The sequence below is a fragment of the Streptomyces sp. NPDC012474 genome (genome assembly GCF_042955185.1).
In the GTDB taxonomy this organism is placed as follows: Bacteria; Actinomycetota; Actinomycetes; order Streptomycetales; family Streptomycetaceae; genus Streptomyces; species Streptomyces cahuitamycinicus.
In genome coordinates, this window is sequence record NZ_JBIBEP010000007.1 from 115,344 (window position 1) to 171,500 (window position 56,157).

At 71.9% G+C, this 56,157-nt stretch carries 50 protein-coding genes (2 of these 50 running past the window's edge); 20 read left to right on the top strand and 30 right to left on the bottom strand.

The window, feature by feature from the left end:
• From ACFY9S_RS17700 to ACFY9S_RS17715, 4 genes are all read right to left on the bottom strand, one after another.
• On the bottom strand, window positions 1–1,751 hold the 5' portion of the coding sequence (locus tag ACFY9S_RS17700; protein WP_391129037.1) for a 3-hydroxyacyl-CoA dehydrogenase NAD-binding domain-containing protein. It extends 379 nt beyond the left edge of the window; 1,751 of the gene's 2,130 nt are visible here — the first part of the coding sequence; it begins with the start codon at window positions 1,749–1,751; the stop codon falls past the left edge of the window.
• Window positions 1,748–2,965 (bottom strand): acetyl-CoA C-acyltransferase, encoded by a 1,218-nt coding sequence (locus ACFY9S_RS17705; protein WP_102911807.1) that lies wholly within the window; start codon window positions 2,963–2,965, stop codon window positions 1,748–1,750. The genes ACFY9S_RS17700 and ACFY9S_RS17705 overlap by 4 nt, the downstream gene beginning before the upstream one ends.
• Window positions 2,966–3,204: 239 nt before the next feature.
• Window positions 3,205–4,239, bottom strand: a complete 1,035-nt coding sequence (locus ACFY9S_RS17710) for a substrate-binding domain-containing protein (RefSeq protein ID WP_391129040.1) — start codon at window positions 4,237–4,239, stop codon at window positions 3,205–3,207.
• Window positions 4,236–6,605, bottom strand: coding sequence for a glycoside hydrolase family 2 protein (locus tag ACFY9S_RS17715; RefSeq protein ID WP_391129043.1), 2,370 nt, complete (start codon window positions 6,603–6,605; stop codon window positions 4,236–4,238). Before ACFY9S_RS17715 ends, ACFY9S_RS17710 begins: the two co-directional genes overlap by 4 nt.
• Before the next feature lie 164 nt (window positions 6,606–6,769).
• On the opposite strand from ACFY9S_RS17715, the gene ACFY9S_RS17720 reads away from it, so the two are divergent.
• From ACFY9S_RS17720 to ACFY9S_RS17730, 3 genes are read left to right on the top strand one after another with little or no spacing between them, the layout of a single operon-like run.
• Window positions 6,770–8,083: an extracellular solute-binding protein gene (locus ACFY9S_RS17720; RefSeq protein WP_391129046.1), complete on the top strand. Its 1,314-nt coding sequence runs from the start codon at window positions 6,770–6,772 to the stop codon at window positions 8,081–8,083.
• Window positions 8,083–9,021 carry an ABC transporter permease subunit gene (locus tag ACFY9S_RS17725; protein ID WP_391129049.1) on the top strand — a complete coding sequence of 313 codons (939 nt, stop codon included), beginning with the start codon at window positions 8,083–8,085 and terminating at the stop codon, window positions 9,019–9,021. Before ACFY9S_RS17720 ends, ACFY9S_RS17725 begins: the two co-directional genes overlap by 1 nt.
• Window positions 9,018–9,848: an ABC transporter permease subunit gene (locus ACFY9S_RS17730; RefSeq protein WP_391129052.1), complete on the top strand. Its 831-nt coding sequence runs from the start codon at window positions 9,018–9,020 to the stop codon at window positions 9,846–9,848. The genes ACFY9S_RS17725 and ACFY9S_RS17730 overlap by 4 nt, the downstream gene beginning before the upstream one ends.
• Window positions 9,849–9,923: 75 nt before the next feature.
• Here ACFY9S_RS17730 and ACFY9S_RS17735 read toward each other — a convergent pair whose 3' ends face one another.
• The 3 genes from ACFY9S_RS17735 to ACFY9S_RS17745 form a co-directional block, all read right to left on the bottom strand.
• On the bottom strand, window positions 9,924–11,213 hold the full coding sequence (locus ACFY9S_RS17735; protein WP_391129055.1) for an HRDC domain-containing protein: 1,290 nt from the start codon (window positions 11,211–11,213) through the stop codon (window positions 9,924–9,926).
• A 186-nt stretch (window positions 11,214–11,399) separates the two neighbouring features.
• Window positions 11,400–12,062 carry a response regulator transcription factor gene (locus ACFY9S_RS17740; RefSeq protein WP_003993737.1) on the bottom strand — a complete coding sequence of 221 codons (663 nt, stop codon included), beginning with the start codon at window positions 12,060–12,062 and terminating at the stop codon, window positions 11,400–11,402.
• Between the two features lie 357 nt (window positions 12,063–12,419).
• The gene (locus ACFY9S_RS17745) at window positions 12,420–13,094 is read right to left on the bottom strand and encodes a DUF3000 domain-containing protein (protein ID WP_102910909.1); all 675 of its coding nucleotides are present in this window, start codon (window positions 13,092–13,094) and stop codon (window positions 12,420–12,422) included.
• A 102-nt stretch (window positions 13,095–13,196) separates the two neighbouring features.
• Between ACFY9S_RS17745 and hemE the strand changes: the two genes are divergently transcribed.
• Window positions 13,197–14,264 (top strand): uroporphyrinogen decarboxylase, encoded by a 1,068-nt coding sequence (gene hemE / locus ACFY9S_RS17750; protein WP_391129058.1) that lies wholly within the window; start codon window positions 13,197–13,199, stop codon window positions 14,262–14,264.
• 33 nt (window positions 14,265–14,297) lie between these two features.
• On the opposite strand, the gene ACFY9S_RS17755 is transcribed toward hemE, so the two are convergent.
• From ACFY9S_RS17755 to ACFY9S_RS17785, 7 genes are all read right to left on the bottom strand, one after another.
• Entirely contained in the window at window positions 14,298–15,263 is a 966-nt protein-coding gene (locus ACFY9S_RS17755) for an ornithine carbamoyltransferase (protein WP_391129060.1), read from the bottom strand.
• Window positions 15,264–15,331: 68 nt separating this feature from the next.
• A complete protein-coding gene (sbnB, locus tag ACFY9S_RS17760; protein ID WP_391129063.1) occupies window positions 15,332–16,339 on the bottom strand; it encodes a 2,3-diaminopropionate biosynthesis protein SbnB in 1,008 nt (335 codons plus the stop codon).
• Between the two features lie 38 nt (window positions 16,340–16,377).
• A complete protein-coding gene (gene sbnA / locus ACFY9S_RS17765) occupies window positions 16,378–17,340 on the bottom strand; it encodes a 2,3-diaminopropionate biosynthesis protein SbnA (RefSeq protein ID WP_391129065.1) in 963 nt (320 codons plus the stop codon).
• Between the two features lie 30 nt (window positions 17,341–17,370).
• Entirely contained in the window at window positions 17,371–18,588 is a 1,218-nt protein-coding gene (locus ACFY9S_RS17770; RefSeq protein ID WP_391129068.1) for an MFS transporter, read from the bottom strand.
• A gap of 49 nt (window positions 18,589–18,637) precedes the next feature.
• Window positions 18,638–19,711, bottom strand: coding sequence for a Gfo/Idh/MocA family oxidoreductase (locus ACFY9S_RS17775; protein WP_391129071.1), 1,074 nt, complete (start codon window positions 19,709–19,711; stop codon window positions 18,638–18,640).
• A gap of 59 nt (window positions 19,712–19,770) precedes the next feature.
• Window positions 19,771–20,655: an HAD-IIB family hydrolase gene (locus tag ACFY9S_RS17780; protein ID WP_391129074.1), complete on the bottom strand. Its 885-nt coding sequence runs from the start codon at window positions 20,653–20,655 to the stop codon at window positions 19,771–19,773.
• A gap of 4 nt (window positions 20,656–20,659) precedes the next feature.
• Complete coding sequence (locus ACFY9S_RS17785) at window positions 20,660–22,033, bottom strand: aminotransferase class I/II-fold pyridoxal phosphate-dependent enzyme (protein WP_391129077.1); 1,374 nt, start codon at window positions 22,031–22,033, stop codon at window positions 20,660–20,662.
• Between the two features lie 588 nt (window positions 22,034–22,621).
• Here ACFY9S_RS17785 and ACFY9S_RS17790 point away from each other — a divergent pair.
• The 3 genes from ACFY9S_RS17790 (at window position 22,622) to ACFY9S_RS17800 (ending at window position 24,493) form a co-directional block, all read left to right on the top strand.
• Window positions 22,622–23,395 (top strand): helix-turn-helix domain-containing protein, encoded by a 774-nt coding sequence (locus tag ACFY9S_RS17790; protein ID WP_391129577.1) that lies wholly within the window; start codon window positions 22,622–22,624, stop codon window positions 23,393–23,395.
• Entirely contained in the window at window positions 23,385–24,023 is a 639-nt protein-coding gene (locus ACFY9S_RS17795) for a LysE family transporter (protein ID WP_391129080.1), read from the top strand. The genes ACFY9S_RS17790 and ACFY9S_RS17795 overlap by 11 nt, the downstream gene beginning before the upstream one ends.
• A 137-nt stretch (window positions 24,024–24,160) precedes the next feature.
• Window positions 24,161–24,493 (top strand): hypothetical protein, encoded by a 333-nt coding sequence (locus ACFY9S_RS17800; RefSeq protein WP_107453467.1) that lies wholly within the window; start codon window positions 24,161–24,163, stop codon window positions 24,491–24,493.
• Between the two features lie 118 nt (window positions 24,494–24,611).
• Here the strand turns inward: ACFY9S_RS17800 and ACFY9S_RS17805 are convergent, their stop codons facing one another.
• On the bottom strand, window positions 24,612–26,000 hold the full coding sequence (locus tag ACFY9S_RS17805) for an FAD-dependent oxidoreductase (RefSeq protein WP_391129083.1): 1,389 nt from the start codon (window positions 25,998–26,000) through the stop codon (window positions 24,612–24,614).
• A gap of 27 nt (window positions 26,001–26,027) precedes the next feature.
• Window positions 26,028–27,017, bottom strand: coding sequence for a DUF4349 domain-containing protein (locus ACFY9S_RS17810; protein WP_391129085.1), 990 nt, complete (start codon window positions 27,015–27,017; stop codon window positions 26,028–26,030).
• 158 nt (window positions 27,018–27,175) lie between these two features.
• Here ACFY9S_RS17810 and hemG point away from each other — a divergent pair, with 158 nt between their 5' ends.
• Window positions 27,176–28,621, top strand: coding sequence for a protoporphyrinogen oxidase (hemG, locus tag ACFY9S_RS17815; protein ID WP_391129088.1), 1,446 nt, complete (start codon window positions 27,176–27,178; stop codon window positions 28,619–28,621).
• 4 nt (window positions 28,622–28,625) lie between these two features.
• Entirely contained in the window at window positions 28,626–29,357 is a 732-nt protein-coding gene (gene hemQ / locus ACFY9S_RS17820) for a hydrogen peroxide-dependent heme synthase (protein ID WP_351625747.1), read from the top strand.
• Here hemQ and ACFY9S_RS17825 read toward each other — a convergent pair whose 3' ends face one another.
• Together ACFY9S_RS17825 and ACFY9S_RS17830 are read right to left on the bottom strand one after the other, a co-directional pair.
• Window positions 29,358–30,962 (bottom strand): alpha/beta fold hydrolase, encoded by a 1,605-nt coding sequence (locus ACFY9S_RS17825; protein WP_391129093.1) that lies wholly within the window; start codon window positions 30,960–30,962, stop codon window positions 29,358–29,360.
• 114 nt (window positions 30,963–31,076) lie between these two features.
• On the bottom strand, window positions 31,077–31,847 hold the full coding sequence (locus ACFY9S_RS17830; protein ID WP_102910919.1) for a TIGR04222 domain-containing membrane protein: 771 nt from the start codon (window positions 31,845–31,847) through the stop codon (window positions 31,077–31,079).
• 279 nt (window positions 31,848–32,126) lie between these two features.
• On the opposite strand from ACFY9S_RS17830, the gene ACFY9S_RS17835 reads away from it, so the two are divergent.
• From ACFY9S_RS17835 to betT, 3 genes are all read left to right on the top strand, one after another.
• The gene (locus ACFY9S_RS17835) at window positions 32,127–33,593 is read left to right on the top strand and encodes an aldehyde dehydrogenase family protein (RefSeq protein ID WP_391129096.1); all 1,467 of its coding nucleotides are present in this window, start codon (window positions 32,127–32,129) and stop codon (window positions 33,591–33,593) included.
• Between the two features lie 37 nt (window positions 33,594–33,630).
• Window positions 33,631–35,202, top strand: a complete 1,572-nt coding sequence (locus ACFY9S_RS17840; RefSeq protein WP_391129099.1) for a GMC oxidoreductase — start codon at window positions 33,631–33,633, stop codon at window positions 35,200–35,202.
• A 240-nt stretch (window positions 35,203–35,442) separates the two neighbouring features.
• Entirely contained in the window at window positions 35,443–37,563 is a 2,121-nt protein-coding gene (gene betT / locus ACFY9S_RS17845) for a choline BCCT transporter BetT (protein ID WP_391129102.1), read from the top strand.
• 226 nt (window positions 37,564–37,789) lie between these two features.
• Here betT and ACFY9S_RS17850 read toward each other — a convergent pair whose 3' ends face one another.
• Window positions 37,790–39,307 carry a DUF692 family multinuclear iron-containing protein gene (locus tag ACFY9S_RS17850; RefSeq protein WP_391129105.1) on the bottom strand — a complete coding sequence of 506 codons (1,518 nt, stop codon included), beginning with the start codon at window positions 39,305–39,307 and terminating at the stop codon, window positions 37,790–37,792.
• Window positions 39,308–39,488: 181 nt separating this feature from the next.
• Between ACFY9S_RS17850 and ACFY9S_RS17855 the strand changes: the two genes are divergently transcribed.
• Entirely contained in the window at window positions 39,489–40,061 is a 573-nt protein-coding gene (locus ACFY9S_RS17855; RefSeq protein ID WP_391129108.1) for an ion channel, read from the top strand.
• A gap of 6 nt (window positions 40,062–40,067) precedes the next feature.
• On the opposite strand, the gene ACFY9S_RS17860 is transcribed toward ACFY9S_RS17855, so the two are convergent.
• Both ACFY9S_RS17860 and ACFY9S_RS17865 read right to left on the bottom strand, forming a co-directional pair.
• Complete coding sequence (locus ACFY9S_RS17860) at window positions 40,068–40,529, bottom strand: hypothetical protein (RefSeq protein ID WP_391129111.1); 462 nt, start codon at window positions 40,527–40,529, stop codon at window positions 40,068–40,070.
• Between the two features lie 71 nt (window positions 40,530–40,600).
• On the bottom strand, window positions 40,601–41,362 hold the full coding sequence (locus ACFY9S_RS17865; RefSeq protein ID WP_391129114.1) for a peptidyl-tRNA hydrolase: 762 nt from the start codon (window positions 41,360–41,362) through the stop codon (window positions 40,601–40,603).
• 42 nt (window positions 41,363–41,404) lie between these two features.
• Between ACFY9S_RS17865 and ACFY9S_RS17870 the strand changes: the two genes are divergently transcribed.
• Complete coding sequence (locus ACFY9S_RS17870) at window positions 41,405–42,265, top strand: ATP-binding cassette domain-containing protein (protein ID WP_391129115.1); 861 nt, start codon at window positions 41,405–41,407, stop codon at window positions 42,263–42,265.
• Between the two features lie 31 nt (window positions 42,266–42,296).
• Complete coding sequence (locus ACFY9S_RS17875; RefSeq protein WP_391129118.1) at window positions 42,297–42,968, top strand: ABC transporter; 672 nt, start codon at window positions 42,297–42,299, stop codon at window positions 42,966–42,968.
• Here ACFY9S_RS17875 and ACFY9S_RS17880 read toward each other — a convergent pair.
• Both ACFY9S_RS17880 and ACFY9S_RS17885 read right to left on the bottom strand, forming a co-directional pair.
• Window positions 42,960–43,139: a hypothetical protein gene (locus ACFY9S_RS17880; protein ID WP_102911160.1), complete on the bottom strand. Its 180-nt coding sequence runs from the start codon at window positions 43,137–43,139 to the stop codon at window positions 42,960–42,962. The two genes, ACFY9S_RS17875 and ACFY9S_RS17880, sit on opposite strands and share 9 nt — an antisense overlap.
• A gap of 28 nt (window positions 43,140–43,167) precedes the next feature.
• Window positions 43,168–44,685: an FAD-dependent oxidoreductase gene (locus tag ACFY9S_RS17885; RefSeq protein ID WP_391129121.1), complete on the bottom strand. Its 1,518-nt coding sequence runs from the start codon at window positions 44,683–44,685 to the stop codon at window positions 43,168–43,170.
• 84 nt (window positions 44,686–44,769) lie between these two features.
• Here ACFY9S_RS17885 and ACFY9S_RS17890 point away from each other — a divergent pair, with 84 nt between their 5' ends.
• Together ACFY9S_RS17890 and ACFY9S_RS17895 are read left to right on the top strand one after the other, a co-directional pair.
• Window positions 44,770–45,144, top strand: coding sequence for a metalloregulator ArsR/SmtB family transcription factor (locus tag ACFY9S_RS17890; protein WP_391129124.1), 375 nt, complete (start codon window positions 44,770–44,772; stop codon window positions 45,142–45,144).
• On the top strand, window positions 45,141–45,626 hold the full coding sequence (locus ACFY9S_RS17895; protein WP_391129127.1) for an SRPBCC domain-containing protein: 486 nt from the start codon (window positions 45,141–45,143) through the stop codon (window positions 45,624–45,626). The genes ACFY9S_RS17890 and ACFY9S_RS17895 overlap by 4 nt, the downstream gene beginning before the upstream one ends.
• Window positions 45,627–45,635: 9 nt before the next feature.
• On the opposite strand, the gene ACFY9S_RS17900 is transcribed toward ACFY9S_RS17895, so the two are convergent.
• From ACFY9S_RS17900 to zapE, 7 genes are all read right to left on the bottom strand, one after another.
• On the bottom strand, window positions 45,636–46,493 hold the full coding sequence (locus ACFY9S_RS17900; RefSeq protein WP_391129130.1) for a PPK2 family polyphosphate kinase: 858 nt from the start codon (window positions 46,491–46,493) through the stop codon (window positions 45,636–45,638).
• 86 nt (window positions 46,494–46,579) lie between these two features.
• On the bottom strand, window positions 46,580–47,962 hold the full coding sequence (locus ACFY9S_RS17905) for an alkaline phosphatase PhoX (protein ID WP_391129133.1): 1,383 nt from the start codon (window positions 47,960–47,962) through the stop codon (window positions 46,580–46,582).
• 90 nt (window positions 47,963–48,052) lie between these two features.
• The gene (locus ACFY9S_RS17910; RefSeq protein WP_391129135.1) at window positions 48,053–49,009 is read right to left on the bottom strand and encodes an SPFH domain-containing protein; all 957 of its coding nucleotides are present in this window, start codon (window positions 49,007–49,009) and stop codon (window positions 48,053–48,055) included.
• A 171-nt stretch (window positions 49,010–49,180) separates the two neighbouring features.
• Window positions 49,181–50,674, bottom strand: a complete 1,494-nt coding sequence (locus ACFY9S_RS17915) for a SulP family inorganic anion transporter (RefSeq protein WP_391129137.1) — start codon at window positions 50,672–50,674, stop codon at window positions 49,181–49,183.
• 8 nt (window positions 50,675–50,682) lie between these two features.
• On the bottom strand, window positions 50,683–51,264 hold the full coding sequence (locus ACFY9S_RS17920; RefSeq protein ID WP_391129140.1) for a carbonic anhydrase: 582 nt from the start codon (window positions 51,262–51,264) through the stop codon (window positions 50,683–50,685).
• An 81-nt stretch (window positions 51,265–51,345) separates the two neighbouring features.
• A complete protein-coding gene (locus ACFY9S_RS17925) occupies window positions 51,346–51,774 on the bottom strand; it encodes a hypothetical protein (protein ID WP_391129143.1) in 429 nt (142 codons plus the stop codon).
• 198 nt (window positions 51,775–51,972) lie between these two features.
• The gene (gene zapE / locus ACFY9S_RS17930; RefSeq protein WP_391129146.1) at window positions 51,973–53,076 is read right to left on the bottom strand and encodes a cell division protein ZapE; all 1,104 of its coding nucleotides are present in this window, start codon (window positions 53,074–53,076) and stop codon (window positions 51,973–51,975) included.
• Window positions 53,077–53,113: 37 nt separating this feature from the next.
• Here zapE and ACFY9S_RS17935 point away from each other — a divergent pair, with 37 nt between their 5' ends.
• The 3 genes from ACFY9S_RS17935 to murC all read left to right on the top strand — a co-directional run.
• A complete protein-coding gene (locus ACFY9S_RS17935) occupies window positions 53,114–53,929 on the top strand; it encodes a dihydrofolate reductase family protein (RefSeq protein WP_391129149.1) in 816 nt (271 codons plus the stop codon).
• A gap of 243 nt (window positions 53,930–54,172) precedes the next feature.
• Entirely contained in the window at window positions 54,173–54,646 is a 474-nt protein-coding gene (locus ACFY9S_RS17940; RefSeq protein WP_391129152.1) for an indole-3-glycerol phosphate synthase, read from the top strand.
• 170 nt (window positions 54,647–54,816) lie between these two features.
• Window positions 54,817–56,157 carry the 5' portion of a UDP-N-acetylmuramate--L-alanine ligase gene (murC, locus tag ACFY9S_RS17945; RefSeq protein ID WP_391129154.1) on the top strand. The gene runs 51 nt beyond the window's last position, so only the first 1,341 of its 1,392 coding nucleotides appear in the window; it begins with the start codon at window positions 54,817–54,819; its stop codon lies beyond the right edge, outside the window.

Consider the following 56,157-nt stretch of genomic DNA (forward strand, 5'->3'; position numbering starts at 1 on the left):
CTGTTGAGCGTCTCGGAGACGTGCAGGCCGATCGCCGGGCCGACCAGCTCCAGCAGGACCAGCGGCGACATCGGCAGACCGAGCGGCTCGACGCCCTTCTCGGCGACCTCGACGGGGGTGCCCTCGTCGATGATGTTCTGGATCTCGCCCATGAAGCGGGTCAGGATGCGGTTCACGACGAACGCCGGGGCGTCCTTGGTGAGGACGGCGGTCTTCTTCAGCTTCTTGGCGACGGCGAAGGCCGTGGCCAGGGAGGCGTCGTCGGTCTTCTCGCCGCGCACGATCTCCAGCAGCGGCAGGACCGCGACCGGGTTGAAGAAGTGGAAGCCGACGACCCGCTCGGGGTTCTTCAGCTTCGACGCCATCTCCGAGACGGAGAGGGAGGAGGTGTTCGTCGCGAAGACGGCGTGTGCCGGGGCGACCGCCTCGACCTCCGCGAACACCTGCTGCTTGACGCCGATCTCCTCGAAGACCGCCTCGATGACGAAGTCGGCGTCCGAGAAGCCCTCGGCCTTGTCCAGCACACCGGAGACCAGCGCCTTGAGACGGTTGGCCTTGTCCTGGTTGACACGGCCCTTGCCGAGCAGCTTGTCGATCTCGGCGTGGACGTAGCCCACACCCTTGTCGACGCGCTCCTGGTCGATGTCGGTCAGTACGACCGGCACTTCAAGGCGGCGCAGGAACAGCAGCGCGAGCTGGCTGGCCATCAGACCGGCACCGACGACACCGACCTTGGTGACCGGGCGGGCCAGGTTCTTGTCCGGGGCGCCGGCCGGGCGCTTGCCGCGCTTCTGCACCAGGTTGAAGGCGTAGATGCCGGAGCGCAGTTCGCCGCCCATGATGAGGTCGGCGAGGGCCTTGTCCTCGGCGTCGTAGCCCTGCTGGAGGTCGCCGTTCTTGGCGGCGGCGATGATGTCCAGGGCGCGGTAGGCGGCCGGGGCGGCGCCGTGCACCTTGGAGTCGGCGATGAAGCGGCCCTTGGCCACGGCCTGGTCCCAGGCCTCGCCGCGGTCGATCACCGGGCGCTCGATCTCCAGCTCGCCCTTGAGGACGGAAGCGGTCCAGATCAGCGACTGCTCAAGGAAGTCCGCGCCCTCGAAGATCGCGTCGGCGATCCCGAGCTCGTAGACCTGCTTGCCCTTGAGCTGCCTGTTCTGGTTGAGGCTGTTCTCGATGATCACCGAGACGGCCTTCTCGGGACCGATCAGGTTCGGCAGCAGCGTGCAGCCGCCCCAGCCCGGGACCAGGCCCAGGAACACCTCGGGCAGGGAGAACGCGGGGACGGCCGAGGAGACGGTCCGGTACGTGCAGTGCAGGCCGACCTCGACACCGCCGCCCATCGCGGCGCCGTTGTAGTACGCGAAGGTCGGCACGGCCAGCTTGGACAGCCGCTTGAAGACCTCGTGGCCGCCCTTGCCGATGGCGAGGGCGTGCTCGTACTCCTTGAGGATCTCCACGCCCTTGAGGTCGGCGCCGACCGCGAAGATGAACGGCTTGCCGGTGATGCCGACGCCGATGATCTCGCCGTCCGCCGCCTCCTTCTCGACCTGGTCGATGGCGGTGTTCAGGTTCGCCAGCGAGGCCGGGCCGAAGGTGGTCGGCTTGGTGTGGTCGTGGCCGTTGTCCAGGGTGATCAGGGCGAAACGGCCCGCACCCAGCGGCAGGTCGAAGTGGCGTACGTGCGCACTCGTGACGACCTCGTCCGGGAACAGCTCGGAAGCCTGCTTCAGAAGCTCGGCGGTGGTGCTCACTTGTCCCCCTCGAAGTGCGGGTTCTCCCAGATGACCGTCGCGCCCATGCCGAAGCCGACGCACATGGTCGTCAGGCCGTAGCGGACGTGCGGCTGCTCCTCGAACTGGCGGGCCAGCTGCGTCATCAGGCGGACGCCGGAGGAGGCCAGCGGGTGGCCGAAGGCGATGGCGCCGCCGTACTGGTTGACGCGCTCGTCGTCGTCGGCGATGCCGTAGTGGTCGAGGAAGGCCAGTACCTGGACGGCGAAGGCCTCGTTGATCTCGAACAGGCCGATGTCGGAGATCGACAGGCCGGCCTGGGCCAGCGCCTTCTCCGTCGCCGGGATCGGGCCGTAGCCCATGACCTCCGGCTCGACGCCCACGAAGGAGTAGGAGACCAGGCGCATCTTCACGGGGAGGTCGTGCTCGCGCGCGAAGTCCTCGGAGGCGATGAGCGAGGCAGTGGCGCCGTCGTTCAGACCGGCCGCGTTACCGGCGGTGACCCGGCCGTGCACACGGAACGGGGTCTTCAGGCCGGAGAGGTTCTCCAGGGTCGTGCCCGGGCGCATCGGCTCGTCGGCGGTGACCAGGCCCCAGCCCGTCTCACCGGCCTCGGGGGAGGTGCGGCGTACCGAGACCGGCACCAGGTCGGCCTGGATCTTGCCGTTGGCGTACGCCTTGGCGGCCTTCTCCTGGGAGCGCACGGCGTACTCGTCGGCGCGCTGCTTGGTGATCTGCGGGTAGCGGTCGTGCAGGTTCTCCGCGGTCATGCCCATGAACAGGGCGGACTCGTCGACCAGCTTCTCGGAGACGAACCGCGGGTTCGGGTCCACGCCCTCGCCCATGGGGTGACGGCCCATGTGCTCGACACCGCCCGCGATGGCGATGTCGTAGGCGCCGAAGGCGACGGAACCGGCGACCGAGGTGACGGCCGTCAGGGCGCCGGCGCACATGCGGTCGATGGAGTAGCCCGGCACGGACTGCGGGAGACCGGCGAGGATCCCGGCGGTGCGCCCGATGGTCAGGCCCTGGTCACCGATCTGCGTGGTCGCGGCGATGGCGACCTCGTCGATCTTCTTCGGGTCGAGTCCGGGGTTGCGGCGCAGCAGCTCCCGGATCGCCTTCACGACGAGGTCGTCGGCCCGGGTCTCGTGATAGATGCCCTTCGGGCCCGCCTTGCCGAACGGGGTGCGGACGCCGTCGACGAAGACGACGTCCCTGACGGTACGAGGCACGATGGCTCTCCTCCAGGGTCAGGATCTGCATTGCTGCTGCGATGCGCTGAGCGCGCGCTCAGGCCCATGCTACTTATGAGTAACGTTGCTGCACACCCCTGACAGGCGGAGCGGTGAAGGTCACACCTCCGGGTGGCGCGGCGCCCAGCATTTCAGGGGCCAGGGGCTGTGCCCGATCTGCGGCTGTCACCGCGTGGGCGCGAGCAACCCACGACGGCCCGCACCCCACGTACGGGCCCCTACCGAGGCGGCGCAGTGGACCCCCGAGGCGTCAGCACAGGGGTCGGCACGGGATGCGACCCACCCTCACCCCCGGTGATCACCGAGAACAACGTCCGGGCCACCTCCGCCCCGAACCCGTGCACGTCATGACTCATCGCCGACAGCGTCGGATGCGTCAGCCGGCACAGCTGCGAGTCGTCCCAGGCCAGCAGCGACACGTCCTCCGGCACCCGCAGCCCCATCTCCGCCGCGACCGCCAGCCCCGCCACCGCCATGATGTCGTTGTCGTACACGATCGCGGTCGGCCGGTCGGCCGGCGCGGCGGTCAGCAGCGACCGCGTCGCCCGGGCCCCCGCGTCCCCCGAGAAGTCCGTCGCGACCTGCCACGCCCCGGCCAGCGCCAGCGCCCCCGCCGTCTCGTCGAACGCCGCCGTCCGGATCGCCGTGTGCCCGAGGTCCGCCGCCCCGCCCACCCGCGCGATCCGCCGGTGCCCCAGCGCGGCCAGGTACCGCACCGCCTCCGTCACGGCCGTGGCGTCGTCCGTCCACACCGACGTGAGTCCACCGGTCAGCGAGGGGTGCCCGACGGCGACCACCGGCATCCCGAGCCGCTGCGTCATGGCCACCCGCGGATCGTCCGCCCGGAAGTCGACGAGGATCGACCCGCCGATCTGCCGCCCCCGCCACCACGCCTCCTGGGCGCCCACCTCCTCGTCCATGTTCCGTACGAGCCTCAGCAGCAGCGAGCTGGAGTGCTCGGCCAGCACGCTCTGCACGCCCGAGACGAACTCCATGTACCAGGGCTCGAGACCCAGCGCCCGCGCCGGCCGGCACACGGCCAGCCCGACCACGTCCACGCGCGATCCGGCCAGCGTCCGCGCCGTGAGGCTCGGCGACCAGCCCAGCTCCCGTGCCGCGAGGAAGATCCGGTCCCGGGTGGCCTCCGACAGTCCCGGCTTGTGGTTGAACGCGAGGGACACCGCACCCTTGGACACGCCGGCGCGCGCGGCGACGTCCTTGATGGTGACGCGAGGGGTCGGCGTTGCCGTCATCGAGTGGGCTCCACGCAGTACAGGGCCGAACGGGCGGTCTTGGCGTCCGGAGTCTTCCAGCCGCGCACCCCGATGGTCACCTCTTCGCCCGGCAGCAGGGTGACCAGCCCCCGGTCGGCCCGCGCCCCGGGATCGAGCCGGTCGGCCTGGAGCAGCAGGTCCCGGACCAGGGTGCGGGCGGTCACCGTGATCCCGCCCGGCGCGAGACGGACGTCGAACTCCGGATCCGGGTAGGGGACCTCGCGGTCGGGCGCCGGGAAGTGCAGCGCCCGCAGCCCGTCCACATCCGCGACCAGGAACTCCCCGGGCCCGGCGGGCGTCAGCTCCCGCGGCACGTCGACACGTGCCACCGCCCGGCTCCCGGCCGCCAGTTCCACCTCCCCTCGGCCCAGCACCTCTCCCTCGACGGACAACCGCCGCAGGGTCAGAGCCCCCCTCCACTCCTTTGGCCCCTGGTTGACGGCGGCCAGCACCAGCCCTCCGTCCCGCCCCTGGAACGTCGGCAACCGGTCCGCGTACAGCCGCTTCAGCTCGTGGTACAGCGGCTTCTCCCGGCCGTCCCCGTCGACCGCCGCCCAGGACGTCACCGGCCAGCAGTCGTTGAGCTGCCAGACGATCGTGCCCGCGCACACCGGCCAGTGGGAGCGCCAGTGCTCGATCCCGGCCGCGACCGCCCGCGCCTGGTTGAGCTGCGTCAGGTAGTGCCAGCGGTCGAAGTCCCCGTCCGGCACGGCGAAATGCCGCTGGAGCCCCCGCTCCAGCTTGCCGTTGCCGTCGTCGGCCTTCTGGTGGTGCAGCATGCCGGGGGAGTCCGGCGCGAGCTCCTCCCCGGGCAGCGCCCGGCGCAGCGTGGCGTACGCGGGCGGCGCCTGCCAGCCGAACTCGGCGACGAACCGCGGCACGCTCAGCCGGTAGTCCGCGTAGTCCTCCCGGTTCCACACCTCCCACGAGTGGTGGGTGCCGTGCGCCGGGTCGTTCGGGTGGTGGTCCCACGACCCGGACCAGGGACTCCCCGCCGCGTACGGGCGGGTGGGATCCAACTCGGCCACCACGCGCGGCAGTACGCCCAGGTAGTAGCCCTCACCCCACGAGTTCCCGGCCAGCCTCGGCTCCCACTCCCAGTCCCTGAAGCCCCACAGGTTCTCGTTGTTGCCGTTCCACAGCACGAGCGACGGATGCGGCATCAGCCGTACGACGTTCTCCCGCGTCTCGGCCTCCACCTCGCCGCGCAGCGGCTGCTCCTCCGGGTAGGCCGCACACGCGAACGGGAAGTCCTGCCAGACCAGCAGCCCGAGTTCGTCGCAGGCGTCGTAGAAGTCCTCGCTCTCGTAGATCCCGCCGCCCCAGATCCGCACGAGGTCCACGCCCGCGCCGGCCGCCTGCTCCAGCCGCTCCCGGTAGCGCTCGCGGGTGATCCGGGACGGGAAGACGTCGTCGGGGATCCAGTTGACCCCCCGCGCGAAGAGCCGCTCGCCGTTGACGACGAGGGTGAAGCCGGTGCCGTGCGCGTCGGGCCGCCGGTCCAGCTCCACGGTCCGGAAGCCGATCCGCCGCCGCCACACGTCCAGCACGTCCTCGCCGTGCAGCAGCCTCAACTCCACGTCGTACAACGGCTGTTCACCGTACCCCCGCGGCCACCACAGCCGCGCGTCCGGCACCCGCAGCCGTACGACCCCGCCGGCCCCCTCGATCTCGGCCCGCGCCCGCACCCCCGCGACGGTCGCCTCCACGGCGAGCGGCGCCTCGCGACCGGTCCGCTCGACGTCGACGGCCAGCTCGACGACGCCGGTGCCCTCCTCGACGGCGACCAGCGGACGCACCCGCGCGATCCGGGCCGTCGACCAGTGCTCCAGGCGGACCGGCCGCCAGATCCCGGCCGTCACCAGGGTCGGCCCCCAGTCCCAGCCGAACGAGCAGGCCATCTTGCGCAGGTACTGGTAGGGCTCGGCGTAGGCGGCGGGCCGCTCGCCCACCCGGCCCCGCACGGCCTCGGCCTCGGCGTAGGCGGAGACGAACCGCACGGACAGCCGCCCGGACAGACCCGTCACGTCGAACCGGTACGAGCGGTGCATGTTGCGCACCTTCCCCAGCAGCCGCCCGTCCAGGGAGATCTCGGCGACGGTGTCGAGCCCGTCGAAGACCAGGTCGGTCTGCTCCTGCCCCCACGAGCCGCCGATCTCCCGCTCGTACGTCCAGTCCCGATGCCCCACCCACGCCACCTCGGTCTCGTTCCGGCCGAGGAACGGGTCCGGGATCACCCCGGCGGCCATCAGGTCGGTGTGCACGCACCCCGGCACGGTGGCCGGCAGCGCGTCCGGGCCGTGCCGCAGGATCCATCCCTCGCCGAGCGGTGTGGCCTCCAGCATGCGCACTCCCTTAACCGGTTCAGTGAAACGTCGGGTGTCAGTTTTCGCATCGTTGGCGGGATTGGGACTTTACCGGTTGAGTGCACGCTGCCAGAGTTCCGAACCAGCCATACCGCACGTGCTCGTCCGTCCCGAGTTCCCCTCCGCGAACGGAGCTGATGCACATGAACCGCCGTACCCTCCTCGCCCTGGCCGCGGGCGCCGCCCTGCTGGCGTCCGGCTGCACCGGTACCTCGGGCACCTCGAAGGGCGCCGACGCCAAGGCGCCCGACGATCCCGCCGACGTCCGCGGGACCATCACCGTCCTCACCCACCGGACCGACCTCGTGCAGGACGGGACGATGAAGAAGTACGCCGCCGAGTTCGGCAGGACCTACCCCGGGGTGACGGTGAAGTTCGACGGCATCACCGACTACGAGGGCGAAGTCAAGATCCGTATGAACACGGAGAACTACGGCGACGTCCTCATGATCCCGGCGGTGATCGAGAAGAAGGACTACCCCAGGTTCTTCGCCTCGCTGGGCAGCCAGGAGGAGCGGAGCAAGAAGTACCGCTTCACCGACTACACGACCGTCGAGGGCAAGGTCTACGGCCAGAGCCCGCTCGGCGCGCTGCCGGGGTTCATCTACAACAAGAAGGTGTGGCGCGAGGCCGGGGTCACCGACTGGCCCACGACACCCGCCGAGTTCCTCGCCGGCCTCAAGGCGATCAAGTCGAAGACCGACGCGATCCCCTACTACACCAACTTCAAGGACGGCTGGCCGCTCAGCCAGTGGACGGGGGTCAGGGGCTCGGTCAGCTGTGACGAGCAGGCCACCACCAGGTGGGCCGAGGGCAACCCCTGGGCCGAGGGCGGCGAGCTGCGGGTGGCGGACACGCTGCTGTACGACATCGTGCACGAGGGGCTCGTCGAGAAGGACCCGACGACCACCAACTGGGAGGCTTCCAAGCCCAGGCTGGCCAAGGGCGAGATCGCCACCATGTGGCTCGGCTCCTGGGCGGTCATCCAGATGCAGGGCGCGGCGAAGCAGGCCGGCACCGACCCGGGCGACATCGGGTTCATGCCCTTCCCCGCCCAGAAGGACGGCACGTTCTGCGCGGTGACGTCGCCCGACTACAACCAAGCCGTCAACGTCCACTCCGAGCACAAGGAGGCCGCCCGGGCCTGGATCGACTGGTTCACCGACAAGTCCGGCTACGCCGAGGACAACCTGGCGCTGTCCCCGCTCAAGGACGCCCCGCTGCCCGGCATCCTGAAGCCGTACGAGGAGGCGGGCGTCAAGCTCCTCGACCTCGACGACGCCGAGGGCGCCCGGCTGAAGACCATCGAGAACCAGTCCGAGGTCGGCATCAACAAGCCCGACTACCGCAAGGAACTCGTCGACATGGCCCGGGGCGCCAGGAAGGGTGACCTGGACGACTACCTGGACGGCCTCGGTGAGAAGTGGACCGAGACCCAGAAGTCGCTGGGGAACTGATGGCGGGCACGACCGAGACGGCGGCCGTCAAGGCCGCCGCGGAGGCGGCCGCCGCCCCCGCCCCGCGCCAGGCCCGCCTTTGGCGCGGGGCCACCCCCTGGCTCTTCCTGCTCGCCCCGCTCACCCTCCTGATCGTCTTCACCTACGCGCCGATCACCAACATGGTCGCGTACAGCTTCACCGACTGGGACGGGGTGAGCCCCGAGCTGCGCTACACGGGCACCGAGAACTACGCCGAACTCTTCACTCGCTCCGAGCTGTTCGAGGTCTTCTGGGTCAGCGGCTACTACCTGGTGGCCTCCGTCGTCCAGATCGTGGCCGCGCTCTACTTCGCCACGATCCTCAGCTTCAACGTCCGCTTCCGGAACTTCTTCAAGGGCGTGCTGTTCTTCCCGTATCTGATCAACGGGGTCGCGATCGGCTTCGTCTTCCTCTACTTCTTCCAGGACGGCGGCACGCTCGACTCGGTGCTGAGCCTGTTCGGCGTGGAGACGGACCGCGCCTGGCTGGGCACCCCGGAGTCGGCGAACACCTCCCTGGCCGCCGTGTCGGTCTGGCGCTACCTGGGTCTGAACTTCGTCCTCTTCCTCGGCGCGATCCAGTCGATCCCCGGGGAGCTGTACGAGGCGGCCGAACTGGACGGCGCGAACCGCTGGCAGCAGTTCCGCCACATCATCGCGCCGGGCATCAAGCCGGTCCTGAGCCTGACGGTGATCCTCTCGATCTCCGGTTCGCTCTCGGTCTTCGAGATCCCGTACATCATGACCGGCGGCGCGACCGGCACCGAGACGTTCGTCATCCAGACCGTGAAGCTGGCGTTCCAGTTCAACAAGACGGGGCTCGCCTCGGCTGCCGCGGTCGTGCTGCTGCTGATCGTCCTCGCGGTGACCTGGGTCCAGCGTCGCCTCGCCCCCGACGACAAGGTGGACCTCGTATGACGCGCCGCGCGGTGGCCCGCGTCCTCGTGTACCTGTCGCTGATCGCCGCGACCGCGCTGGTCCTGCTCCCGCTGGCCGCGGTGTTCCTGACGTCCCTGAAGTCGGAGGAGGAGATGGCGGACGGCAGCGGCGCGCTGGCGCTGCCGGGCGACCCGTTCAACTTCGACAACTACGTGACGGCGTTCCAGGACGGCCGGATGCTCTCGGCCTTCGGCAACACGGCCGTCATCCTGGTCGTCGCCGTCGGTGGCACGGTCCTGATCGGCTCGATGACGGCCTACGCCATCGACCGCTTCCGGTTCCGCTTCCGCGCGTGGGTCCTGGCCCTGTTCCTGATCGCCGCGCTGGTCCCCGGCGTGACCACCCAGGTGGCCACCTTCCAGATCGTCAACAGCTTCGGCCTGTTCGACAGCCTCTGGGCGCCGATCGTCCTCTACATGGGCACGGACATCGTCTCGATCTACATCTTCCTGCAGTTCGTCCGCTCGATCCCGGTGTCCCTGGACGAGTCGGCCCGCATCGACGGCGCCAACGCCTTCACCGTCTACCGCAAGATCATCTTCCCGTTGCTGAAACCGGCGATCGCGACGGTCGTGATCGTGAAGGGGATCACCGTCTACAACGACTTCTACATCCCCTTCCTCTACATGCCCTCCGAAGATCTTGGCGTGATCTCGACGTCGCTGTTCCGCTTCAAGGGCCCGTTCGGCGCCCACTGGGAGACGATCTCGGCAGGGGCGATCCTGGTGATCGTCCCCACTCTGGCCGTCTTCCTGTTCCTCCAGCGGTTCATCTACAACGGTTTCACCAGGGGGGCGACCAAGTGAGGACGCCCCCCGAGGGGCACGGGGAACCGCGCGAACAGCCACGGACGACCCGCAGCCGCCGCGCGCGAGGGTTCCCTACGGCGCTTCGGCGGACAACGCGGTCACCAACACCGGCGTCACCCGCTCCACCTGCCACGGCCGCGCCCCGTGGCCGGCCAGCGCCGCCGCGACGGTCTCCGCGTTCACCACCGCCGGCGGTTCCCAGCACACCCGCCGCACCGTGTCCGGCGTGATCAGGTTCTCCTGCGGCATGTTGACCTGCTCGGCCAGCGCCGACACCCCGGCCCGGGCGGCGGACAGCCGCGCGGCGGCCGCGGGGTCCTTGTCGGCCCAGGCGCGCGGCGGCGGAGGCCCGGTCACCTGCTGCCCCGGCTGCGGCAGCTGCGCCTCGCTCAGCGCCTTCGCCCGGTCCACCGCCGCCTGCCACTGCTCCAGCTGCCGCTTGCCCACGCGGTGTCCAAAACCGTTCAGCGCGGCCAGCGCCTGCACATCGGCCGGAAGCGCCAGTGCCGCCTCCACGATCGCCGCGTCCCCGAGCACCTTGCCCGGCGACACGTCACGCCGCTGGGCGATCCGGTCCCGGGTCTGCCACAGCTCCCGTACGACGGCCAGCTGCCGTCGGCGGCGGACCTTGTGCATGCCGGACGTACGCCGCCACGGGTCCTTGCGGGGCTCCGGGGGGGGAGCCGAGGCGATCGCGTCGAACTCCTGGCGGGCCCACTCCAGCTTGCCCTGCCGGTCCAGCTCCTTCTCCAGCGCGTCGCGCAGGTCGACGAGCAGCTCGACGTCCAGCGCCGCGTAGCGCAGCCAGGGCTCGGGCAGGGGCCGGGTCGACCAGTCGACGGCGGAGTGCCCCTTCTCCAGGAGGAAGCCCAGCACGCTCTCGACCATCGCGCCGAGGCCGACCCGGGGGAACCCGGCGAGGCGCCCGGCCAGTTCCGTGTCGAACAGCCGCGTCGGCACCATGCCTATCTCGCGTAGGCAGGGCAGGTCCTGGGTGGCGGCGTGCAGCACCCACTCGACGCCGGACAGGGCGTCACCGAGGGCGGACAGGTCGGGGCAGGCCACGGGGTCGATCAGGGCCGTTCCGGCGCCGGTGCGGCGCAGCTGCACGAGGTAGGCGCGCTGTCCGTAGCGGTAGCCGGACGCGCGCTCGGCGTCGACGGCGACGGGCCCGGATCCCGCCTCGAAGGCGGCGATCACCCGGGTCAGGGCGGCCTCGTCCGCGATGACGGGCGGAATGCCCTCACGTGGTTCCAGCAAAGGGATCGGCGCCTCCGTAGCAGAAGATCCGCCGTCGTCCGGAGGAGCGCCTCCGGTGGTTCGCAGTGAGCTGTCTGCTGCGGTGTCGTGGGCGTCGGTCACATGTCAAGGGTATCCATGTATGGCCGACGCCCGTCGACGGAACGTTCCGTCGACGGGCGCCCGAGGGTCGCAAACCAGTCATGTCGGGGAAGCGGCGGGTTCGCGAACCGTACGTGATGTGAACGGGGCCGACGGCCGGTCCCGTTCACGTGAAGGAGGGATCACGAAGGGTCACGGCGGAGCGGGTCAGTGGATGATCCCGGTCCGCAGTGCCACCGCGACCATGCCGGCACGGTCGCCCGTACCGAGCTTGCGGGCGATGCGGGCGAGGTGGCTCTTGACGGTCAGGGCGGACAGGCCCATCGAGACGCCGATCGCCTTGTTCGACTGGCCTTCGGCGACCAGTCGCAGCACCTCGACCTCGCGGCCCGACAGTTCGCGGTAGCCGCCCGGGTGGCTCGGAGCGCCCGGGGGGCGGCGGTGCAGTCGCGCGGCGGCGGCGCCGATGGGGGCGGCGCCCGGCCGGGTGGGGAGCCCGACGTTGGTACGGGTGCCGGTGACGACATAACCCTTCACTCCGCCGGCGAGTGCGTTGCGCACGGCGCCGATGTCGTCGGCGGCGGAGAGGGCGAGCCCGTTGGGCCAGCCCGCGGCGCGGGTCTCCGACAGCAGGGTGAGGCCGGAACCGTCCGGCAGGTGGACGTCTGCGACACAGATGTCGCGGGGGTTGCCGATGCGGGGACGAGCCTCCGCGATGGACGAGGCCTCGATGACGTCGCGCACACCGAGCGCCCACAGGTGGCGGGTGACGGTGGAGCGGACGCGCGGGTCGGCCACGACCACCATGGCGGTCGGCTTGTTCGGGCGGTAGGCGACCAGGCTTGCGGGCTGCTCGAGGAGAACGGACACCAGGCCTCCTGGGGGTGGCGGGACGGGGCCGGCTCTTGGGGGTGAAGCCGGGACGAACCGTGCTTTCAAGGTCACAGTCGTCTTCGGCACCGAACCCGTCCGCCTTTAGAGAATGATCACGATTCAGTGATAACAATCCGTGCAATTCGGACACGCGGTCGATCATTCGAAGGTGGAACGGTTTCGGTCTGCGTCGGTACGCGGTCGAAAGTGGCCGTATCGACAAAGTGATTCGGCCAAGAGGGGTACTCAGGTGTGATCGTCGGCATGACATGGTTGACCGCCCCGCACAAGGTCGATCAGTGCGGGGCGGTCAGAGGTCGATCAGGGGTTGATCAAGGGCTGATCAGGAGTCGATCAGCGGGACTGCGGCCCTCGCCGCTGGGGCAGTGACACCACGGACGCGTCACCCGGACCGGCCGGGGGCAGCCCCGCGATCTGGGCGAGCAGATCGCACCAGGACGCAAGGTGCGCCGCCGTGTCCGGAGTTCCGCCCAGGCCCTCACGCGGCGTCCACGACGCGCGGATCTCGATCTGCGACGCGGCCGGGCGCGCGGACAGCCCGCCGAAGTAGTGGGAGCTCGCGCGCGTGACGGTGCCGCTCGGCTCCCCGTACGTCAGCCCACGCGTCTGCAGCGCACCGGTCAGCCAGGACCAGCACACCTCCGGCAGCAGCGGATCCGCCGCCATCTCCGGCTCCAGCTCTGCGCGCACCAGCGTCACCAGCCGGAACGTGCCCCGCCACGCGTCGTGCCCGGCCGGGTCGTGCAACAGCACCAGCCGGCCGTCGGCCAGGTCCTGGTCGCCGTCGACGACCGCCGCCTCCAGCGCATAGGAGTAGGGGGCGAGCCGCTTCGGCGCGGGCGTCGGCTCGACCTCGATCTGGGGCCGCAGCCGCGCCGCCCGCAGCGCGTCGACGGCGGCCCGGAAGGGCAGCGGGGCGGAGTCCGCCTCCCGCCGGTCGTTCTCGGTGTCCTTCGCTTCGTCCATACCGCCAGCGCCGTCCGACAGTCGTCCCTGAGCCGCAGCCATGCGGGAAGATTACGGGGACCGGAGCCCACGTGCGGGGCTAGACACCCCGCGCCTCTCCAGGGGCTGAATAGTGCTGTCCGGCGGCGTGCGAAACTTGGCCCCGTGAGTGCCAACGACGCCCCCCGGGCCCAGCAGCCGTCCGCCGCATACGACTCCGCCTTCCTCAAGGCCTGCCGGCGCGAGCCCGTGCCGCACACGCCGGTGTGGTTCATGCGGCAGGCCGGGCGCTCACTGCCGGAGTACCGCAAGGTGCGCGAGGGCATCGCGATGCTCGAATCCTGCATGCGGCCCGAGCTGGTCACCGAGATCACCCTCCAGCCGGTGCGCCGGCACGGCGTGGACGCGGCGATCTACTTCAGCGACATCGTCGTCCCGCTCAAGGCCATCGGCATCGACCTCGACATCAAGCCCGGTGTCGGCCCGGTCGTCGAGCACCCGATCCGCACCCGCGCCGACCTCGCGCAGCTGCGTGACCTGACCCCCGAGGACGTCTCCTACGTCACCGAGGCCATCGGCCTGCTGACCCGCGAGCTCGGCGCCACGCCCCTCATCGGCTTCGCCGGCGCCCCCTTCACCCTCGCCAGTTACCTCGTCGAGGGCGGCCCGTCCCGCACGTACGAGAACGCCAAGGCGATGATGTACGGCGACCCGGAGCTGTGGGCCGACCTGCTCGACCGCCTCGCGGACATCACCGCCGCGTTCCTGAAGGTGCAGATCGAGGCGGGCGCCTCGGCGGTGCAGCTGTTCGACTCCTGGGCCGGTGCGCTGGCCCCCGTCGACTACCGCCGCTCGGTGCTGCCCGCCTCGGCGAAGGTCTTCGAGGCCGTGGCCGGCTACGGCGTCCCGCGCATCCACTTCGGTGTCGGCACCGGCGAACTGCTCGGCCTCATGGGTGAGGCCGGCGCGGACGTCGTCGGCGTCGACTGGCGCGTCCCGATGGACGAGGCCGCCCGCCGCATCGGCCCCGGCAAGGCCCTCCAGGGCAACCTGGACCCGACCGTGCTGTTCGCCCCGACGGAGGCCGTCGAGGCGAAGACCCGCGAGGTCCTGGCCTCGGCGCAGGACCTGGAGGGCCACATCTTCAACCTGGGCCACGGCGTCATGCCCTCCACCGACCCGGACGCGCTGACGCGGCTGGTGGAGCACGTGCACACGCAGACCGCGCGCTGAGGCGGCCCGGGCCCGCCCGCCACCGTCGGGGGCTCAGGCCGTCCCGGCCGCCCATTCGAGTGCGGCCATGGCGCTGGTGAGCTTCATCCGGGCCTGGATCCAGGCCACGGACCGCTCCCCGTCCAGCACCCCGGCCGCGACCTCGTCACCGCGGTGCGCCGGCAGGTCGTGCAGGAACCAGGCGTCCGGCCAGCGGTTCATGAGGGCCTCGTCGACGTGGAAGGGCCGGAACACCTCCCGCCAGTGCGCGTCGCCCTTGCTGGTGCCGGTCGTCTGCCAGCGCGTGGTGTAGACGAAGTCGACCCGGTCGGGCAGCTCGTCCGGAGAGTGGGTCTCGGCCACCTCCGCGCCGTACTCGGCGGCACGCTCGGCGGCCTCTTCCAGCACCTGTGCGGGGAGCCCGTACCCGGGCGGGGTGGCGAAGGTGACCCGGCAGCCGGGGACGTGCGAGAGCCCCTGGGCGAGGGCGGCCGCCGTGTTGTTGCCCTCTCCGACGTACAGGACACTCACGCCTTCGAGGCCGCCCCTGACCAGGGAGATGGTGGCCAGGTCACAGATGCCCTGGGTGGGATGCTCCTCGGTCGCCATGGCGTTGACCACCGGGATGCCTCCGGAGGCGGAGAGCGTGCGCAGCTCGCGGATCGGGCCCGCGGTCCGGGCCACCAGCAGGTCCAGCATGGAACCGAGCACGCGGCCGGTGTCCTCCAGCGACTCGCCCGTGTTCGTCTGGAGATCGTCCGGACCGAACGGCACGGGCGCACCCCCGAGTTTGATGGCGCCCGCCGTGAACGCCGTGCGGGTCCGGGTGGAGGTCCGGGTGAACAGGACCCCGACCGTCCGGCCGTGCAGCGGGCGTCCGCCGGCGTCCGGGTCGTCGTAGAAGTCGCAGGCGCGGCGCGCCAGGCGGTGCACGGTCTCGGACGTCAGTTCACCGAGGGAGAAGATTCCGCGCTCCGGCTGGGGAACGGGCGGGCCGGGAACGAACCGGGCGGGCTGCATGGCTTGTCCTCTTTCGGAAGGGGTGGTGACAGGCGCGAGCGGATGACGGGTGGCTGCGAGCCGGCGGTTCACCAGCGCCGGGTCTCCCCGAAGAAGTCCTCGATGACGGTGTGGGAGTTGGTCTCCACGGCTTTCTGGTAGACGAAGGCGCCGACCGCGAGGTCCAGGACGCCGAGTCCGAACGGCGAGAAGACCACGGGCCTGTCGTCTCCCACCACGGCGTCGCCCCGCATGACGTCGGCCAGCGTCCCCGTGATGAAGTCGCGGTGGCCGTACTTCTGCTCGGCCAGGTGCACGGAGGTGTCGGCCTTGAGACAGTGCTCGACGTCGTCGACCACGTTGTACGACTCCACGATGAGCTCCGGCGCGATGTCCCGCAGCGAGATGTTCAGCACCACCTGGCCCGGGGCGAAGGCGTCCGGATCGACGATGTGCGGCAGGGCGGCCGTGGTGGCGAGGACGACGAGGTCGGCCTTCTCCAGCTCGGCCGGCAGGTCGGACACCACCTCCGAGGCGTACCCGAGCCGGGTGGAGGTGTGGTCGGCCAGCGCCGCGGCGTACTCCGGGCTGCGGTCGTGGACCGCGAGGCTGTCGAAGGTCCAGCCCCGGGCGGCGAAGAACTCCGTGATGTTGCGGGCGATGATGCCGCCGCCCACCAGCAGGATCCGCCGTGCGGCGGTGCCGCCCGTGAGCACCTCGGCGGCGAGGACCGCGGAGGCCGCCGTGCGGGCGGCGCTGATCTGGGACGCCTCCAGCAGGGCGAAGGGGTAGCCGGTCGTGTAGTCGTTGAGCAGCAGGGCCGCCGAGGCGCGGGGCACGCCCCGCTCGATGTTGCGCGGGAAGCTGGAGATCCACTTGATCCCCGCCAGTCCGTGCTTGCCGCCGAGATAGGCGGGCAGGGCGATGATCCGGCTGTCCGGCTTCTCCGGGAAGCGGAGGAAGTAGCTGTCCGGGTTCACCGTGTCCCCGGCCCGGTGGGTGAGGTAGGTCTCCCTGACCTCGCTCACGATGCCGGGACGGTGGTCGGCGATGATCTGCCGGGCCGTCCGGCCGCCTATGACGCTGAATTCGAGCATGTTCTGTTCCTGTTCTCCCGAGACGGTGTTCGCGGGGGTCATCCGGCCGTTTCCAGGGCGGCGGGGGAGTAGTGGTCGAGGACCCATGCGTCGCTGTAGACGGTCTGGAGGTAGCGGTCTCCGTTGTCCGGGGAGATCGCCACCACCCGGGACCCGGAGGGAAGGTCCGCGCGCAGACGCTGCACACCCGCCAGCACCGCTCCGGTCGATCCGCCGAGGAGCAGACCGCGTTCGGCCGCGAGCCGGCGGCACATGCGGATCGCGTCCGCCTCGGGCACCAGGACGGTCTCGTCGGCCTGACCGGGGCGGAAGATCTCGGGCCGGCGGCTGGTGCCGAGTCCGGGGATGCGCCGGGGGCCCGGAGGGAAGCCGAAGGTGATCGACCCTTCCGTGTCCACGGCGACGATCCGGGTGTGCGGCGAGTAGTGCCGGAAGTACCGGGCCACACCCATCAGCGTCCCGGTGGTGCCCGCTCCGACGAACAGGTGGTCGACCGTGGGGAACTGCTTGATGATCGAGGGTGCGGTCGTGTCGTGGTGCGCCTGGGGGTTGGCCTGGTTCGCGTACTGGTTCGGCCACACCAGCGACGGGTGCTCGCGCAGTCGTGCCGCTATGTAGTCGATGCGGGACTGCAGATAGCCACCGCACGCGTCGCGCTCGCCTACCAGGACCACCTCGGTTCCCAGGGCTCGCATCAACGCCTTGCTCTGCTGCGAGGTGTTCGGGTCCACCACGCAGGTGAAGGCGTATCCCCGGGACGCGCAGACGGAGCTGAGCGCGATGCCCAGGTTGCCCGACGAGGATTCGATGACATGGCCGCCGGGGGTGAGGCCGCCGCTGTTCTCGGCGGCCTCCACGAGTCCAACGGCCGCTTTCAGTTTGATCGACCCGGCCGGGTTCAACCCCTCCAGCTTCAGGGCGAGTTCCACTCCGGGGACGAAGCCGGAAAGACCGAGGAAGATATCGTCGAGAATGACGTCCTCGGCGTTCTCGTACAGCATGACAGCCTCTCACGTGAGCGAGTTCGCGGTTCAGGACGGCGGACGGTCCCCGGTGGCCCGGATCAGCCACCAGGTGGCCGCGAGACAACCGGCCGCGGGCAGGGCCAGCAGCACCGGTACGGCGTCGACACCGGCCAGTTCGATGCCCTTGCCCAGCACCGGCCCGGCGGCCACCCCGCCGATCATCGAAGCGGCGATCACATAGGCTCCGGCCCGTCGCGCCCGAGGTACCGCCCGGGACAGCCACGGCAGCCCTGTGGGGAAGATCGGCGCGTGGAAGAGGCCGACACCGGCGTACGCGTACGGCGCCGCCGCCGGGATGAGGGCGAGCAGGAGGCAGACCACCATGCCGACGGAGCTGACGACCATGATCGTCTGCACGGACCAGCGGAGCGTCAGCGGTGCGACCAGCAGCCGTCCCACGGTCACCATCAGCCAGAAGGCCGAGGTCGCCGTGGCCGCGGTCGCCGCGTCGTGCCCGACGGACTCCAGATGCGTCGGCTCCCAGCCGCCGACTCCGGTCTCCACCGCCACCATCAGGACGTACAGCACGATGAAGACCGTGACGACCAGGGCCACCGATGCCCGCAGTCCCGAAGTCCCTCCCTTGCCCTCCTCGCCCTGCTCGTCGGACGGCGGCGGGGGCGTCTCCCCGCCCTCGCGGACGCCGCGCTGCGCCAGCACCAGAACGGCGGACAGCGCGGCGAATCCGGCGAAGACGGCCGGGTACTCGCCCGGGCCCAGCAGCCCCAGGAGCGCGGGGCCGCCCACAGCACCGAGGCCGTAGGCCGCGCCGATGATGTTGAGCATGGCCGGGCTGCGGCGGCCGAACCCCACCGAGAACAGCTGGTTGAGCCCGTAGTCGATGCCGCCGAAGCCCACCCCGGTCACCAGCGCGCAGACCAGCGCCCACGGCCAGGCGGAGGCCAGCGCGAAGCCGGCCCCGCCGAGAGCCATCAGCGCGTACGAGGCGGACAGCAGGGTTCTGTTGCCCAGCCGGCCGTGCACCCGGTTGAGCAGCAGCACACCGGCCACTCCGCCGACGAAGTGAGCGCTCAGGCTCAGCCCGGCGCCGGCCGGCGACAGGCCGAACTCCGTGCGGAACGCGGGGATCGCCGGGCCGTACAGCGCCTGCAGGGCCCCGATCAGGGCGAAGCCCACACACGACGCGACGACGGCGAACGGGCTGAACAGGGGCCGCGTCACGGTGGTGTCGGGTGGCGCGGCCCGCGCCGAGGTTTCGGTCACCAGAGGTTCCTCCTCCTCGCGGCGCCGCCGCCGTGTGCGTCGCGCGGTGTCACGAGGTCACCGAAGAGGCGAGCACGTACTGTTGGTCGCCCGCCAGCAGGCACTCCAGCACCCGCTGGCTGCGCAGCCCGTCGCCGAAGGAGGCCAGGGCACTGTCGGAGCTCCGTGCGCTGCCGGTGTCCCGCGCGGTGACCTCGTCGCGCCATTCCCGCAACTGGTGCCGGAAGGTGTCGCTCCAGCCGGGCACCTCACCGGGCGGCGAGGCGAGCGTCTCCTCGCGGGCGAACGTGCCCTGCTCCCAGGTGACACGGGACTTCAGGAAGTACGTCGTGTCGTCCTTGGAGTGGTAGTACAGCTCCTTGCGGTCGCCGATGATCTTCAGCGAGAAGCCGAGCTCCTCCGGCAACGAGGACTTGGAGGTGACCAGGTTGAAGAAGGTGCCGTTCTCCAGACGGCCGCTGACGAAGGCGTAGTCGTCGACCTGGACGTCCTGGCCCTCCTTTTGCGGCACGTTGACCTGGAGCTTGGTGCGGCAGCTCGTGCTGTCGACCGGGCTGTCGAAGAGGCAGTCGAGCATGTCGACCAGATGCACGCCCAGGTCGCCGAGGGAGCCGCTGGTGGAACGGCCCAGGGCGCTGTCCCGCCAGGTGAAACGGGAGCGGGTCAGCGCGCTGCCGCGCCGGAAGCCGGCCTCCGCGAAGAGGATGGAACCCAGCTCCCCGCTCCGAACCAGGTTCCTGATCTCGCCGATGGCCTCCAGATAGCGGTAGTTGAAGCCCATGGCGCACACCAGGCCGCTCTCCTCGGCCAGCGCGGTGATGCGCTCGGCCTCCGCCACCGTCGTCGTCATCGGCTTCTCGCACAGGACGTGCCTGCCGTGCCGGACGGCCTCCACGGCGTAGTCGGCGTGCGTGTGGTTGGGCGAGGCGATGACGACGGCGTCGACATGCCGGTACAGCTCGGTCGTCGAGGAGAAGACGGGGCAGCCGAAGCGTTCGGCCAGCTCCGCCGCCTTGTCCGGCAGCACGTCGTACACGCCGGCCGGTTCGACGCCGGGGACGGTCTCGGCGGCGCGCAGGTGGGCGAGAGCGATGCCGCCGGCGCCGATGATTCCTATCTGCATGGTCTGCCTCTTTTCAGGGACGGCCCGCCGGCCCGGACCTGCCGGACCGGGGGAGCGGGTCAGCGGCCGAGGTGGTGACGGAAGGCGGTGAGGAGAGCCTGGGTGTGCGGGTGGGGCGACACCTGCGGGAAGCGGCTCCTGGCTTCGGGCGTGCAGTTGGCGACGAGGTAGCCGTGGCGCACGGCGCCCAGCATCTCCAGGTCGTTGCCGCTGTCGCCGAACGCGAGGGTCCGCTCCGGCGCGACACCGAAACGGGCACACAGGTGCCGGACGACGTTGCGCTTCCCGCACACCTGAGGGAGGAAGTCGACGTCGTAGCAGTCCGCGGGATCCCCGGTGGCGGGGTTGCAGCGGCTCACGTTGATCCCGAGGCCGTACTCGTCGGCGAGGTCCCGCACGAGGTCGAGGCTCTGCTCGTCGCGCTGCGGGGCGCCGAGGGAGCGGAAGTAGTAGTTGACCAGGAACTCGGTCGGGTTCCCGGTGTGCGGGGCGTTCTGCGGGAACAGCTCGACTCCGTGCCGGGCGAGGCGGTCCACGGCCGTCGCGACCCGGGCCCGGTCGAAGCCGCTGTCCCGCAGCAGTTGCCGCCACTCGGGGTCCGGGCGGGCGACGCCGTCGGGGAAGAACGTCAGCTCGGTGCCCAGCGCGCCGGCCACGAAGTGCGGCAGGACGCGGGCGCCGCAGCGTGCCATCTTCTCCCGTACGGAGGCCAGCGAGCTGCCGGTGACCCAACCGAACAGCAGGCCGTGGTCCCCGGCCTCCGTCAGCAGGAACTCCTCCAGCGCGGCCAGGTGCGCGCGTTGTTCGCGGGTCGCGGCATGGGCCAGGTAGGTCTCGTCGAAGTCGGAGAACGCGGCCCAGCCGGCCGGCTCCGGCAGACGCAGATGGGGCGGCGGACCCGGGGCCGGGCCGCCGGTGGCATCGGACGGCAGGGTGTCGGTCATGCCGTCACCGGGCCCGGCGCATCGCGGCGTACAGCGCCTCGACCACGCGGTCCTGCTCGCCGAGGGACAGACCCGCGTGCAGCGGCAGGTGCAGCACGCGGTGGTGCAGCCACTCGGTCCGCGGCAGGTGTGCCTGTCCGAAGAGCCGCTCGCGCACCGGTGTCCCCTGCCGGTGCGTCAGGACGGGGTAGTAGACGTCCGACTCCACCCGGCTCGCCCGCGCCAGGTCCTCCAGCACGGCGTCGCGGACCGCCCCACCGCCGGCCGGCAGCACGGGGAACAGGTGCCAGGAGTGGTCGGGGGCGAAGGCGGGCGTTTCGAGCACGCCCTCCTCGGCGAGGGGGCGCAGCGCGTCCACGTAACGCCGGGCGAGGTACGTGCGCCGCAGCCCGCGCAGACTGGTCCAGGGAAGCAGGGCGAGGCCGATCGCGGCCATGGTGTTGTCGATGCGCGCGTTGAGCCCGAACGCCTCGCACTTGACGTTCTTCCGGCCCGGCTCGAAGCCGTGGTAGCCGATCACCCGGCAGCGCTCGGCGATCTCGGCCGAGCCGGTGACGACGGCACCGGCCTTCCCGCACAGCCCGACGTTCTTGTACGGGTTGAAGCTGAGGGCGGCCGCGTCGGAGTACTGCCCCACACCGGTCACCCCGAGCGCCTGGCAGGCGTCCTCGACGATCCGCAGCCCGTGCCGGTCGGCGACGGCACGCAGTCCGGCCATGTCGGCGAGCTTGCCGTACAGATGGACGGGGAGCACCGCCACGGTGCGCGGGGTGATCCGCTCCGCCACCGACTCCGGGTCCAGGTTGCCGTCCGGCGTGGTCACATCGGCGAGCACGGGCACGGCACCGCAGGCGAAGACCGCGTTCTCGGTGGCGGCGAAGCTGTTGGCCGGCATGATCACCTCATCGCCCGGCCCGACTCCCACGGCACGCAGGGCGATGATGAGCGCGTCGGTCCCGCTGCCGGTCGCGACGGCGCAGGACAGAGCCAGGTAGCCGGCCACGGCGTCCTCGAAGGCGGTGACCGCGGGACCGCTCGTGAACTCGCAGGTCTCCAGCACCCGCGTGAAGGCGTCGGCGGCTGCGCTCTTCTCCTCCCGCGACAGCAGCCGCTCCTTCGGCAGGAAGGGGACCCCCGCCGCGGGCGGCGGCTCGGGGAAGAGAGGAGCGACGAGCGCGTCGGGGTGCAGGGGAGCGGGGGAGGACTCCCAGGACGAGAGGACCTTCGCCAGTTCCCGATTGGCGAGGGTCTCCCGCACGGGATGGGCGGCCCTCACGCCCCGGGCGAGGTCCTGGACCACCCGGTGCAGACTGCTGCTGTCCCCGAGAAGGGGAGAGCCGGTGATCGTGCCGGCGGGCTCGGCGGTGGAGACGGTCATGCGTACTCCTGGGGTGTGAAGTGTCCGAAGCGTTGGACAGCGGAAAAACCTGCGTGATCGCTTGGCTGTAGGCGAGAGAAATGCGGCGGACAAGTGGTCGTGGAATGCCCTGGTGGCGAGCTGGATTGATGAATCGAAGCGAATTGAGCGGTGCGCTGAATGCGGTCGGAAATCCGCTCCTCATGCTCGTGAGGATCGTATGCAACCATTCCGCAATGGATAGGTGAGCGGCACACGCCGGTGATGCTGCCAGCGGTTGACGACGCCCGTCAACCGGCAGCCTTTTGCCGTTTCTTTGCAGCGATGGAATTCCGGGAGGGGGTCTCGGAACAGGGCGGGCGACCGGTCGGCGACCGGCAATTTTCTGCCGGTTCTCCGCCTATGGCGCGACCAGCAGGGCGTATGCCCTCGAGTGGACTCCGTGGGCCGGTGTGACGGCCTTCACTTCTTGCCGACCTGCTTTCGCGAGTCACTTCCGGCCTTGTTACGGTGTGTTCTCCCGGCAATACGCAGAGGGAGTGTTTCCGAGTAGTGTCACGTCACGCCCAGTCTGTTTCCTCCGTGTCGGACGGAAAATGCGGCACCGGTGTGCTGCCCGATCTGCTACGCGCCTGGCGGGCGGAAGCGGGCAGCAAAATGAACAGAGGGAGACCGTTACCCCAAAAAGAAGTGGCCGACCGGATGTGTGTGAGTGAACGCTGGTACCGGAATCTCGAGACCGGCCTGCGTGTACCGCTCTCCACCGAGGTACTCGAACGCCTTTCCCAGGCTTTGCTGCTCGGCCCCGACGAACGCATGGCGCTGTACGGGTATGCGCTCGGCGGTGCGGGCGGTGCAGGCGGAGAACCGGACGGGAGCGAGGGCCCGTCGGACCTCAGGGACGAGTTGGCGGAACTCGCCTCGGCGCGGACCGACGTCCCCAGCTATCTCACCGACCGCGCGTGGAACGTCCTCGACCACAACGCGGCCATGGCCCACTGGTTCCCCTGGGTCCGTGAACCGGCCGCAAACCTCATGCGCTGGGCGCTGACCACCGCCACGGCCCGCGAGCAGATCGTGGACTGGCCACGGCACGCTGGGCAGTACCTCGCCCTGCTGCGTTTCGCACTGGTGACCCGTCCCGGTGACGAGGATCTAGCCGCGCTGCGCGACACCGTTCTGGACGACCCCGTGTGCCGCGGGCTGTGGGACCGGAGTCCGAAGGTCCTCGCGTACCGGCACGGGCACCGCTACGAACTGCGTCTGCCCCACGTCTCCCCCGAGACACTCACCGTCACCTCGCAGGTCCTGCTCCCGGCCTACCGGCAGGAGCTCCGTTACGTCCTGCTGCTGCCCACGGAAGGTTCCTTGAATGGCCCCTGACTCCGCACTGTGGTCCTTCGTCCTGGTCGTCGGGCTGCTCACCCTCACCCCGGGCATCGACACCGCGCTCATCCTGCGGACCGCCGCGCTCGGCCGCCACCGCAGGGCCTGCGGCGTGGTGCTGGGGGTTCAGACCGGCGTCCTGGTGTGGGGAGTCCTCACGTCCCTCGGGCTCGCGGCACTGCTCACCGCCTCCCATGCGGCGTACGAGATCCTGCGCTGGGCGGGCGTCGTGTACCTGCTGTGGCTCGGCGGGCGCATGCTGGTGGACACGCTGCGCCGCCGGAGTTCGACGACCGAGGACGCCCCCGGCGGGGTGACCGTCCGCAACAGCCCGGGAGAGGGATGGCGTCAGGGCGCGTTCACCAACCTGCTCAACCCCAAGGTGGGCGTCTTCTACGTCGCCGTGCTTCCGCAGTTCATCCCCGCGGGCGCACCGCACTTCACCACCGGCGTACTGCTCACCTGTGTGCACATAGCCCTGGGTCTGGTCTGGTCGGCGGCTCTCATCGGCTGCGCCCGCGCCCTGCGCGTCCGGCTCCAGAGCCCCGCGGCACGCCGACTGCTGGACCGGATCACGGGCACGGTCATCGTCGGGCTGGGGCTGCGGCTGGCCGTGACCGGCTGAGGGGCGCTGAGCGCACCGCACGAGTCGCCGGTGAAAAGGGTGCGGTGCTGAACGCAGTCGCCGGAGCGTGCGTATGTCTCGGCAACCGCCCGCGGCGCGGGGAAGGCGGGTCGCGGGGCCGACGTGAGGAACAGGCGATGAACGACCGAGTTACTCCCGCGATGCACGCACTGCCCGACGGCGAGGCGGAGCTGACGCTGGTGGTGCGGCTGCCCTGGGAGGACGTGGCCCGCCTCGGACAGGAGGCGGGGCGACTGGCGACCCAGATGCGGCGGCCCGTGACGCTGGAGGAGGCGGTGAGCCACCGGCTGCGGTCGACCCGGGTGGCTTCACACGCGAAGCCGGCGGGGGAGCAGCCGCCGGCGGTGACGGCTGCTTCGGCGTCGGTGTCGTCGTTGCCGTCCCGGCCGCCGGCGGAGCAGGCGCGGCAGGCGATCGACCGGATCACCGGTACGGCGGGGACCGCGTAGGGGCTTCGCCGTCGGGGGCGCGGGATCGTTGCCGGGTGCGCGACGTCCGTGGCTGGTCGCGCCCACGCGGCGGAGCCGCACATCGATGCAGCCCCGCGCCCCTGACGGGTCTGCCCCGTCACGAGGTGCTGCGGACTTTCGCCGCCGCCTTGCGGGCCGCCACCAGGACCGGGTCCCAGACCGGGGAGAACGGCGGGGCGTAGCCGAGGTCCAGGGTCGTCATCTGTTCCGCCGTCATGCCCGCGGTGAGGGCGACCGCCGCGATGTCGACCCGCTTGCCCGCGCCCTCCCGGCCGACGATCTGGACGCCCAGCAGGCGGCCCGTGCGGTGCTCGGCGAGCATCTTGACCGTCATGGGGGAGGCGTTCGGGTAGTAGCCCGCGCGGCTGGTCGACTCGATGGTGACCGCCTCGAAGCGCAGGCCGACACGGTGGGCGTCCTTCTCCCGCAGGCCGGTGCGGGCGATCTCCAGGTCGCAGACCTTGCTGACCGCCGTGCCGACCACGCCCGGGAAGGTGGCGTAGCCGCCGCCGATGTTGGTGCCGATGACCTGGCCGTGCTTGTTGGCGTGGGTGCCCAGCGGGATGTGCCGCTCCTGCCCGGAGACCAGGTCGAGGACCTCGACGCAGTCGCCGCCGGCCCAGACGTTCTCGTGGCCGCGCACCCGCATCGACCGGTCCGTGAGGAGACCGCCGTGCGGGCCCAGGGGAAGTCCGGCGGCCTTCGCGAGGGCCGTCTCGGGGCGCACGCCGATGCCGAGGACGACGACGTCCGCCGGGAACTCCGCCTCCGTCGTTGACACGGCCCGTACCGCGCCGTCGTCTCCGGTCAGGATCCCGGTGACCTCGGTGTCGTTGACCATCGTGATGCCGAGGCCCTCCATGGCCTTGTGCACCAGGCGGCCCATGTCGGGGTCGAGGGTCGACATGGGCTCGCTGCCCCGGTTGACGACCGTCACCCCGTAGCCGCGGTTGATGAGCGCCTCGGCCATCTCCACACCGATGTATCCGGCCCCGACGACCACCGCGCGCCGACCCCGCGTGCGTTCCAGCGTGTCCAGCAGCGCCTGGCCGTCGTCGAGGGTCTGCACGCCGTGCACCCCGGGGGCGTCGGCGCCCGGCATGTCCGGCCGGATCGGCCGGGCCCCGGTCCCGATCACGAGCTTGTCGTACGACGTCCAGGACCCGGCGCCGGAGCCGGCATCGCGCGAGCGCACCCGCTGCCGGTCGACGTCGAGCTCGGTGACCTCGGTGCGCAGCCGCAGGTCGATGTCCCGGGCGCGGTGCTCCTCGGGGGTGCGGGCGATGAGCCGGTCCCGGTCGGTGATGTCACCGCCGACCCAGTAGGGGATGCCGCACGCCGAGTACGACGTGAAGTGGCCCCGTTCGAACGCCACGATCTCCAGCTCGCCGGGGCCCTTCAGACGGCGTGCCTGCGACGCCGCGGACATGCCCGCGGCGTCGCCGCCGATGACGACCAGTCGCTCCCGTGCACGGCTCATGTTCATGCGAACACGCTACGGGAGCAGGTCGTTTCAGTCCTGCTCGCCGGGCTTCGACGAGGGCGCCTCGGGTGCCGGCCGGGCCATCGGCAGCGGGCCCAGGGCGGTCGTCATGGGCGCGGGCGCGGGACGCCGCGGCAGGCGGGGGCGTACGACCCGCACCCACAGCAGGACGATCAGCGCGGCCACCGCCGCGAACGGGAGCACCGCGCCGAAGACCACCGCGAGCCAGCGCAGCATCGTCACGAACGCGTTCCAGCCGCCCGCGAGCGCGTCCACGAACCCCGGGTCGTCGTCCTTGGCCTCCTTCTTCAGCGGGGTCTCGGACAGCGACAGGGTGATGGTGGCCAGGCTGGTGCGGTCCTTCAGGGACTCCTGCCGGGCGAGCAGCGCCTCCAGGTCGGCCTGGCGGGTGCTCAGCTCGCCCTCCAGGGTCACCACGTCACTGAGCTTGTCGGCCCGGTCCATCAGCTCGCGGATCCGGGCCACGCTGGCACGCTGCGACGTGATGCGGCTCTTCACGTCCACGACCTGGTCGGTGACGTCCTCGGCCTTCGCGCTGCGGTCGAGGAGTTTTCCGGCGCCCTCCAGTTCGGCGAGGACCTCGTCGTACTTCTCGACGGGCACCCGCAGCACCACCCGGGTGCGCTCATGGCCCTCGGCGTCCCGGGTGGTGGTCTCGTTGCCGACGTAACCGCCCGCGTTCTCCGTGCCGGTGCGGGCCTGCTCCAGGGCCCTGGGGACGTCCTTGACCCGCACGGTCAGGGAGGCGGTGCGGATGATGTGGCTCGTGGTGACCTTCGGCGGCGCGGTCGCCCTGGCTCCGCTTCCGGCGCCGCCGGGGGCGGCCTCCATCTCGCCGCCCTTGTCGTCCGCTTGCGGTGCGGCGACTCCCCGGTCGGCTTTGCTGCTGCCGGCGGAGTCCTCTCCCGCGCCACTGCATCCGGTGAGCGCGAGGGCCGCGGTCAGCAGGAGTGCGGCCAGGGCCGGGGCGGGGCGTCGTACGGGTCGTCGTGTGCGCATGCGGGCATCCCCCGAGGGTCGATTCTGCTGACGCTTCTTCGACGCACGGACGGGGCCGGACGTTTGGCCCGGGACGGTTCCGATGCGGTCACGGTCGGGACTCGTGAAGGACACCGGGGCGCGGCGGCGCTGTCAGCGGGGTCTGAGAGGCTGGGGACATGCGCGAAGTTCAAGGGCAGGTCGTCGTCATCGGGGCGGGCATCGCGGGGCTGGCCGCCGCGCACCGGCTGCTGGAGCACGGGGCGCGGGTGAGCGTGCTGGAGGCCTCCGGCCGGGTCGGCGGCAAGCTGCTGCCCGGGGAGGTCGCGGGCGCGCGCGTGGACCTCGGCGCCGAGTCGATGCTGGCCCGCCGCCCCGAGGCGGTGGCGCTCGCGCGCGAGGTGGGCCTCTCCGACCGCCTCTTGCCTCCGGCCACGGCGACCGCCTCGCTCTGGACCCGCGGCGCCCTGCGCCCCTTCCCCAAGGGGCATGTGATGGGAGTGCCCGGCACCGCGTCCGCGCTGGCCGGCGTGGTCTCCGAGGAGGGCCTCGCCCGCATCGAGCGGGACGCCGAGCTGCCCCGCACCGAGGTCGGCGACGACGTGGCGGTGGGGGAGTTCGTGGCGGAGCGCCTCGGCCGCGAGGTCGTCGACCGCCTGCTGGAACCCATGCTGGGCGGGGTGTACGCGGGCGACGCGTACCGCATCTCCATGCGCTCGGCCGTCCCGCAGCTCTTCCAGGTGGCCCGGACCCACACCTCCCTCACCGCCGGGGTCCGCGAGCTCCAGGCCAAGGCCGCCGCGGCCCAGCAGACCGGCCCGGTGTTCATGGGGATCCGGGGTGGCATCGGCACCCTGCCCCTCGCGGTTGCCGACTCGGTCCGGGCCCGTGGGGGCGAGATCCTGACCCGGACGCCGGTGACGGAGCTGCGCCGCACCCCCGAGGGCGGCTGGCAGGTCCGCTCCGGTGAGCGGGAGTGGCTCGCGGACGCCGTGGTCCTCGCCGCCCCCGCCCCTGCCGCCGCCCGGCTGCTGCGCGCCGAGAACCCCGGTGCCGCCGCCGAGCTCGACGGCGTCGAGTACGCCTCCATGGCCCTGGTCACCCTCGCCTACCGCCGCTCCGGGACCGCCCTGCCCGACGGCAGCGGCTTCCTCGTGCCGCCGGTCGACGGGCACACCATCAAGGCGTCCACCTTCTCCTCGCAGAAGTGGGGCTGGATCGCCGACGAGAACCCGGACCTCGTCGTCCTGCGCACCTCCGTCGGACGGTACGGCGAGACGGAGATCCTCCAGCGTGACGACATCGAGCTGGTCGACGTCTCCCGGCGGGACCTGAAGGCGGCGACCGGCCTCGACGCCACGCCCGTCGCGACCCGCGTCACCCGCTGGGACGACGGTCTGCCCCAGTACCCCGTCGGCCACCACGCGCGCGTGGCCCGCGTCCGTGAGCACATCGCCCGGCTCCCCGGCCTCGCGGTGTGCGGCGCCCCCTACGACGGCGTCGGCATCCCGGCCTGCATCGCGAGCGCGTACGCGGCCGTGGACCGGATCCGGGGCGACCTGCGCGGTGTGCAGGAGCTCACCGCCCACCCGGTGCAGAGCCTGCACGGCGGAGCAGGAGAATAAGGCCATGAGCAACGACGCCCCTACCCCCGAGTCCGGCAGGATCCCGAACAAGGGCAAGCTGGCCAAGGACCTCAACGAGGTCATCCGCTACACGCTCTGGTCCGTCTTCAAGCTGAAGGACGTCCTCCCCGAGGACCGCGCCGGGTACGCCGACGAGGTCCAGGAGCTGTTCGACCAGCTCGCCGCCAAGGACGTGACGATCCGCGGCACGTACGACGTCTCGGGCCTGCGCGCCGACGCCGACCTCATGATCTGGTGGCACGCGGAGACCAGCGACGCGCTGCAGGAGGCGTACAACCTCTTCCGCCGGACGAAGCTGGGCCGCGCCCTGGAGCCCGTCTGGTCGAACATGGCGCTGCACCGCCCCGCCGAGTTCAACCGCGCGCACATCCCGGCGTTCCTCGCCGACGAGACGCCCCGCGACTACGTGAGCGTCTACCCCTTCGTGCGCTCCTACGACTGGTACCTGCTGCCGGACGAGGACCGCCGCCGCATGCTCGCCGACCACGGCAAGATGGCCCGCGGCTACCCGGACGTGCGCGCCAACACCGTCGCCTCGTTCTCCCTCGGCGACTACGAGTGGATCCTCGCCTTCGAGGCCGACGAGCTGTACCGCATCGTCGACCTCATGCGTCACCTGCGCGCATCGGAGGCCCGTATGCACGTCCGCGAAGAGGTGCCGTTCTACACGGGCCGCCGCAAGGACATCGCCGAACTGGTCGCCTCTCTGGCCTGATCAGCGGACGCGTCCGACGGCCCCGGCCCGGTTCGGGGCCGTCGGCTTCGGCTCGGCGTGCGGGGCGCACTCCGCGCGCCGTCCCGGCAGCCGCCCCTCCAGCAGATACGCCTCCACATGGCCGTTGACGCAGGCGTTCGGGCCGCCCGCCAGACCGTGGGCGCCGGCGTCCCGCTCCGTCACGAGGACCGAGCCGGCGAGGCGGTCGCGCAGTTCCAGGGCGCCGTCGTACGGCGTGGCGGCGTCCCGCTCGGCGGCCAGGATCAGCGTCGGCGGCAGCTCACCCGGCCCGGCGCCGACGTCCAGCGGCCGCTGCCGGGGCGCCTTCCAGTAGGCGCACGGCAGGTTCGTCCACACGTTGTCCCAGGTCTCGAAGGGCGCCACCCGCGCGAGCCGGGTGTTGTCCCGGTCCCACACCCGCCAATCGGTGGGCCAGGGGGCGTCGTTGCACTCGACGGCCAGGTAGACCGCGCGTGAGTTCTCCGCCTCGGCCGCCGCCCCCGGGTGCTGCTCCGCCTGTTCGACCAGCGGCCCGGGATCGCCCTCGAGATACGCCGACAGCGCGTGCGCGCGGTGCGGCCACTGGTCGTCGTAGTACCCGGCCTGCAGGAACGCCCCCTGCAACTGCCCAGGCCCGACCTTCCCGCCCGCCGGCTCGGCGGCCAGCCTCGCGCTCGCCCGCTCGTAGCTGCGCAGCACCTCCCGCGCGGTCCTGCCCAGCCCGTAGACGTCGTGGTGCCGGGCGATCCACGCCCGGAAGTCCGCCCAGCGGGCCTCGAACGCCGCCGACTGGGCCAGGTTGTTGCGGTACCAGATCCGTGTGGGGCCGGGGTGGACCACCGAGTCGAACACCATCCGCCGTACGTGCGCTGGGAACAGCGTCGCGTACAGGGCACCGAAGTAGGTGCCGTAGGACGAGCCCATGAAGGTCAGCCGCTCCTCGCCGAGCGCGGCGCGCAGCACGTCGAGGTCGCGGGCGTTGTTCAGCGAGTGGTAGTGGCGCAGCGCGTCGCCGGCCCGCTCGGCGCAGCCGCGCGCGTACGCCTCCGCCTGCGCGACGCGTTCCCGCTTGTACGACTCCGAGGGGTGGGACGGCGCCTGCTCGGGCCCGGTGAAGAACCGCTTCGGGTCCGTGCACGACAGCGGCGCGGAACGGCCGACCCCGCGCGGGGCGTAGCCGACGAGGTCGTAGGCGGCCGCGATCCGCTTCCACTCGGGGAGCAGGCCCATGAGCGGGAAGTACAGGCCGGTGGCGCCGGGACCGCCCGGGTTGTGGACGAGGGCGCCCTGCCGGGGGACCTCGCGCTTGCTGTTGTGGGGGTCCTTCCGCGTGGCCCGGGCCCTGCTGACGGAGAGTTCGATCTGCCGGCCGTCCGGGCGGGCGTAGTCCAGCGGGACGCTCACCGTGCCGCACTGCATGCTGCCGGGCAGGTCCTGCGCGTCGGGGCAGGGGCCGAAGGCGACACCGGCAGCCTTCGCGCGCGCGGCGGCCACGGCGGTGCCGCGTCTCTCGGCCGCCCCGGTGCGGTCCGCGGTGTCCGGTGCCGCGGTGAGGGTGCTCAGCAGCAGGGACCCGGCTGCCGAGTAGAGGAGGGCGGCTCTCATCGCGTATCCCTTCGGTGCACGGTGGCGACGAAAGGGATGTTTCGTTCGGCGCGGGGGGAAGGCAAGCACCGTCCGCCGGTGTCGGGCCCGATGCCCCTGTGCGCCCCCGGTCCGTCAGTCGTGCGGCTCGCGGTGCGCGAACGCGGCACGCAGATCCGGTTCGCCGATCGCGCCGACGCCCCGCACGGCCACCGAGGTGAGGTACGTGCGGTCGTCGGCGGCGCCGTCCGCGGTCCGGGTCAGCCCGCCGAGCAGGCGCTGACCGGCCGGGGAGGCCCAGCGCGAGTAGGGGTGGATCTCGACCCGCGCGACGGCCAGGCAGCTCAGGGCAAGGGCGAGGGGCAGCGCGAACCACAGGGCGACCAGGTGCCGCGGCATGTCCGGCGGAGCGGGCGTCAGCAACGCGGCCACGCCCAGCCCGAGGACGGCGACCGCCGCGACGCGCACCTGCCGTACGGCCGCCGTGACCGTCGTACGGGCGCTGTCCGGCACCGCGAGCCCCGCGCGCACCAGCCCCTCGGCGATCCCGTGCACCGCCTCCGCCGTCGCGGCCGTGGCCCGCACCGGCGCGATACGGGACTGTCCTTCGGGTCCGATGGCGCCTATCACCGACCGCTCCATCTCGTCCCGCCCGCGCGGGTCGACGACCGTCGCCCAGCCGGTGTGGGCCAGCAGCAGGCGGCGCTGGCGCGCCATGGCGACCAGGGTCACGTCGGCGACCCGCCGGGGCCCGCCGGAGAGGAACGCGGCCTCGTACAGCGTGAGTTCACGACCCCGGCCGGTGTCCGCGTCCACGGCCGCGGCTCGAACGGCGGCCAGACACAGGCGCGTGCACGCGGTGCCGGCCACGGCCCAGGCCGCCAGCAGGAAAAGAACCCAGAGCATATGTTGTTTGTATGTGACACGGTCCCGAAAACACCATGCCTCGTTCACAATCCGGACGGAGTGTTGTCGGTATGTGACGTTCCGTTTCCTTCCGGTGGCGGGCTCCGGGCTGTGGGTGGGTGGCGGGCACCGTGGGCCGGGTGACTAGCCCAGCCGGGTCCTCTGGGCCGTCCGGACGTCGCCGCGGCGGTGTGCCCCGTGGCCGCCGCCCGTCCGATGGGCCATGTTGCTGACCGTCGAGCCGGTGTGGCTCCGGCCGGACGCGAAGGAGGCCCCGCGGTGGGTGAGCTGTACATCGACGGCGAGTGGACACAGGCGGCGGCCGGCGGGCGCCGGGACGTGATCAACCCCTATGACGCCTCGGTCGTCACCACCGTCGACGAGGCCGACGCCACCGACGTCGACCGCGCCGTGCGCGCCGCCCGGCGCGCCTTCGCCGAGGAGGACTGGGCGAACGCCCCCACCCGCCGCCGTGCCGACCTGCTGATGCGCGTCCACGACCTGCTGCTGCGCGACCGGGAGGACATCGCGCGCACCGAGACGCTCGACACCGGCAAGACGCTCACCGAGGCCCGGATCGACGTGGAGGACGTGGCGAACGCGTTCCGCTACTTCGCCGAACTCGCGGGCAAGGACGGCGGCCGGGTCGTCGACGTCGGCCCGGACGTCCTCAGCCGCGTCGTCTACCAGCCCGTCGGTGTGTGCGCGCTCATCGCCCCCTGGAACTACCCGCTGCTGCAGGCCTCCTGGAAGGTCGCCCCCGCGCTCGCCGCCGGCAACACCTTCGTCCTCAAGCCCAGCGAGACCACCCCGCTCACCACCGTCGCCATGATCCGCCTCATCGAGGAGGCCGGCGCCCCGCCCGGCGTAGCCAACCTGGTACTCGGCTCCGGCGCGACCGTCGGCGCGGCCCTGACCGGCCACCCCGACGTCGACCTGGTCTCCTTCACCGGCGGCCTGAACACCGGACGGGCCATCATGGCCAGCGCCGCCGACGGACCGCGGAACATCGCCCTGGAACTGGGCGGCAAGAACCCCAACATCGTCTTCGCCGACGCCGACTTCGAGGCCGCCGTCGACTTCGCCCTGGACGCCGCCTTCCTGCACTCCGGGCAGGTCTGCTCGGCCGGTTCTCGCCTGCTCGTCGAGGACGCGCTGCACGACCGGTTCGTCGAGGCCTACGCCGAGCGGGCCCGGGCGATCCGTCTGGGCAACGGCATGGACGAGGGCACCGAGAGCGGTCCGCTCAGCTCCGCCGGGCACCGCGAGAAGGTCGAGGGCCACATCGCCCTCGCCCAGGAGGAGGGCGCCCGGCTCGTCACCGGAGGCACCCGCCCCGACGACCCCGCCCTCAGCCGCGGGTTCTTCCTGCTGCCGACGATCTTTGCCGACTGCGACCGGTCCATGCGCATCGTCCAGGAGGAGGTCTTCGGCCCGGTCGTCACCGTCGAGCGCTTCCGCACCGAGGACGAGGCGGTGGAGCTGGCCAACGACACCCGCTACGGCCTCGCCGGCGGCGTGTGGACCTCCGACGCGAGCCGCGCCCAGCGCGTCGCCCTGCGGCTGCGGCACGGCACCGTGTGGATCAACGACTTCCACCCCTACGTACCGCAGGCCGAGTGGGGCGGCTTCGGCCGCTCCGGCGTGGGACGCGAACTCGGACCGACGGGCCTGCGCGAGTACCAGGAGGCCAAGCACATCTACCAGAACCTCGCCCCCGCCCCCTCCGGCTGGTTCAAGGGCTGACCCGCACGCCACATCGCACCACCATGAAAGGCACGGCATGGCCACCACCCCCGCGCACGGCGCCGAGTCCGCCTACGACTACGTCATCGTCGGCGGCGGCACCGCCGGCTGCGTACTCGCCGCCCGGCTGAGCGAGGACCCCGACCGCCGCGTCTGCGTCATCGAGGGCGGCCCCAGCGATGTCGGCGACGAGCGCATCCTGCGCCTGCGCAACTGGATCAACCTGCTCGGCTCGGAGTTCGACTACGGCTACACCACCGTCGAGCAGCCGCGCGGCAATTCGCACATCCTGCACTCACGGGCCCGGGTGCTCGGCGGCTGCTCCTCGCACAACACGCTGATCAGCTTCCTGCCGCTGCCGCAGGACCTCGACGACTGGGTGCGGCACGGCTGCGCCGGCTGGGACCCGGCGACGATCCTGCCCTACCGCGACCGGCTGCTGACGAAGATCGTCCCGGTGGCCGAGGCCGACCGCAATCCCATCGCCGAGGACTTCGTCACCGCGGCCTCCCGCGCCCTCGGCGTCCCCGTCGTGGACGACTTCAACGCCGAACCCTTCGCCGACGGCACCGGCTTCTTCTCCCTGGCCTACCAGCCGGAGGGCAACCTGCGCTCCTCCGCGTCCGTCGCCTACCTCCACCCGGTGCTGGACCGGCCCAACCTCACGCTGAAGCTGGAGACCTGGGCCCACCGGCTGATCCCGGACGAGTCGGGCCGGCTGACGCGGGTCGCCGTCCGGGGCGCCGACGGCGAACCCGCCACCGTGCGCGCCGAGCGCGAACTCCTGCTGTGCGCCGGGGCCATCGACACCCCGCGCCTGCTGCTGCTCTCCGGCATCGGCCCGGCCGACGACCTGCGTGCCCTGGGCATCAAGGTGCGGGCCGACCTGCCCGGCGTCGGCGAGAACCTCCTGGACCACCCCGAGTCCGTGATCGTCTGGGAGACCGCGGGGCCGCTGCCGCCCAACTCCGCGATGGACTCCGACGCCGGCCTGTTCCTGCGCCGCGACCGGGGTCAGCCGCGCCCCGACCTGATGTTCCACTTCTACCAGGTGCCGTTCACCGTCAACACCGAACGCCTGGGCTACCCCGTACCACGGCACGGTGTTTGCATGACGCCGAACGTGCCGCGGGCCCGTTCCACCGGCCGTATGTGGCTGCGCAGCAGCAACCCCGCCGAGCATCCCGCCCTGGACTTCCGGTACTTCACCGACCCCGAGGGCCACGACGAGCGCACCCTCGTGGACGGGCTGAAGGTGGCCCGCGAGGTCGCCGCGACCGAGCCGCTGCGCGACTGGCTCGTCCGCGAGGTCGCGCCCGGACCGGACGTCGTCTCCGACGCCGACCTGTCGGAGTACGGACGCCGCGCGGCCCACACCGTCTACCACCCGGCCGGCACCTGCCGCATGGGCGCCGCGGACGACCCGGCCGCCGTCTGCGACCCCGAGCTGAGACTGCGGGGCTTCGAGGGCGTGCGGATCGTCGACGCGTCGGTGTTCCCGACGATGCCCACCATCAACCCGATGGTGACCGTGCTGCTCGCCGCCGAACGCGCGGCCGACCTGATCACCGGCCGCCCCGGGTTCGCCGGCCGGGCGGCGGCGCGGTGACCGCTCCACGGCCCCCCGCAGGGCCGGCCGCCGCGGGTGTGGCTCGTGTACGGCCGCCCGGAGGGCCCCGTGTCCGGCCGGTCCCGGCCCGGGCGCCGGGTCACCAGGACGCCACCCGCGTCCCCCGCGCCCGGAAGTTCGGGCAATGACAAGAGGCCTCCCCGGCTCCGCGGGCCGCGGCAGACGCCGCCGGCAACCGGGAGCCGGGGTCCTGGCCCTCAGCGAAGGAGGAACGCGGCTGTGTCGACCACTGGAGAGAAGGGCCCCGGAACGGCGCCGGAGGAGACACCGGCGGAGGAGGTGGGCACGGCCCGCCTGAAACCCTTTGTGTTCTTCGGGGCGGCCGTCCTGGTCCTCGCGATCTCGATCTGGGCGATCATCACCCCCACCGGTGCGGAATCGGCCATCGGAGTGGTGGTCGGCAAGATCTCCGAATGGTTCGGCTGGTACTACTTCCTCGCCGCGACCTTGTATCTGCTGTTCGTCGTCTTCATCGCCGTGTCCAAGTACGGCACGGTCAAGCTGGGCCCCCAGCACTCCAGGCCCGACTACGGCCTGTTCACCTGGGGGGCGATGCTCTTCGCTGCGGGCATCGGCATCGACCTGATGTTCTTCTCGGTCTCCGGCCCGGTCAGCCACTACCTCGCGCCGCCGCAGGGCGACCCGGAGACGCTCGGGGCCGCCCGGCAGGCCGTGGTGTGGACGCTGTTCCACTACGGCATCACCGGCTGGGGCATGTACGCGCTGATGGGCATGGCGCTCGGCTACTTCTCCTTCCGCCACCGGCTGCCGCTCGCGATCCGCTCCGCGCTCTATCCGATCATCGGCCGCCGAATTCACGGTCGGATCGGTGACACCGTCGACCTGGCGGCCGTCATCGGCACCGTGTTCGGCATCGGCGTGACGCTCGGCATCGGCGTGGTGCAGCTGAACTACGGACTGAAAGTCCTCTTCGACGTGGCGGAAGGGCTGTCCGCGCAGATCGCCCTGATCGTCGTCGCGGTGGCGATGGCCACCGCGTCCGCGGCGTCCGGCGTGGACAAGGGAATCCGCCGGCTGTCGCAGCTCAACATCCTCCTCGCAACCCTGCTGATGCTCTACATCCTGGTCGTGGGCGAGCCGTTCCGGCTGCTCAACGCAGTGGTCCAGAACGTCGGAGACTACGTCAGCCGCTTCCCGTCGATGACCCTGAACACCTTCGCCTATGACCGGCCCACCGAGTGGCTGGACGCGTGGACGCTCTTCTTCTGGGCCTGGTGGGTCGCCTGGGCCCCGTTCGTCGGACTCTTCCTGGCCCGCATCTCGCGCGGCCGTACCCTGCGTGAGTTCATCGCGGCGACGCTGGTCATCCCGTTCCTCTTCACCGGCCTCTTCTTGGCGATTTTCGGCAACAGCGCCCTGTTCGTGGTGCGCGATGGGAACGCCGAGTTCGGCGAAACCGCCATGAACGTCCCCGAGCAGGGCTTCTACAGCCTCCTGGAGCAGTACCCGGGATTCCTGTTCAGCGCGGGACTCGCGACGTTCGTCGGGCTGCTGCTGTACGTCACCTCCGCCGACTCCGGAGCCCTGGTCATGGGCAACCTCAGCGCTGAACTGCCCACCCCGGTGACCGACGCGCCCGCGTGGCTGCGCGTCTTCTGGGCGGTGGCGACCGGTCTGCTCACGCTCGCCATGCTCATCGTGGGCGGTGTGCAGGCGCTCACCAACGCCACCATCATCATGGGCCTGCCGTTCTCCTTCGTCATGTTCCTGATCATGGCCGGGCTCTACCTGGCGTTGCGTACCGAGCGGATGAAGGTGGAGGCGAGGGTCACCACGCTGCCTGCGTCGCTTTCCGGACGTATGCCGCAGCACGGTCTGCCGGGGGCGCCGAACTGGCGGCACCGGCTGGCGCGCGCGATGGCGTTCCCCAGCAGGCGGTCGGCCGCACGATTCGTCGACCAGGTGTGCCGTCCCGCCTTCCAGGAGGTCGCCGAGGAGCTGCGGCAGCAAGGAGCGCCGGCGCAGGTCATGGAAGGCACCGTCGAGGAGAACGGCCTCGCCCACGTCGGCCTGCGTGTGCCGATCGGCCCCAGCGACGAGTTCCTCTACGAGGTCTGGCCGGTGGAACTGCCGACCCCCGCCTTCGCCACCCGGTCGGTCAGCACGCACGACACCTACGTACGTTTCGAGGTCCGGATCGCCGAGGGCAACCAGGACTACGACGTGATGGGTTACACCCGGGAACAGCTCATCGCCGACAGCCTCGACCAGTACGAGCGGCACCTGGAGTTCCTGCGGGTGCGCCACGAGGCGGCCACCCGCTCGGGCCTGCCCGACCACCGCCCGGACGCGCCGGACGCGCACCTGCCCGAGGCGTAGCGTTCTCGCGCCGCAGGCGTCCCGCGGCGGTGGGGCGCGTGCCGCTGGGTGGTGGGTCGGGGCCGTGTCCGGGGGGTGGCCGTTCTCGGAACGGCGCGATGGGGGTCGGATAGCGGCTGACTGTCCGTTGACGCGCCAACCGGCTGCGGGCGAACATCCCCCCGACACGGCCCCTTGCGTACGTACGCGGGTGAAGGCGCTCGGGGGCGGGCCGGGTGGTTTGTCCTCAACGTCGCAGCAGTACCCTGCGCGTGGCGCGGACGAGCCGGTGGGCCGGTCGGGCGGAGCGCGGTGCGGGCCCCGACCGCTCCAGCCACCACGCCCGCAACTCCCGCCGCGCCCCCGTGTCACCAGGGTGCCCGGTGGACAGCAGGTGCTCGGCGAAGGTCAGGGCGTCACGCCGGTAGCCGGAGGCCATGGGGTGGGTCTGGGCGTAGCCGACGAACGCCGTGCGGTACCCGTCGCCGAGGATCACCGGCAGTTCGGGCGCGATCTTCGCCACGACGTCCGCGCGCTTCGCGGCGAGCGCCCTCGCCTGTACGCCGATCCGCACCCGGTCGAACCCCTCGGGCACGGGCGTCCCCGCGACGAGCGCCGACAGCAGCGCCGCCTGTGCCAGTGCGAGCCGCTGCCGGGCGCCGTCGACGTCCTCTTGGTGGGGCCGGCCGAAGGCGCCCCGTGTCGCCCCGGCCGCCCCGGTCTCATGGCCCTGCCGTACCGCCGCGGTCCCGGCAGCGGGCCCGCCGGTGACGCCTCGGGCGCGTTCCTGCCGTTCGGTGCCGGCCGCCACGAGCGAGCCACCGCCGACGCCCCCGGCCGCTTCCCGCCGCCCGGTCCCGGCACCCGCGAACAACTCATCGCCGCCGCTCTCGGGGATCGTTCCGGCCGCCGCACGGAGTTCCGCCTTCACGCGTTCGACAGCGCCCGCCTGAAGCGCCCGGCGGATCGTGCTCAGCTCGTGCTCCAGCTCCGCCGGTGCCGGGAAGTTCTCGTCGCGTTCCAGCAGAACGCCCGGCGGGGACACCCGGGAGGCGAGGTCCGTCAGGATGTCGAGGACCGGTCGCGGGACCGGGTGGGCGTGGCTGTCGTGCCAGACGCCGTCGCGTTCGAAGCCGCCGGCGACGTGGACGTAGGCGATGGCCTCCAGGGGCAGCTCGGCGAGCGCCTTGGCGGGGTCCTCGCCGCGGTTGACGTGGTTGGTGTGCAGGTTGGCCACGTCGATGAGGAGGCGGACGCCCGTGCGGTCGGCGAGGTCGTACAGGAACTGGCCCTCCGTCATCTCCTCGCCCGGCCAGCCGATCAGCGCCGCGATGTTCTCGACGGCCAGCGGCACCGGCAGTGAGTCCTGCGCGATGCGTACGTTCTCGCACAGGACGTCCAAGGCGTCCCGGGTCCGGGGGACGGGCAGCAGGTGACCGGCCTCCAGACGCGGGGACGCCGTCAGCGGCCCGCCCGCCCGCACGAACGCGATGTGCTCGGTGACCAGCGGCGAGCCCAGCGCCTCGGCACACTCGGCCAGCGCGGTCAGCCGGGCCGCGTCGGGCCGGTCCGCGCCCCCGAGACCGAGCGAGACGCCGTGCGGCACCACGGTGACGCCGCGCTCGCGCAGCCGCCGCAGCGAGTCGGGCAGGTGCCCGGGGCAGACGTTCTCGGCCACCGCCTCGACCCAGTCGATCCCCGGCATCCGCTCCACGGCGTCCGCGATCTCCGGCCGCCACCCGATGCCCGTCCCCAGTCGCTCCATCGTCCCCTCCTCCACCCGGCCCGTTCCTCGAACGTGAGGGGGGTATGGCCCAGCCGCCGGCCCCCGAACCGCGCCCCGCCCTCCTTCAGAGCAACATTTGAGGTTCGCGGTCCCGCGTCCCGTCTCCACCGACGGAGGCGCAAGGGTCGCGTCCTGCCCGGGCACGCCGTAGACCGGACCTGTGCCCGAAGGCAGCGAGCAGTCCCACCGCGGCGCGCGGCAGCGGGAACCGGAATCCCGGGCGGCCGCCGTCCGCCGGCTGCGGATCGTGGCCGGAGCCCTGCTCGTGGCAGGCGTCACGGCCTACTTCCTGCTGCCGCTGGAGGGCCTCGGTGCCGACCGCCCCTGGCTGGGCTGGCCGCTGTTCGTGCTGTGCCTGGCGCTCGTCGCCGCGCTGCTGCTGCGCCATGTGCGCGACATCGTGCTGGAGAAGCCGCGGGCCCGGTCGGGCATCATGATCTCGCTGCTGATGTGCCTGGCCGTGCTGGTCTTCTCGTCCGGGTACTACGCCCTCGCGCAGCAGCCGGGACAGTTCACCGGCCTGCGCACCCGGGTCGACGCGCTGTACTTCACCGTCGTCACCCTCGCGACCGTCGGCTACGGCGACATCACCCCGCGCGGGCAGGAGGCCCGGCTGGTGGCCGTCGCCCAGATCCTCTACACGTTCGTCTTCCTCACGGCGGCGGCCACCGCTCTGACACGGCGGATGCACGCGGTGGTCGCGGAGCGCGAGAGGCGCCCGCCGCCGCCCTGACCGGGCTTACACCGGGCGGGAGGGGCGGTAGTTGAACACCGACCAGAGGACGAACAGACCGGTCACGATCATGATGATCGACCAGAACGGCTGGTACGGCAGCCAGAGGAAGTTCGCGATCAGCGCCAGGCCGACCACGACCGCGCTCACGACCCGCGCCCAGGCGGCTCCGGCGAACAGGCCGAGCCCGGCCGCCACCACGAGCGCACCGACGATCACGTGGATCCAGCCCCACGCCGTCAGATCGAACTCGAACGAGTACTGGCCGAAGCTCGTGTACACCTCGTCACCGGCGATCGCCGCGATGCCCTGGAGCACCGCGAACAGGCCGTAGACGACCATCAGGACGCCGCCGAGAGCGAGCCCCCCGGCCGCCAGCGGGTCGCCGGAACCGCCCGGGCCGGAGCCGCCGGGCGTCCGGTCATCGGGGGCGGGCGGGGCAGGGGGAGGGGGCGCGGCGCTGGTCATGGCTGCCTCCGGGGGGTCGGTTCGGCTGGTAACCCCACTGGAGCATTCGTCCGGGACCGGCGCGCCTGCGGCTACTCCGAACGGGTGGACGCCGTGCGGGCGGGCCCGTGCGGCTCCCGGCGCAGCGCCGGGTGGTCCGCGACCACCGTGCACGAGCCGGGCGCGATCTCCGTGAAGCCCGCGTCGCGCACCAACGGCAGCCCGATGCCGGTCAGTTCGGGCCAGCGGGCCGGGTCCGCCGTGCGGGCGGCGAGCGGGAAGCCCGCGTCGTGCCAGGCGTCCCGCTCCTCGTCGGACAGCTCCCACCAGGCCAGTTGAGCGGCGTGGCCCGCCTGAGCCATCGCCTTGCCGGCCGACATGCCCAGGTCCGGGTTCAGCCACAGCACGGGGGCGGCCGGGTCCGCGTCCACCGGCGGCTCCGGGTCGTCCAGGTCGGTGCCGGAGACCTGGAGCCTGGCCAGGTCCTTGGGCCAGCCGTCCAGCGGGACGGGCGGGAACACCCGCACCTCGGCCGACTTGCCGGTGACCGTGATGCCGGGCAGCGCCTCGGCCCGCCGCCACTCGGCGCCGCGCGCCCGCCGCACCACCTTGCGGATCCGGGCGTCCTGCCAGTCCCGCATCGCCCCGGCCCACTCGCCCTCGCCGGCCGACCGCTCGTCCGCCAGGATCGTCAGCACGGCCCGCGCGGCCGTCTCCAGCGCGTCCGTACGCGCCGGCGGGTCCGCCCGCTCGATCCGCACGACGAGCGGCAGCACGAACTGCGGTGCCTCGTCACGAGCCGAGGGCTCGGACCGGAAGGGACTGTCGCTCACGGGCGCGGGGTCTTCGCTCACGAATCCCAGTGTGCCAGCCGGGAGATCGTGCAGGATGGCCGCATGCGACCCGACCTGTGCCTGCGGAACGCGGGCCGCCGTTACGGTCTGCGGGGTCCCTGGGTGCTGCGCGGTGTCGACCTCGCGGTGCAGCCGGGCCGGCTCGTGCGCGTCGAGGGCGCCAACGGCAGCGGCAAGTCCACGCTGCTGCGGCTGCTCGCCGGCATCGACGCGCCGAGCGAGGGCCGGATCACCGGCCGGCCGACGCGCACGGCGTATGTCCCGGAGCGGTTCCCGCCGGCCCTGCCCTTCACCGCCGCCGGCTACCTCACCCACCTCGGCGCCGTGCAGGGCCTGAGCCGGGCGGCGGCCGCCCGGGCTGCCCGGGAATGGCTGGAGCGCCTGGGCGCCGCCGGGTACGCGGAGACGCCCATGGCCCGGCTGTCGAAGGGCAGCAGTCAGAAGGTCGCGGTCGCGCAGGCCCTGCTGGCCCAGCCCGGGCTGCTGGTGCTGGACGAGGCGTGGACCGGCCTGGACACCACTGCCCGCGCCGAGTTGGAGCGCGCGGTCGCCGAACGCACGGCGGCCGGCGGGTCCGTGGTCTTCGTCGACCACGACCCGCGCCGCCTCGCGGGCCTGCCCGACGCGACGTACGCCGTGCGTGGCGGGGGCGTCGTCCGGCAGGAGCCCTCGCAGGCCGCGGCCGCGCCCGGCCCGCACGTGGTGGTCGAGACGCAGGGCCCGCCGGACGGACGGCTGCCCGAGGAGGTGCGCCGGACGGTCTCCTCGGCCGAGGAGACCGGGCCCGGCGCCCATCGCCTGTCCGTCCCGGCCCCGCACTCCGACGTCGTGCTCCGCGCCCTGCTGACGGCCCGCCCGCCGTGGCACGTGGTGAGCGTGACACCACAGGCGACCGCCCGGTGAGTCCGCACGCCGTTGCCCACGGGAGCCGCCGATGACCGCCCTCATGCGCTACCACGCCGCCCTGCTGATGCGCTCGCAGCGCTGGCTGCCGCCGTTCCTGCTGTACGCGGCCTTCCTCGCCATCGGCATCCAGGCCGGGCAGCCGGTGCTCGACTCGCTCGGGTACACGGCCGCCGCCCTGCTGCCCGTCGCCGCCTGGCTGGCGCGGATCTGTGTCACGGGCGAGCCGGACGCGGCACGCGGCTGTGCGGCGGCGGCCGCCGGTCCCGCGCGGGCTCATGTGGCCTGTCTGCTGGTGGCCCTGGCCGGCGCGGCGGCCCTCGGCACGCTCGCGACCCTCGCCGTGACGCTGCTCAGCGACCCGGTCGCCTCCGACCACCGCACCCGGGTGGCGCTCCCCGCCGCCTGCGGGGCCGGGCTGCTCGCCGCCCTGGCCTGCGCCCTGCTCGGCACCGCCGTCGGCGCCCTCACCAGCCGGCCCTTGCTGCGGTCGCCGGGCCGGGCCGTCCTCGCCCTGCTGCTCGCGGCGCTGCTGTCCCTGGTGGTCAGCGGCTCACCGGCCCGGGCAGTCGTGCAGGGTCTGGTCACCGGGTCGCAGCGGGGCACCGTCCCGCTGCCGCTGCTGCCCCTGGCCGCGGCGGCCCTGGTCACGGCCGGAGCGCTGGCCCTGGCCGGTGCTCTGGCCGCGCGCAGGTCACCCTGAGCAGGCGGTGCGCTGCGCCTCCAGCCACTCGCAGGCGGGGCAGAGCGTGATGCCCTTGTACGACTCGGGGTATTCCGTCGGCTCCCGGCACAGCACGCACTCCGCGTACGGCGGCCCGTCGGCGCGGGGCGGCCTGGTCGCGTCGATCAGGCAGTAGTCGTCCTCGCTCATACGTCCAGCGTAGGCCCGGGGCGAGCCCTCAGAGGTCCCGTTGTTCCAGGGGCTTGGTCGCCGGGCCCTGGATCACCTTGCCGTCGGTGTCGAAACGGGAGCCGTGGCAGGGGCACTCCCAGGCGCGTTCCGCGGCGTTGAAGTCGACCAGGCAGCCCAGGTGGGTGCAGCGGGCGGAGACGGCGTGGAGCCCGCCGTCGTCGTCCCGGTACACCGCGACACGGTGGCCGTCGGCCCGGACCACGGCGCCCTCGCCGGGCGGCAGGGACTCCACGGGCGGCGAAGGCCGCAGCCGGTCGCCCACGAAGTGCCCGGCGACCTTGGCCTGGGTCTTGAGGAACGCCGGCGCCTCACGCAGCGCGGGCTTCACCCGGCGCGGGTCGTACAGGCCGCTCCAGTCGCACTCCTCGCCCGTGATCTGCGCGGTCAGCAGCCGGCCCGCCATGATGCCGCCGGTCATGCCCCAGCCGCCGAAGCCGGTGGCCACATAGGCGTGCCGGGTGCCCGGGTGCAGTGGGCCGACCATCGGCACGGTGTCCGTGGGCTCGGTGTCCTGGGTGGCCCACCGGTGGGTGACCTCCAGGTCCGGGAAGTGACCGGTGGCCCAGGCGGTGAGGCGTTCGAAACGGGCTCGCGGGTCGCTCGTGCCCGGTGTGAAGTGCTCACCCGTGACGATGAGCAGCCGCCGGTCTTCCCCGTGGGGCGCGGTGCGCACCGAGCGGGTGTCCTCGTCGGGTGTGATGAACATGCCGTCCGGGTCCTGGTCCGCGGGGATCGTCCCGGCGACGACCAGCTCGCGACGCGTGGAGAGGCGGGCGAAGAGCAGGGCTCGGTCGAAGATCGGGTAGTGCGTCGCGACGACGACGTCCCGGGCCCGGACCGTCGCCCCGCTCGTGGTCGACAGCCTGCACGGCTCACCCTCGTCCAGGCCGAGGACGGTGGTGTCCTCGTAGATGCGCCCGCCGCGTTCGACCAGGTCGGCGGCGAGGGCCAGCAGGTACTTGCGCGGATGGAACTGGGCCTGCCCGGTGACCTCGACGGCGCCCGCCACCGGGAAGGGCAGCCCGGTCCCGGTGACGAACGAGGCGGGCAGCCCGGCCTCGGCCGCGGCCCGTGCCTCGGCGCGCAGTTCCTCCACGCGGCTCGCGTCGACGGCGTAGGTGTAAGCGCTCCTCGTCTCCCACTCGCAGTCGACGCCCAGTTCCCCGGCGATCCGGGCCGCGTGCTCGATCGCCTCCGACTGCGAACGCGCGTACAGGCGTGCGCCCTCGGGGCCGCGGGTGCGCCGCAGCTTGTCGTAGACGAGCGTGTGCAGGGCGGTGACCTTGGCGGTGGTGTGCCCGGTGACGCCGGCCGCGACCCGCCCGGCCTCCAGCACGGCCACGCTCCGCCCGGCCCGCGTCAGCTCCCACGCCGTGGACAGTCCGGCAATCCCGGCGCCGATCACCGCCACGTCGACGTCCACGTCCTCCGTGAGTGCCGGGTGGCGGCCGTCCGGTGCCGTGTCGAGCCAGTAGGAGCTGCTGACCTGCTGCTTCTCGCTCATGGCCGCCGAGTACCCCGGTCCGTGGGCTTCAGTGTCGGCGGGTCGCTTCACAGACGGGGCGGGCAGGAGGTAACGTACAACCAAATGGTTGTAGATGAGCTGAGTGACGAGACGGTGGACCGGCTGTTCCACGCCCTGGCCGACACCACGCGCCGGGACATACTGCGCCGCTGCGTGCGCGGGGAGCTGTCGGTGTCCCGGCTGGCCGAGGCCTACCCGATGAGCTTCGCCGCGGTGCAGAAGCACGTGGCGGTGCTGGAACGGGCCGGTCTGGTCACCAAGCAGCGCAGCGGACGGGAGCAGCTCGTGCGCACCGACCCCGACGCGGTGGGCCGCGCGCGCCAGGCCCTGGACGAACTGGAGTCCGCATGGCGCGGGCGCGTGGACCGGATGGCCCGGCTGCTCGCCGAGGACCCCGCAACCGAAGAGAACGACACGACGGAAGGACCCGAGCGATGACTGTCACCAGCGTCGACAAGGACCTCGACCACCTCACCCTCACCCTGGTCGCCGACTTCACCGCCCCGGTCGAGCGGGTGTGGCGGCTGTGGGCCGACCCCCGGCAGCTGGAGCGCTGGTGGGGCCCGCCGACCTACCCGGCGACCGTGGAGGAGCACGACCTGACCCCCGGCGGAGAGGTCACCTACTTCATGACCGGCCCGGAGGGCGACCGGCACCGTGGCTGGTGGCGGATCACCTCGGTCAGCGAGCCGACGGCCCTGGAGTTCACCGACGGCTTCGCCGACGACGACGGCAAGCCCAAGGACGACATGCCGACCATGTCCGTGACGGTGCGGCTCAGCGAGCACGGCGGCGGCACCCGGATGGAGATGCGCTCCCTGTTCGACTCCCGGGAGCAGATGGACCAGCTGACCACCATGGGCATGGAGGAGGGCCTGAAGGAGGCCGTCGGCCAGATCGACGCCCTGCTCGCGGCCTGACCGGGCGGCTCAGGGCCGCTCCAGCAGCCGCTTCCGGCACTCGGCCACGTCGAAGTCGGCCTTCGGGTACCGCGGATCCAGCTCCTGGAGGTGCTCCAGGAGCAGCGTGCTGACCGCCCAGTTGCGGTACCACTTGTGGTCGGCAGGGACCAGGTACCAGGGCGCGCGCGAGGAGCCGCAGCGCTCCAGGGCGATCTCGTAGGCCTCCTGGAACGCGGGCCACAGGGCACGGTCGTCGATGTCCGAAGGCGCGAACTTCCAGTGCTTCTCCGGCTTGTCGAGGCGCTTGAGCAGCCGGCGGCGCTGCTCGTCGTAGGAGAGGTGCAGAAAGCACTTGATCAAGGTCACGCCGTCGTCGGCGAGGGACCGCTCGAAGCGGTTGATCTGCTCGTAGCGCCGCGCGATCTCGGGGGCGGGTGCGAGTTCCCGGACGCGGGCGATCAGCACGTCCTCATAGTGCGAGCGGTCGAAGATGCCCAGTTCGCCGTGGTTCGGGAGCGCCTGTTCCACCCGCCACAGGAAGGGGTGCGCGCGCTCCTCGGGGGTCGGCGTCCTGAACGCGGTGATCCGGCAGCCGGACGGGTTGAGCAGGCCGATGACGTGCTTGACCGTGCCGCCCTTGCCGCTGGTGTCCATGCCCTGCAGGACCAGCAGCACGCGGCGCCGGTCGCCCTTGGTGCTCGCCGCCCACAGCCGCTCCTGGAGGACGGCCAGCCGCTCACCGACGCGGGCCGTGGCGGCCCTGCCCGCGGCCTTGCCGTCCGGGCCGGCGGGGGTGGTGGCCGCGTCGTACCGGGTCAGGTCGACCGGCTCACCGGTGGAGAGGCGCAGCCGGTCCCGCAGCGACGTGCTGTCCTTGTGTGTCACCGGGGCCCCTTGGGGTCGTGCGCCTCGACGGTCCGGGCGGGGCACCGGGCTTCGCGCCCGCCGCCCCGGCCGGAGCGGAACGCCGGCTACCGGCGCCAGGGGCCCGTCACCGCGAACGTGGTGCCGGGCCGATAGCAGTTGACGTACATCGTGTCGCCGTCCGGGGAGAAGGTCACCCCGGCGAACTCACCCCATTCGGGCTCTTCCGGAGTGCCGATGTTCTGCCGGTTGCGGGCCATCGCGTAGACCTCGCCGCGCCGGGTGACACCGTAGACGTGCTGGGCGCCGTCGCCGTCCTCGCAGACCATGAGGCCGCCGCTGGGCGCCAGGCAGATGTTGTCCGGTGACTCGCCCGGCATCTGCACGTCGGTGTCCGGGCCGAAGACGATCACCAGGGTGAGCCGGCGGCGCTCGGGGTCGTAGCGCCAGACCTGCCCGAAGTGGTCGGCGGCCGAACCGTCCGACCGGCGCGCGAAGGACGACACGAAGTACACCGAACGGCCGCCCCAGTAGCAGCCCTCCAGCTTCTGCGCGTGCGTGATGCCCTTGCGGCCGAAGTCCTGGAACCGGATCGGCGTCTGCGCGGCCTGCGGGTCCGGTACGTCCACCCACTCGACGCGGTCGAACTCCGCGCCCACGTCCTGGATCGAGGACAGGTCCGGCACACCGGGCACGCGCATGGCCTGGAGCCGGCCGCCCGCGCGCAGCGAACCCCTGCCGCCCAGCGGCCGGTCCGGAAGGAAGCGGTAGAAGAGGCCGAAGGGCTTCTCGAAGGCGTCCTCGGTCTCGTAGACCACGCCCCGCCGGGGGTCGACGGCGATCGCCTCGTGCGCGAAGCGGCCCATCGCGGTCAGCGGCACGGCCCCGGTGCGGTGCGGGTCGGCCGGGTCGACCTCGAAGATGAAGCCGTGGTCCTTGGTGTAGCCGTTGGTCCCTGCCTTGTCCTCGGTCTCCTCGCAGGTCAGCCAGGTGTCCCACGGGGTGGGGCCACCCGCGCAGTTCACGGCCGTACCGGCGATCGCGACGCGTTCCGACCGGACCCGGTTGCGGGAGTCCAGCGTCAGGGCCGTACAGCCGCCCTTGCCGGCCGGGTCGTAGGTGAGGCCCTCGACGGCCGGGACCGGGACCTTGCCGTCGGCGCGGTTCTCGTGGTTGCGGACCAGGTGGACCTGGCCGCCTCTGCCCGGGAAGGCCGACATGCCGTCGTGGTTGGAGGGGACCTCGCCCTCGCCGGAGCGGAGTTCGGCCCCCTCGCGGGAGAGGATCCGGTAGTGGAACCCCTTCGGCAGGTCGAGGATGTCCTTCGGGTCGGGGACGAGCGGGCCGTAGCCGGTGCGACCCAGGCCCTGTGCGGCGGCGGTGCCGGTGAAGAGTTCGGACAGGGCACCGGAGAACGCGATCCCGACGCCCAGGGCGCCGGTTCCGGCGAGCATCTGACGTCGTGTGGCGAAGCGACCGGACTCGGTCATGGGGAAACCTTCCTGCTGGCGGACAGGAACTGTGATCCCGCTGTGTCTATCACCTGGTGCGGGCGGCGGGAACCACGCGCGTAGCACGGGTCACTTCTCTACGGCGCGCCGCAGCTGTTCGATGGCCTCTTCGGCCTGGTCCGAGCGGTCCACGGCGCGCTCCGGGATCTCCGCGGGGTCCGCGGTCTCCGCGTGTCCCGGGCTCTGTGCGTGTCCCGCGTTCTGCGCGTGCTCCGGGCTCTGTGCGTGTCCCGCGTTCCGCGCGTGCTCCGGGCCCTGCGCGGGGGGCTGCTGGCCCCGTTCCAGGAACCGCAGCAGTTCCACCGGAATGGGCAGGACCAGCGTGGAGTTCTTCTCCGCCGCCACCGCCATGACGGTCTGCAGCAGCCGGAGCTGGAGGGCCGAGGGCGTGTCGGCCATCTGGCGGGCGGCCTGGGCCAGCTTCTTGGAGGCCTGGTACTCGGCGTCGGCGTTGATCAGCCGGGCCCGCCGCTCCCGGTCGGCCTCGGCCTGGCGGGCCATGGAGCGCTTCATGGTGTCCGGCAGGGAGACGTCCTTGATCTCCACGCGGTCGATGGTCACGCCCCACTCCACGGCCGGGCTGTCGATCATCAGCTCCAGGCCCTGGTTGAGCTTCTCCCGGTTGGACAGCAGGTCGTCCAGCTCGCTCTTGCCGATGATCGAGCGCAGCGAGGTCTGGGCCATCTGCGAGACGGCGAAGCGGTAGTCCTCGACGTTGACGATCGCGGCCGCCGGGTCCACGACCTTGAAGTACACCACCGCGTCGACCCGCACGGTCACGTTGTCGCGGGTGATGCCCTCCTGGGCGGGGATCGGCATGGTCACGATCTGCAGGTTGACTTTGCGCATCCGCTCCACCGCGGGGACCACGAGGTTGAACCCGGGCCGTCGCACGTCCCCGTGCAGGCGCCCGAGCCGGAAGACGACCCCGCGCTCGTACTGCTTGACGACCCGCGCCGCGGCGGCCACGTACACCAGCGCGCCGGCTCCGACGGCGGCCACCACGCCGACCAGCTCTTCGACCATGCCGACCTCCCTGTTCAGAGGTCCGAATCCATCTGCTCATGTAACGATATGCCCGGAATGGGGCTCAGGGCCATGTCCTGGGATCCGGGCCGGGAGGAAGGCCGACGCATGTGGTCCGGGGCGCGCGGGGTGCGCGCCCCGGACCAGGGCCTGGTCGATCCGTTCAGGCGGCTATGCGGCGGTGACCTTCTCCGCCTCGGCCTCCTCGGCCTTCTCGGTCTCCGTGACCTTCACCGGCTCGGTACCCGTCGAGCTGTGGCGTGCGGCCCAGTTCTCCAGGGCCGTGCGGCAGGCGTGGTCGAGGTGGTGCAGCCCCGAGAGGTCCAGCGTGACCGGGCGGTCCTGCGGCAGGCTCTCCAGGCTGTCGAGGATCTTCGGCAGTCGCAGGAAGGTGGCGTTGCCGGACAGGTACGCCTGGATCGGGCCGGCGCCCTTGTCTATGATCTCCATCTTGAGGTGCGAGGCCTCCCAGGCGGTCTTGACGACCGACAGGGCCAGACCGATGAGCACGCCCTCGAACATGTTCACCGCGACGATCGACACGGCGGTGACGACGAGGATGAGCGCCTCGCCCCGGTGCTCCTTCCACAGCGGCACCATCTTGGCGAAGGGGATCAGCTTCCAGCCCGCGTGGACCAGGATGCCGGCGAGCGCGGGCAGCGGGATCAGGGCCAGCGTGGACGGCAGCAGCGCGGCGAACAGCAGCAGCCACACGCCGTGCAGCACCCGGGACGCCTTGGTCCTGGCGCCGGCGCTGACGTTGGCGGAGCTGCGGACGATGACCGCGGTCATCGGCAGTGCGCCGAGCGCACCGCAGATCGTGTTGCCCGCGCCCTGCGCCATCAGCTCCTTGTCGTACTGCGTGCGCGGGCCGTCGTGCAGCCGGTCCACGGCGGCGGCGCTGAAGAGGCTCTCCGCCGACGCGATCAGCGTGAAGGCGATGATCGTGCCGATGATGCCGACGCCCAGGCCGCCGAAGGCGTCCAGGCCGGGCGGCTGGATGGAGTCCAGCAGGCCCTTCACCTCGACCGTGGCGACCGGCAGGTCGAACACGGCGGTGGCCGCGATCGCCAGGATCACCGCGGCGAGCGCGCCGGGCACGGCCTGCACCCGCTTCGGCAGCTTCTTCCAACCCACCATCACCGCGATGGTGGCCGCGCCGAGCACGAGGGACGTGAGGGCCGCCGTGCTGCCGGCCGCGTCGACGGCGGCACCGGGCAGGCCCAGGATCTTGTCGATGCCGGAGGCGGGTGCCTTCAGCCCGGCTGTCGCATACAGCTGACCGGCTATGAGCACCAGGCCGATTCCGGCCAGCATGCCCTCGACGACCGAGACCGAGATCGCGCGGAACCAGCGGCCGAGCTTCAGGGCGCCCATGATCAGCTGGAGCAGACCGGCGGCCAGCACGATGATGCCGAGCGCGGGCAGCCCGTACTCCTGGACCGCCTCGAAGACGAGCACGGTCAGACCGGCGGCCGGCCCGGATACCTGCAGGCTGCTGCCCGGCAGGAATCCGGTGACGAGGCCGCCCACGATGCCGGTGACCAGACCGAGTTCGGCCGGGACACCGGAGGCCACGGCCACGCCCACGCACAGCGGGAGCGCGACCAGGAACACGACGAGCGAGGCGGTGAAGTCCTGCCTGAGGTAGGGGAACTTGGTCATGGCGCCCCTCACAGCTTCTCGAAGGAGTCGGTGTCCGCGCGGTGTTCGCGCACGATCCCGGTGTGGACCTCGTAGAACCAGGCGTGCAGGCCGAGACGGCCCTCCGCGAGCCGGCGCTCGACGCTGGGGTAGGACCGCAGCCGGAGCACCTGGGTGAGGGCGTGGTTCTGCACGGCCTCGGTGACCGTCGGGTCGGCCGGGTCCGAGCACGTGGGCTCGTCGGCCGCGCGGGCGAGCCAGTCGCGCACGGCCGGTACGGCGGCGAGGTCGTCGCCGCGTACCACCGCGCCCACGGCGCCGCAGTGCGAGTGGCCGCAGACCACGATCTCCTTGACGCCGAGGACCTCCACGGCGTACTCGATCGTGGCCGCCTCCGACGTGGGGTGCTCGAAGGAGTGCGGGGGGACGACGTTGCCCGCGGTGCGCAGCTCGAAGAGCTCGCCGGGACGGGCGCCCGTGATCAGGGCCGGTACGACCCTGGAGTCGGAGCAGGTGATGAACAGGACGTCGGGGGACTGACCCTCGGCGAGGTGGGCGAACTCCTCAGGGCGCTGTCCGAAGGTGCGGGCGTTGTCGATGAGGGGTTGCATGAGTGTGGTGACTCCTCCTGGCGCGCAGATGGGGGCGCGTCGGACGGGCATGACAGAGGGTGGGGGGAACTGCTCCGCCGCTCAGCAGCGGAAGACCTGCAGTGCTGCCGGGGTGTGCGACGTCGAGGATCTCGACGTGCGGTGATGCGCGGCGCCGGGTCTGACCGGTTCCGGTGCGGTCGGAAGGATGTGCCGCCGCAGCGGCCGCTCGGGCGCAGAGGGCGCCGAGTCGGCGGTGTGGGACCGGTCGCGGGACCGCAGGGGACCGGTCGGGTCCCCGTGGTGTCCGGCGCGGCAGGTGGCCGTCTCGTCGCGCAGAGCCTTCCCGGGGGACTTGTGTCCGGGACGCGAGGACTTGCCGGAAGGCTTGGCTCCGGGCTGAGTGTTGGCCTCGGCTTGACTGTGCGTGTACGCGGATGCGAAGGACGCGGTAGGTGCGAAGAACTGAAGGGCGAGCAGGGCGGCGGCGAGGAGCGAAACCACGGTCCGTGCCGTCGTACCTCGGTACATGCGCCCCCCTTCGGATGATTCACACGTCTAGTGCGGACCAATGATTGGTCAATGGCTGGTCAAGAAACACGTTAACCCTGCAAGGTCGTTTGCAGGGTTAACTTAACGTTTCAAGCTGAAGAGAGCCTGAAAACCGGGGGTGGGCTGGCTTGAACAGGCCCTTCCCCCCGGGCGGTTGGCGCGATATTGGGGTTGTCGTTACCGGTTGTTCGCCAGTTCGGCCGCGTCGCGGGCGAGGGCGGTGAGCCGGGAGATGGCCCGGAAGTACTTCTTGCGGTAGCCGCCGTTCAGCATCTCGTCGCTGAACAGCTGGTCGAACGGCATGCCCGAGGCCAGCACGGGCACCTCGCGGTCGTAGAGCCGGTCCGCGAGGACGACGAGCCTGAGGGCCGTGGACTGGTCGGGAACCGGCCGCACACCGGTGAGGCACACGGCCCTGATCCCGTCGGTCAGAGCGCCGTACCGGCTGGGGTGGACGCGGGCCAGATGCTCCAGGAGGGGCGAAAACGCGTCGAGGGAGGCGCCCTCGGTCGCGTGCGCCACGCCGGTCACCTCTTCGTCGGAGTACGGCGGCGGCGCCTCGGGCAGACCGCGGTGGCGGTAGTCCTCGCCGTCGATGCGCAGGGCCCGGAAGTGGGCCGACAGGCCCTGGATCTCGCGCAGGAAGTCGGCCGAGGCGAACCGGCCCTCGCCGAGCCTGCCGGGCAGCGTGTTGGAGGTGGCGGCCAGGGCCACGCCCGCGTCGACCAGCCTGCCGAGCAGAGTGGAGACCAGGACGGTGTCGCCCGGGTCGTCGAGCTCGAACTCGTCGATGCACAGCAGGCGATGGCCGGACAGCGTCCGGACGGTCTGCTGGAACCCGAGGGCGCCGACCAGGTTGGTCAGCTCCACGAACGTGCCGAACGCCTTCAGCCCGGGCTCGGCCGGGGTGGCGTGCCACAGGGACGCCAGCAGGTGGGTCTTGCCCACGCCGTAGCCGCCGTCGAGGTAGACGCCGCGCGGGCCGGCGGGGGCCTTCTTCGGTGCCCTGCCGAAACCGAACAGCCGCCGCTTGCCGGAGCCGTTGGCCGCTTCCGGGCCGAGACCCGCCGCGAAGCCCTCCAGGACCCGGACGGCCTCGGTCTGGCTGGGCTGGTTCGGGTCGGGGACGTACGTGCTGAAGCGGACCGAGTCGAACCGCGGCGGCGGCACCATCTCGGCGACCAGCCGGTCCGCGGGGACACGCGGCTCACGGGCGCACAGGGACAGCGGGGCCGGGTCGGTCACGGGGCCGGTTCCGGAGGGGGCCAGGGGAGAGGACACGGTTCACCATGCTACGGCGCGTGGAACACTGCACCGCATGCGACGTCTGTTCCCTGTGACCGATGAAACAGCAGCTCCGGCGCCGGACGGCGCGTCCGGTGAGGGCGCCGGGCGGGAGTGGAGCCTGGACGAGCTGGCCGCCGCGTACGCCTATCCCGAGCCGGGGCCCGCGGGCCCGGCGCCCTGGCTGCGCGCCAACATGGTGTCCACGCTGGACGGGGCCGCCCAGCACGACGGTCGTTCGCAGCCCATCTCCAGCGCCACCGACATGCGGATCTTCGGCACGCTGCGGGCACTCGCGGACGTCGTGGTCGTCGGCGCGGAGACGGTGCGCAAGGAGGGGTACCGGCCGGCACGCGCGCGCGAGGACTTCGCGGCGATGCGGGAGGCGGCCGGGCAGCAGCCCGCACCGGCTGTCGCGGTGGTCACCGCCGGCCTCGACCTGGACTTCTCACTGCCGCTGTTCACCTCGCCCCTGGTCCCCACCCTGATCCTCACGGGCGCCTCGGCCGCCCCGGACCGTGTCGCCGCCGCCGAGCGGGCGGGCGCCCGGGTGGTGATCGCCGGGGACGGCATCGGCGTGGACCCCGCCCGGGCCGTGCGGGCCCTCGCCGACCTCGGCCACACCCGGCTGCTCACCGAGGGCGGCCCGCGGCTGCTCGGTCAGATCGTCGCGGCCGGCGTGCTCGACGAGCTGTGCCTGACCGTCGCCCCGATGCTCACGGCGGGCGAGGCGCAGCGCATCGCCGGGGGGCCGGCGGTCACGGTCCCGCACCGTTTCGGACTGGTGTCGATGCTGGAGGAGGACGGCTTCCTGTTCACGCGGTACGGGCGGGCCCGGCCGGCGTACTGAAACGCCGCGCCCGGGGTAGAAGGTGTCGGCGGCCGGGAAGCCGGCCGGCCGGTACGTCCGTAAGCGCGGGCAAACACTGCCGTTGGTCCGTTCATCGGCGAAATATGCCGTTCCGATTTGATTTCGGAGGGCACACTGGATCCGGCAGTACCCGTGCGAGCACGGGGCAGGATGGTTTCCGCGGGGCCCGGCACGGCCTGCGGAGGAGTGGGGCCATGGGCCCCGGAGCAGAAGGGGCGCCTGGTGTTCACAAGCGTATTGATGATCGAGAAGGCGCTTACGTCCGCCGACGTGGAGTTCGTCACCACCTTGCACGGGGAGGAGCAGGTCTCCTTCCAGGTGCTGCTGCAGCCGCGCGGCGAGCAGGCGGACCGCCTGCTGCGGGCCATCGACGACGTGGCGCTCGGCGAGCTGGACGAGGCCGTCCGCGAGGGCGAGACGCCGGAGGGGGAGGAGGCGCTGAGCGTGGGGCAGCGGGCGCTGGAGGTGTCACTCGCCGCGTTGCGCGCCTCGGGCGGTCCGGCGCAGGGGCGGCTGATCGAGGACCATCCGCTGGACGCGCTGAGGTCCCTGGTGGAGGAGACCGGGGCCGACGAGGTCATCGTGCTGACCGATCCCCACTACGTGGAGGAGTTCTTCCACCGGGACTGGGCCTCCCGGGCCCGGCACAAGGTCGGGGTGCCGGTGCTGAAGCTGTTCTCGCACAGCAAGGCGTAGGGGCGGGGGCGTCCTTCTCGGTCGGGTGCGGGCCGACGGTGGTTTCTCGCGCGGTTCCCCGCGACCCTTGGGTTCGCGCGGTTCCCCCGCCCCTGGGTTGGCCACAGCACTCCCCGTTCCTGAAATAGGCTGGGGGCGCTCACCGTCGTCGCTCGCTCTTGGAGATCTGCATGGCAGCCGGCCTTCCTCCCGCCATGGACCGACCGCACTTCATCGGGATCGGTGGCGCCGGGATGTCGGGGATCGCGAAGATCCTCGCGCAGCGCGGGGCCGTCGTGGCGGGCAGCGACGCCAAGGAGTCGGCCACGGCCGAGGCGCTGCGGGCGCTGGGGGCGACCGTGCACATCGGACACGCCGCGGAGCACCTCGCCGACGACGCCAGCTGTGTGGTCGTGTCGTCGGCGATCCGGCAGGACAACCCCGAGCTGGCCCGCGCGGCCGAGCTCGGCATCCCCGTCGTCCACCGGTCCGACGCGCTCGCCGCGCTGATGGACGGGCTGCGGCCGATCGCCGTCGCCGGCACGCACGGCAAGACGACCACCACGTCGATGCTGGCCGTGTCGCTGAGCGAGCTGGGCCTGAACCCCTCGTACGCCATCGGAGGCGACCTGGACGCGCCCGGCTCCAACGCGCTGCACGGCGAGGGCGAGATCTTCGTCGCCGAGGCGGACGAATCGGACCGCAGCTTCCACAAGTACGCCCCCGACGTCGCGATCATCCTCAACGTCGAGCTCGACCACCACGCCAACTACGCGTCGATGGACGAGATCTACGCGTCGTTCGAGACGTTCGTGGACCGGATCACCGAGGGCGGCACGCTGGTGATCGCGGCCGACCACGACGGCGCCCGGGAGCTGACGCGCCGGGTCGCCGGACGCGGCGTGCGCGTGGTGACGTACGGCGAGTCCGAGGACGCCGGCGTGCGCATCCTGTCGGTCGTGCCGCAGGGGCTCAAGAGCGAGGTCACCGTGGTGCTGGAGGGCGAGGAGCTGACCTTCACGGTCTCCGTCCCCGGCCGGCACTACGCGCACAACGCGGTCGCCGCGCTGGCGGCGGGCGTGGCCCTCGGCGTCCCGGCGGCCGGGCTGGCCCCGGCGATCGCCGCGTACACGGGCGTGAAGCGCCGGCTCCAGCTGAAGGGCGAGGCCGCGGGCGTGCAGGTCATCGACTCCTACGCGCACCACCCCACCGAGATGACCGCCGACCTGGAGGCCATGCGCTCGGCGGCCGGTGACGCCCGGATCCTGGTCGTCTTCCAGCCCCACCTCTTCTCGCGGACGCAGGAGCTCGGCAAGGAGATGGGCCAGGCCCTCGCCCTCGCGGACGCCTCGGTCGTGCTGGACATCTACCCGGCCCGGGAGGACCCGATCCCGGGCGTGACGAGCGAGCTGATCATCGAGGCTGCCCGGGCCGCGGGCGCGGACGTGACGCCGGTGCACGACAAGGCGGACGCCCCGTCGGCCGTCGCGGGAATGGCGAAGCCGGGTGACCTCGTTCTCACCATGGGAGCG

What these genes read in the sequence shown, in the direction of transcription:
- ACFY9S_RS17795 (WP_391129080.1), top strand. Translation starts at nt 23,385, where the DNA reads ATGGCCCCTGACTCCGCACTGTGGTCCTTCGTCCTGGTCGTCGGGCTG.
- ACFY9S_RS17840 (WP_391129099.1), top strand. Translation starts at nt 33,631, where the DNA reads ATGGCCACCACCCCCGCGCACGGCGCCGAGTCCGCCTACGACTACGTC.
- ACFY9S_RS17860 (WP_391129111.1), bottom strand. Translation starts at nt 40,529, where the DNA reads ATGACCAGCGCCGCGCCCCCTCCCCCTGCCCCGCCCGCCCCCGATGAC.
- ACFY9S_RS17785 (WP_391129077.1), bottom strand. Translation starts at nt 22,033, where the DNA reads ATGACCGTCTCCACCGCCGAGCCCGCCGGCACGATCACCGGCTCTCCC.
- ACFY9S_RS17745 (WP_102910909.1), bottom strand. Translation starts at nt 13,094, where the DNA reads ATGGCTGCGGCTCAGGGACGACTGTCGGACGGCGCTGGCGGTATGGAC.
- ACFY9S_RS17920 (WP_391129140.1), bottom strand. Translation starts at nt 51,264, where the DNA reads ATGCAACCCCTCATCGACAACGCCCGCACCTTCGGACAGCGCCCTGAG.
- ACFY9S_RS17925 (WP_391129143.1), bottom strand. Translation starts at nt 51,774, where the DNA reads ATGTACCGAGGTACGACGGCACGGACCGTGGTTTCGCTCCTCGCCGCC.
- ACFY9S_RS17810 (WP_391129085.1), bottom strand. Translation starts at nt 27,017, where the DNA reads ATGCGCACACGACGACCCGTACGACGCCCCGCCCCGGCCCTGGCCGCA.
- hemG (WP_391129088.1), top strand. Translation starts at nt 27,176, where the DNA reads ATGCGCGAAGTTCAAGGGCAGGTCGTCGTCATCGGGGCGGGCATCGCG.
- ACFY9S_RS17805 (WP_391129083.1), bottom strand. Translation starts at nt 26,000, where the DNA reads ATGAACATGAGCCGTGCACGGGAGCGACTGGTCGTCATCGGCGGCGAC.
- ACFY9S_RS17905 (WP_391129133.1), bottom strand. Translation starts at nt 47,962, where the DNA reads ATGACCGAGTCCGGTCGCTTCGCCACACGACGTCAGATGCTCGCCGGA.
- ACFY9S_RS17880 (WP_102911160.1), bottom strand. Translation starts at nt 43,139, where the DNA reads ATGAGCGAGGACGACTACTGCCTGATCGACGCGACCAGGCCGCCCCGC.
- ACFY9S_RS17870 (WP_391129115.1), top strand. Translation starts at nt 41,405, where the DNA reads ATGCGACCCGACCTGTGCCTGCGGAACGCGGGCCGCCGTTACGGTCTG.
- ACFY9S_RS17715 (WP_391129043.1), bottom strand. Translation starts at nt 6,605, where the DNA reads ATGCTGGAGGCCACACCGCTCGGCGAGGGATGGATCCTGCGGCACGGC.
- ACFY9S_RS17875 (WP_391129118.1), top strand. Translation starts at nt 42,297, where the DNA reads ATGACCGCCCTCATGCGCTACCACGCCGCCCTGCTGATGCGCTCGCAG.
- ACFY9S_RS17710 (WP_391129040.1), bottom strand. Translation starts at nt 4,239, where the DNA reads ATGACGGCAACGCCGACCCCTCGCGTCACCATCAAGGACGTCGCCGCG.
- ACFY9S_RS17730 (WP_391129052.1), top strand. Translation starts at nt 9,018, where the DNA reads ATGACGCGCCGCGCGGTGGCCCGCGTCCTCGTGTACCTGTCGCTGATC.
- ACFY9S_RS17935 (WP_391129149.1), top strand. Translation starts at nt 53,114, where the DNA reads ATGCGACGTCTGTTCCCTGTGACCGATGAAACAGCAGCTCCGGCGCCG.
- ACFY9S_RS17725 (WP_391129049.1), top strand. Translation starts at nt 8,083, where the DNA reads ATGGCGGGCACGACCGAGACGGCGGCCGTCAAGGCCGCCGCGGAGGCG.
- ACFY9S_RS17755 (WP_391129060.1), bottom strand. Translation starts at nt 15,263, where the DNA reads ATGCAGCCCGCCCGGTTCGTTCCCGGCCCGCCCGTTCCCCAGCCGGAG.
- hemQ (WP_351625747.1), top strand. Translation starts at nt 28,626, where the DNA reads ATGAGCAACGACGCCCCTACCCCCGAGTCCGGCAGGATCCCGAACAAG.
- ACFY9S_RS17850 (WP_391129105.1), bottom strand. Translation starts at nt 39,307, where the DNA reads ATGGAGCGACTGGGGACGGGCATCGGGTGGCGGCCGGAGATCGCGGAC.
- ACFY9S_RS17895 (WP_391129127.1), top strand. Translation starts at nt 45,141, where the DNA reads ATGACTGTCACCAGCGTCGACAAGGACCTCGACCACCTCACCCTCACC.
- ACFY9S_RS17720 (WP_391129046.1), top strand. Translation starts at nt 6,770, where the DNA reads ATGAACCGCCGTACCCTCCTCGCCCTGGCCGCGGGCGCCGCCCTGCTG.
- ACFY9S_RS17825 (WP_391129093.1), bottom strand. Translation starts at nt 30,962, where the DNA reads ATGAGAGCCGCCCTCCTCTACTCGGCAGCCGGGTCCCTGCTGCTGAGC.
- sbnB (WP_391129063.1), bottom strand. Translation starts at nt 16,339, where the DNA reads ATGCTCGAATTCAGCGTCATAGGCGGCCGGACGGCCCGGCAGATCATC.
- ACFY9S_RS17915 (WP_391129137.1), bottom strand. Translation starts at nt 50,674, where the DNA reads ATGACCAAGTTCCCCTACCTCAGGCAGGACTTCACCGCCTCGCTCGTC.
- ACFY9S_RS17890 (WP_391129124.1), top strand. Translation starts at nt 44,770, where the DNA reads ATGGTTGTAGATGAGCTGAGTGACGAGACGGTGGACCGGCTGTTCCAC.
- ACFY9S_RS17780 (WP_391129074.1), bottom strand. Translation starts at nt 20,655, where the DNA reads ATGACCGACACCCTGCCGTCCGATGCCACCGGCGGCCCGGCCCCGGGT.
- ACFY9S_RS17885 (WP_391129121.1), bottom strand. Translation starts at nt 44,685, where the DNA reads ATGAGCGAGAAGCAGCAGGTCAGCAGCTCCTACTGGCTCGACACGGCA.
- ACFY9S_RS17830 (WP_102910919.1), bottom strand. Translation starts at nt 31,847, where the DNA reads ATGCTCTGGGTTCTTTTCCTGCTGGCGGCCTGGGCCGTGGCCGGCACC.
- ACFY9S_RS17800 (WP_107453467.1), top strand. Translation starts at nt 24,161, where the DNA reads ATGAACGACCGAGTTACTCCCGCGATGCACGCACTGCCCGACGGCGAG.
- ACFY9S_RS17910 (WP_391129135.1), bottom strand. Translation starts at nt 49,009, where the DNA reads ATGGTCGAAGAGCTGGTCGGCGTGGTGGCCGCCGTCGGAGCCGGCGCG.
- sbnA (WP_391129065.1), bottom strand. Translation starts at nt 17,340, where the DNA reads ATGCTGTACGAGAACGCCGAGGACGTCATTCTCGACGATATCTTCCTC.
- ACFY9S_RS17775 (WP_391129071.1), bottom strand. Translation starts at nt 19,711, where the DNA reads ATGCAGATAGGAATCATCGGCGCCGGCGGCATCGCTCTCGCCCACCTG.